The 57,671-nt window shown below is 36.3% G+C and carries 47 protein-coding genes (2 of these 47 cut by a window edge); 32 read left to right on the forward strand and 15 right to left on the reverse strand.

Going from position 1 to position 57,671, the window contains the following annotated elements; all coding sequences use genetic code 11:
• The 3 genes from ACPF63_RS05050 to ACPF63_RS05060 form a co-directional block, all read left to right on the forward strand.
• On the forward strand, window positions 1-606 hold the 3' portion of the coding sequence (locus ACPF63_RS05050; RefSeq protein WP_426482229.1) for a tyrosine-type recombinase/integrase. The gene continues 321 nt to the left of window position 1, outside the view; the window shows 606 of its 927 coding nt (coding positions 322-927); the start codon falls outside the window, past its left edge; it ends in the stop codon at window positions 604-606.
• Between the two features lie 147 nt (window positions 607-753).
• A complete protein-coding gene (locus ACPF63_RS05055; RefSeq protein WP_426482230.1) occupies window positions 754-3,906 on the forward strand; it encodes a type I restriction endonuclease subunit R in 3,153 nt (1,050 codons plus the stop codon).
• 1 nt (window position 3,907) lies between these two features.
• On the forward strand, window positions 3,908-4,600 hold the full coding sequence (locus tag ACPF63_RS05060) for a M48 family metallopeptidase (RefSeq protein ID WP_426482231.1): 693 nt from the start codon (window positions 3,908-3,910) through the stop codon (window positions 4,598-4,600).
• 157 nt (window positions 4,601-4,757) lie between these two features.
• Here ACPF63_RS05060 and ACPF63_RS05065 read toward each other — a convergent pair whose 3' ends face one another.
• The 3 genes from ACPF63_RS05065 to mnmE all read right to left on the reverse strand — a co-directional run bounded on the left by ACPF63_RS05065 (window position 4,758) and on the right by mnmE (window position 8,266).
• Window positions 4,758-5,885, reverse strand: coding sequence for a site-specific integrase (locus ACPF63_RS05065; protein ID WP_426482232.1), 1,128 nt, complete (start codon window positions 5,883-5,885; stop codon window positions 4,758-4,760).
• A 125-nt stretch (window positions 5,886-6,010) separates the two neighbouring features.
• Window positions 6,011-6,361: a helix-turn-helix domain-containing protein gene (locus ACPF63_RS05070; protein ID WP_426482233.1), complete on the reverse strand. Its 351-nt coding sequence runs from the start codon at window positions 6,359-6,361 to the stop codon at window positions 6,011-6,013.
• Window positions 6,362-6,880: 519 nt separating this feature from the next.
• On the reverse strand, window positions 6,881-8,266 hold the full coding sequence (mnmE, locus tag ACPF63_RS05075) for a tRNA uridine-5-carboxymethylaminomethyl(34) synthesis GTPase MnmE (protein ID WP_426482234.1): 1,386 nt from the start codon (window positions 8,264-8,266) through the stop codon (window positions 6,881-6,883).
• A gap of 454 nt (window positions 8,267-8,720) precedes the next feature.
• On the opposite strand from mnmE, the gene ACPF63_RS05080 reads away from it, so the two are divergent.
• The gene (locus ACPF63_RS05080) at window positions 8,721-9,773 is read left to right on the forward strand and encodes a hypothetical protein (protein ID WP_426482235.1); all 1,053 of its coding nucleotides are present in this window, start codon (window positions 8,721-8,723) and stop codon (window positions 9,771-9,773) included.
• Between the two features lie 16 nt (window positions 9,774-9,789).
• Window positions 9,790-10,305 (forward strand): hypothetical protein, encoded by a 516-nt coding sequence (locus ACPF63_RS05085; protein WP_426482236.1) that lies wholly within the window; start codon window positions 9,790-9,792, stop codon window positions 10,303-10,305.
• Window positions 10,306-10,454: 149 nt separating this feature from the next.
• On the opposite strand, the gene ACPF63_RS05090 is transcribed toward ACPF63_RS05085, so the two are convergent.
• The gene (locus tag ACPF63_RS05090; protein ID WP_047388015.1) at window positions 10,455-10,925 is read right to left on the reverse strand and encodes an Lrp/AsnC family transcriptional regulator; all 471 of its coding nucleotides are present in this window, start codon (window positions 10,923-10,925) and stop codon (window positions 10,455-10,457) included.
• A gap of 144 nt (window positions 10,926-11,069) precedes the next feature.
• Here ACPF63_RS05090 and ACPF63_RS05095 point away from each other — a divergent pair, with 144 nt between their 5' ends.
• From ACPF63_RS05095 to ACPF63_RS05130, 8 genes are all read left to right on the forward strand, one after another.
• Entirely contained in the window at window positions 11,070-12,458 is a 1,389-nt protein-coding gene (locus ACPF63_RS05095) for an MFS transporter (RefSeq protein ID WP_426482237.1), read from the forward strand.
• A gap of 110 nt (window positions 12,459-12,568) precedes the next feature.
• Window positions 12,569-13,315, forward strand: a complete 747-nt coding sequence (locus ACPF63_RS05100) for a metallophosphoesterase (protein ID WP_426482238.1) — start codon at window positions 12,569-12,571, stop codon at window positions 13,313-13,315.
• A gap of 102 nt (window positions 13,316-13,417) precedes the next feature.
• A complete protein-coding gene (locus ACPF63_RS05105) occupies window positions 13,418-14,332 on the forward strand; it encodes a helix-turn-helix domain-containing protein (protein ID WP_077418560.1) in 915 nt (304 codons plus the stop codon).
• 218 nt (window positions 14,333-14,550) lie between these two features.
• Window positions 14,551-15,696, forward strand: a complete 1,146-nt coding sequence (locus ACPF63_RS05110) for an efflux RND transporter periplasmic adaptor subunit (protein WP_180564168.1) — start codon at window positions 14,551-14,553, stop codon at window positions 15,694-15,696.
• A gap of 9 nt (window positions 15,697-15,705) precedes the next feature.
• Window positions 15,706-18,846, forward strand: a complete 3,141-nt coding sequence (locus ACPF63_RS05115; protein WP_426482239.1) for an efflux RND transporter permease subunit — start codon at window positions 15,706-15,708, stop codon at window positions 18,844-18,846.
• 16 nt (window positions 18,847-18,862) lie between these two features.
• A complete protein-coding gene (locus ACPF63_RS05120; RefSeq protein ID WP_426482240.1) occupies window positions 18,863-20,275 on the forward strand; it encodes an efflux transporter outer membrane subunit in 1,413 nt (470 codons plus the stop codon).
• 59 nt (window positions 20,276-20,334) lie between these two features.
• The gene (locus ACPF63_RS05125) at window positions 20,335-20,886 is read left to right on the forward strand and encodes a DUF2652 domain-containing protein (RefSeq protein WP_047388034.1); all 552 of its coding nucleotides are present in this window, start codon (window positions 20,335-20,337) and stop codon (window positions 20,884-20,886) included.
• A 381-nt stretch (window positions 20,887-21,267) separates the two neighbouring features.
• Window positions 21,268-23,448, forward strand: coding sequence for an outer membrane beta-barrel protein (locus ACPF63_RS05130; RefSeq protein WP_426482241.1), 2,181 nt, complete (start codon window positions 21,268-21,270; stop codon window positions 23,446-23,448).
• A gap of 547 nt (window positions 23,449-23,995) precedes the next feature.
• On the opposite strand, the gene ACPF63_RS05135 is transcribed toward ACPF63_RS05130, so the two are convergent.
• The 5 genes from ACPF63_RS05135 to ACPF63_RS05155 form a co-directional block, all read right to left on the reverse strand.
• A complete protein-coding gene (locus ACPF63_RS05135) occupies window positions 23,996-26,206 on the reverse strand; it encodes a glycoside hydrolase family 3 C-terminal domain-containing protein (protein ID WP_410500286.1) in 2,211 nt (736 codons plus the stop codon).
• Window positions 26,207-26,646: 440 nt separating this feature from the next.
• Window positions 26,647-27,456 carry a methionine ABC transporter substrate-binding lipoprotein MetQ gene (gene metQ, locus ACPF63_RS05140; protein WP_426482242.1) on the reverse strand — a complete coding sequence of 270 codons (810 nt, stop codon included), beginning with the start codon at window positions 27,454-27,456 and terminating at the stop codon, window positions 26,647-26,649.
• 103 nt (window positions 27,457-27,559) lie between these two features.
• Entirely contained in the window at window positions 27,560-28,216 is a 657-nt protein-coding gene (gene metI, locus ACPF63_RS05145) for a methionine ABC transporter permease MetI (protein ID WP_426482243.1), read from the reverse strand.
• Window positions 28,209-29,237 carry a methionine ABC transporter ATP-binding protein gene (locus ACPF63_RS05150; RefSeq protein WP_426482244.1) on the reverse strand — a complete coding sequence of 343 codons (1,029 nt, stop codon included), beginning with the start codon at window positions 29,235-29,237 and terminating at the stop codon, window positions 28,209-28,211. Before ACPF63_RS05150 ends, metI begins: the two co-directional genes overlap by 8 nt.
• A gap of 18 nt (window positions 29,238-29,255) precedes the next feature.
• Window positions 29,256-30,254 (reverse strand): EamA family transporter, encoded by a 999-nt coding sequence (locus ACPF63_RS05155; RefSeq protein WP_426482245.1) that lies wholly within the window; start codon window positions 30,252-30,254, stop codon window positions 29,256-29,258.
• 683 nt (window positions 30,255-30,937) lie between these two features.
• On the opposite strand from ACPF63_RS05155, the gene ACPF63_RS05160 reads away from it, so the two are divergent.
• The 13 genes from ACPF63_RS05160 (at window position 30,938) to ACPF63_RS05220 (ending at window position 43,657) form a co-directional block, all read left to right on the forward strand.
• Window positions 30,938-31,876 carry a ring-cleaving dioxygenase gene (locus ACPF63_RS05160; protein ID WP_426482246.1) on the forward strand — a complete coding sequence of 313 codons (939 nt, stop codon included), beginning with the start codon at window positions 30,938-30,940 and terminating at the stop codon, window positions 31,874-31,876.
• 58 nt (window positions 31,877-31,934) lie between these two features.
• Window positions 31,935-32,231, forward strand: a complete 297-nt coding sequence (locus ACPF63_RS05165; RefSeq protein WP_149386463.1) for a GNAT family N-acetyltransferase — start codon at window positions 31,935-31,937, stop codon at window positions 32,229-32,231.
• A 314-nt stretch (window positions 32,232-32,545) separates the two neighbouring features.
• A complete protein-coding gene (locus tag ACPF63_RS05170; RefSeq protein WP_426482247.1) occupies window positions 32,546-33,499 on the forward strand; it encodes a VOC family protein in 954 nt (317 codons plus the stop codon).
• Window positions 33,500-33,504: 5 nt separating this feature from the next.
• Entirely contained in the window at window positions 33,505-34,125 is a 621-nt protein-coding gene (locus ACPF63_RS05175) for an alpha/beta hydrolase (protein ID WP_426482248.1), read from the forward strand.
• 227 nt (window positions 34,126-34,352) lie between these two features.
• Window positions 34,353-35,963 (forward strand): Na+/H+ antiporter, encoded by a 1,611-nt coding sequence (locus ACPF63_RS05180; protein ID WP_077418572.1) that lies wholly within the window; start codon window positions 34,353-34,355, stop codon window positions 35,961-35,963.
• Window positions 35,964-36,022: 59 nt separating this feature from the next.
• Window positions 36,023-36,334, forward strand: a complete 312-nt coding sequence (locus ACPF63_RS05185; RefSeq protein WP_219072995.1) for a hypothetical protein — start codon at window positions 36,023-36,025, stop codon at window positions 36,332-36,334.
• Between the two features lie 10 nt (window positions 36,335-36,344).
• Window positions 36,345-36,929 carry a Crp/Fnr family transcriptional regulator gene (locus tag ACPF63_RS05190; protein ID WP_426482249.1) on the forward strand — a complete coding sequence of 195 codons (585 nt, stop codon included), beginning with the start codon at window positions 36,345-36,347 and terminating at the stop codon, window positions 36,927-36,929.
• 319 nt (window positions 36,930-37,248) lie between these two features.
• Window positions 37,249-38,124 carry a pirin family protein gene (locus tag ACPF63_RS05195; protein ID WP_426482250.1) on the forward strand — a complete coding sequence of 292 codons (876 nt, stop codon included), beginning with the start codon at window positions 37,249-37,251 and terminating at the stop codon, window positions 38,122-38,124.
• 42 nt (window positions 38,125-38,166) lie between these two features.
• On the forward strand, window positions 38,167-38,856 hold the full coding sequence (locus ACPF63_RS05200; protein WP_077418576.1) for a hydrolase: 690 nt from the start codon (window positions 38,167-38,169) through the stop codon (window positions 38,854-38,856).
• Window positions 38,857-38,914: 58 nt separating this feature from the next.
• Window positions 38,915-40,687 carry an amidohydrolase gene (locus ACPF63_RS05205; RefSeq protein WP_426482251.1) on the forward strand — a complete coding sequence of 591 codons (1,773 nt, stop codon included), beginning with the start codon at window positions 38,915-38,917 and terminating at the stop codon, window positions 40,685-40,687.
• 216 nt (window positions 40,688-40,903) lie between these two features.
• Window positions 40,904-41,329, forward strand: a complete 426-nt coding sequence (locus ACPF63_RS05210; RefSeq protein WP_426482252.1) for a DoxX family protein — start codon at window positions 40,904-40,906, stop codon at window positions 41,327-41,329.
• 2 nt (window positions 41,330-41,331) lie between these two features.
• Window positions 41,332-42,696, forward strand: a complete 1,365-nt coding sequence (locus ACPF63_RS05215) for an alginate export family protein (RefSeq protein WP_426482253.1) — start codon at window positions 41,332-41,334, stop codon at window positions 42,694-42,696.
• A gap of 232 nt (window positions 42,697-42,928) precedes the next feature.
• Window positions 42,929-43,657, forward strand: coding sequence for a M17 family peptidase N-terminal domain-containing protein (locus ACPF63_RS05220; protein WP_426482254.1), 729 nt, complete (start codon window positions 42,929-42,931; stop codon window positions 43,655-43,657).
• 60 nt (window positions 43,658-43,717) lie between these two features.
• Here the strand turns inward: ACPF63_RS05220 and ACPF63_RS05225 are convergent, their stop codons facing one another.
• Entirely contained in the window at window positions 43,718-44,923 is a 1,206-nt protein-coding gene (locus tag ACPF63_RS05225) for a hypothetical protein (RefSeq protein WP_426482255.1), read from the reverse strand.
• Window positions 44,924-45,366: 443 nt separating this feature from the next.
• On the opposite strand from ACPF63_RS05225, the gene ACPF63_RS05230 reads away from it, so the two are divergent.
• Window positions 45,367-46,980, forward strand: coding sequence for a reverse transcriptase domain-containing protein (locus ACPF63_RS05230; protein WP_426482256.1), 1,614 nt, complete (start codon window positions 45,367-45,369; stop codon window positions 46,978-46,980).
• A gap of 95 nt (window positions 46,981-47,075) precedes the next feature.
• Entirely contained in the window at window positions 47,076-49,202 is a 2,127-nt protein-coding gene (locus ACPF63_RS05235; protein WP_426482257.1) for a DNA topoisomerase 3, read from the forward strand.
• A gap of 273 nt (window positions 49,203-49,475) precedes the next feature.
• On the opposite strand, the gene ACPF63_RS05240 is transcribed toward ACPF63_RS05235, so the two are convergent.
• The 3 genes from ACPF63_RS05240 to ACPF63_RS05250 all read right to left on the reverse strand — a co-directional run bounded on the left by ACPF63_RS05240 (window position 49,476) and on the right by ACPF63_RS05250 (window position 51,695).
• On the reverse strand, window positions 49,476-49,976 hold the full coding sequence (locus tag ACPF63_RS05240) for a hypothetical protein (protein WP_426482258.1): 501 nt from the start codon (window positions 49,974-49,976) through the stop codon (window positions 49,476-49,478).
• A gap of 203 nt (window positions 49,977-50,179) precedes the next feature.
• Complete coding sequence (locus ACPF63_RS05245; protein WP_180564155.1) at window positions 50,180-51,034, reverse strand: helix-turn-helix domain-containing protein; 855 nt, start codon at window positions 51,032-51,034, stop codon at window positions 50,180-50,182.
• Window positions 51,035-51,269: 235 nt separating this feature from the next.
• Window positions 51,270-51,695 (reverse strand): hypothetical protein, encoded by a 426-nt coding sequence (locus ACPF63_RS05250; protein WP_426482259.1) that lies wholly within the window; start codon window positions 51,693-51,695, stop codon window positions 51,270-51,272.
• Window positions 51,696-51,939: 244 nt separating this feature from the next.
• Here ACPF63_RS05250 and ACPF63_RS05255 point away from each other — a divergent pair, with 244 nt between their 5' ends.
• Together ACPF63_RS05255 and ACPF63_RS05260 are read left to right on the forward strand one after the other, a co-directional pair.
• Entirely contained in the window at window positions 51,940-52,362 is a 423-nt protein-coding gene (locus tag ACPF63_RS05255) for a PaaI family thioesterase (RefSeq protein ID WP_047388081.1), read from the forward strand.
• Window positions 52,363-52,479: 117 nt separating this feature from the next.
• Entirely contained in the window at window positions 52,480-52,824 is a 345-nt protein-coding gene (locus ACPF63_RS05260) for a phage holin family protein (protein WP_047388083.1), read from the forward strand.
• Window positions 52,825-52,875: 51 nt separating this feature from the next.
• On the opposite strand, the gene ACPF63_RS05265 is transcribed toward ACPF63_RS05260, so the two are convergent.
• Window positions 52,876-53,742 carry a chitobiase/beta-hexosaminidase C-terminal domain-containing protein gene (locus ACPF63_RS05265; RefSeq protein ID WP_426482260.1) on the reverse strand — a complete coding sequence of 289 codons (867 nt, stop codon included), beginning with the start codon at window positions 53,740-53,742 and terminating at the stop codon, window positions 52,876-52,878.
• A gap of 207 nt (window positions 53,743-53,949) precedes the next feature.
• Between ACPF63_RS05265 and ACPF63_RS05270 the strand changes: the two genes are divergently transcribed.
• On the forward strand, window positions 53,950-55,944 hold the full coding sequence (locus tag ACPF63_RS05270) for a prolyl oligopeptidase family serine peptidase (protein ID WP_426482261.1): 1,995 nt from the start codon (window positions 53,950-53,952) through the stop codon (window positions 55,942-55,944).
• 316 nt (window positions 55,945-56,260) lie between these two features.
• Complete coding sequence (locus ACPF63_RS05275) at window positions 56,261-56,755, forward strand: DNA-deoxyinosine glycosylase (protein WP_426482262.1); 495 nt, start codon at window positions 56,261-56,263, stop codon at window positions 56,753-56,755.
• Window positions 56,756-57,046: 291 nt separating this feature from the next.
• Here ACPF63_RS05275 and ACPF63_RS05280 read toward each other — a convergent pair whose 3' ends face one another.
• Window positions 57,047-57,671 carry the 3' portion of a phosphotransferase enzyme family protein gene (locus tag ACPF63_RS05280; RefSeq protein ID WP_426482263.1) on the reverse strand. Its footprint extends 407 nt past the window's final position, so the window shows 625 of its 1,032 coding nt (coding positions 408-1,032); its start codon lies beyond the right edge, outside the window; the stop codon is at window positions 57,047-57,049.

Raw genomic sequence — 57,671 nt, forward strand, 5'->3', positions numbered from 1 at the left:
ATTGAAGTTCTAAGTAGGTCAGATCAGAAAAAGATAATGAACTATATTCAGGATCATTTTACATTTAGAAATTTGGGTGTTTATATTTGTTTGAGTGCTGGAATCCGAATAGGGGAAATCTGTGCGTTAAGTTGGGAGGATATTGATACGGATAACGCAATAATTAGTATTCGAAAAACAATTCAGAGGATATATCTTATAGAAGATGGTGAAAGGAGAACCGAATTAATCATCGATACACCAAAAACTAAAAATTCAAATCGTGAAATACCTATCAGTAAAGATCTATTAAAAATCCTAAAACCTTTTAAGAAGGTAGTAAACCCATCATTTTTTGTCCTTACAAATGATTCAAAACCAACTGAACCTAGAACATATAGAAGTTACTACAAGAGTTTTATGAATGAACTGGATATGCCGGATATAAAGTTTCATGGTTTAAGACATAGTTTTGCTACAAGATGCATAGAAAGCAATTGCGATTATAAGACTGTCAGCGTCCTTTTGGGGCACTCAAATATAAGTACCACGTTAAATCTATATGTGCATCCTAATATGGAGCAAAAGAAAAGGGCAATAGAACAAATGTTCAAAACCCTGCGATAAACTACAGGGGCTTGAATTACGAGCAAATTGCTCGTAATTCTCTTTTATTTCCGTAATTTGCCATAGAAGAAAATATAGTCAAATTTTATTTAAATGTTTACATTTTAAAAATGTAAAATTATATCAATGTGCTAAAACCAATAAACCATGGCTTTTACAGAAGATAATACATCACAAATTCCAGCTCTAAAATTACTTATAAATTTAGGTTATAGTTATTTATCTCAGGAACAGTCTCTTGAGCTCCGCGATAGCAGAGAGAGTAATGTCATATTGGGAAAAGTACTTCGGGAAAGATTGATGTTTATCAACGACATTAAAATAGGGAATAAAAGAACAAAATTTGAATCGGCAAATATTGAAAAAGCAATTCAAAAAATTCAGGATATACCACTTTCAGAAGGTTTAGTACATTCCTGCAATCAGATATATAACCTTTTGATTTTTGGACATGCGCTAGAGCAGTCGATTGAAGGCGACAAAAAAAGTTTTACGTTAAATTACATTGATTGGAATAATCCGAGTAATAATCATTTTCATGTTGCAGAAGAGTTTTCTGTACTTCGTACAGGCAGAAAAGAGAGCTATAGGCCAGATATAGTTCTCTTCGTAAATGGAATACCCTTAGCTGTTATTGAGTGTAAAAGCCCTCTAATTAAAGATCCACTAAAGCAAGCTATTTCACAGCATATAAGAAATCAACAGGAGAATGGTATTTTGAGTTTGTATGTATATAGCCAAATTTTATTATCAACCTGTTTATTTGAGTCTAAATATGCAACAACAAATACAAAAGAAGAATTTTGGTCGATTTGGAAGGAGAAAGACAATCATTTCAATGAGTTGTTGGATAATTTAGTCAATTCACCTTTAAGCATAGAGGTGGAAAACAAGATTTTTTCAAATCCCGATATTAGAAATTCAAAAGATCGAACGACATACGTAGAAAAATACCAGCATTACGTTCCTCCGACCGCTCAAGATATCTGTATCCATGGCTTATTGAGTCCTGAGCGTTTGCTGTTTATTATCAAAGATTTCATACTATTTGAAGGTGGTGTGGTTAAGAAGATTGCACGTTTTCAGCAGTTTTTCTCAATCAACAAAATAATTGAAAGAATAAAACCTCTCCGTAATGGTAAAAGGAAGGGCGGTGTAGTATGGCATACGCAAGGAAGTGGTAAATCGTTGACTATGGCTATGTTAGCACGTAAAATAAAGGAGGTAGTTCCTAATCCCCAGATCATACTGGTAACAGATAGAATCGATTTAGATAGGCAGATCACAGCGACATTGAAGAAAGTTGAAATTGAAGTAATTAATGCTGGTTCCGGAAAACAATTAGTTAGTTTACTCAAAGGAAATGGAGACTTGGTGATTACAACGATTATAAATAAATTCGATGCTGCTGTAAGGAGTCTGGAGGAAAATCAACTAACTAGTCCCAATATATTCGTATTGATAGATGAGGCCCATAGAACGCAGCATGGTATATTTAATGTGAACATGGAAAAGGTGTTGCCAAATGCTTGCTTTATAGTATTTACCGGAACACCATTAATGAAAAAGCAGAAGAATACCGCTAATAAATTTGGAGGAATCATAGATACTTATCCTATATCTGAAGCAGTTGAGGATGGAGCAATTGTACCTATTTTATATGAGGGAAGATTAGCGGTTCAAGATGTGAATAGAAGAGCATTGGATAATACTGTAAATATGGTGATTGAAGATCTTGAAGAGAAGCATCGAGCTGATCTCAAAAGAAAAATGAGTCAAGCTAACCTTATATTAAAAACGGAACAGAATATTTATCAAATTGCATTTGATATAAGTAAGCATTTTCAATCTAACTGGGGGTATAATGAAGAGGGTATACACACTGGCTTTAGAGGGATGGTCGTATGTCCTGATAAACTAACAGCTGTAAAATATAAAAAGTGCTTTGATCTTATTGGTAAAGTTAAGGCTGAGGTTGTGATGTCAGCGCCTGATACTAGGGAAAACAATGAAGATATACATAGCTCTGAATCTCCAGAAGTAACACAGTACTTTGAGCTGCTTAAAGCTAAATACGGTCCTGATATTGATAATACGATCATTCAGAATTATGAAAAGGGGGAAAGTATAGAGTTGTTGATCGTTATTGACAAACTCCTGACTGGTTTTGACGTTCCACAAACTGTCGTGATGTATTTATGTAGAAAACTTAGGGAACACACACTTTTACAGGCAATTGCTAGGGTGAATAGGGTATATCCTGGAAAAGATTACGGGTTTATAATTGATTATGCTGGTATCATGGAAGAACTTAAAGAAGCTTTAGAAAACTATTCGGGTGATAGTTCTTTTGATCCTGAAGATATTATAGGATCTTTGACCAATATATCTGAAGAAGTAGGTAAATTACCACGTGCACATAAAGACTTACTAAACCTTTTTACGCAAGTAGTTAATGAGCATAATATTGATGAATATGTGTATTTGTTATCAGATCAGGCAGTAAGAGAAGATTTTTATAGTAAGTTCAGTCTTTTTGCAAGGATACTAAAAATAGCCTTATCATCAATAGATTTTCATAATAGCTCTTCGCCGAGAGAAATTCAGCAATACAAAGATGATTTAAAAAAATACGCAGGCATCCGAGTTGCTGCAAATTCACTTTATTTAGATACAGTTAGTTTTACACAATATGAGAAGCAACTCCAAAAGCTATTGGATCAACATGTTATTACAGAAGAAATTATTCGCCTTGTTGAGCCACTGGATATTCTGGATGCCGAGGCTTTTGCTGAAGAAGTAGAAAAGCTTGTAGGTCCAAGAGCTAAAGCAGAAAAGATTGCTGCGGCTACAGCTAAATATCTATCCATAAACATAGATGCTAATCCCGCATTATATAAAAAGTTATCAGAGTTAATATCTGAAACTATAGCGGAAATGCGAGCTAATCGTTTGTCAGAGTTGGAAGCTCTTAAAAAACTCAATGGTTTTAGAGATCAGATACTAAATGGATCATCATACCAAGTTCCCGACGAAATAAAAGGAAAGGAAAGAAATGTAGCTATTTATCAATTACTAAAGCAGGAAAAGTTCAAAGAGGGAAAAGAAACGGAGATTACTAAGGTTTTTGATGATTTGATTTCAAATTATGAAATAGTTGATTGGCATAAACGTACAGATATTATTAACAAAATTGAATTAGATTTTGGTGATTATCTAATGGATGTATTTGATTTTCCTTTAGAAGAAGCTGATAAATTAACTAGGAAATTAATAGATATTGCAGTCGCAAATAAATGAGATGATAGAGAGTATTCAGTATGGGAAGGAAAGAATTGAATTTGAATTGAAATATTCAAACCGTAAAAGTGTTGGAGTAAAAATATTACCTGACTCTTCCGTTGTTGTTGTTGCACCACTCGAAATATCTTTGGATAGGACAAAAGAACTGCTTCTGAAAAAAGCGAGTTGGATCATAAGACAAAAATCATTTTTTCTACAATTTGAACCTACAATTTTTGATTATGAAGTTAAATCAGGTTATTCCATTTATTATTTAGGTCGTCAATATAAATTTCTAGTGGAAAAATCTTATAAGGAAGAAGTTTCATACAAAGGAAATTTGTTTTTAGTATCTACAAGAAGTAAGGATAGAGCTCGAGATTTTTTTTTGGAATGGTTAAAGACTAAAGCTGTCAATAAAATATCAGAAATTGCAAAGCCTATTATTAAAAAATTTTCCGAACGCTTTGAGGCACCAAAAAGCATATATTTTCAGGACATGCCAACACGTTGGGGAAGCTGCACAGTAAAGAATAAGCTTATTTTTAATCCCAAATTAGTGCATACTCCAAAAAGATGCATTGAATATGTTGTAATGCATGAGCTGTGTCATATTGTACATAAACATCACGATCAGAATTTTTTTGATTTATTGACAGTTATGATGCCTGATTGGGAAAGGAGAAAAGCTAAATTAGACTCATTTGCGTAGAATGCATAGTTTAAAGGGACTGTGCCTTTTAAATTAAATAAGCAAAAATATGGTAGTGAAATTCGAAAATATCATGGGAGTAAAACTTAAAAAAACTCTTTCAAGTTTGAGACCATTACATAAAGCATAAATAAAATATGAAAAAGAAGGCAATATCTTAAATTAATGAATTTTTATTATTCAAATCCAACTTAATTTTTTCTGAAGCTTCTTTTGTTAAAGCGTCAACAATCCTGACATAAACTTCTGTGGTTTTTACATCTTTATGACCTAATAATTTTGATACAGTATAGATGTCCGTACCTGACGTCAGCTGTAAAGTGGCGAATGTATGACGAAAACCATGGAATGTAAAGTGTTTCTTTATTCCGGCATTTTTAAGCCAACCGGGGAGGAATTTGATTACGTCAGAATAGGTTAGGTCTTCGAAAACTTTTGCGTCATATTCACCACGAAGACCTAGTAGTGAAAGGGTGTCATCTGAAACCGGATAATATTCTGCCTTTCCTGTTTTATTTTGTTTAAACAAAATATAGTAATTTCCGGATGTTCCCTGTATATCACTCCAACTTAGATTTTCAATATCACAATAGCGAAGTCCTGTTAATGCCGAAAACAGTCCTGCTTTCTTGACAATGGAGGAATTACAGTCAGCATTAGCCATCCTTTGTAATTCGTCTTTAAAAAGATAAGGCCTATGCGTATCATCTACTTTGATATTATGAATAAAATTTCCTAGGTCTGTTGAAATATATTTATTTCTGTAAGCTTTTTTTAAAACACATTTAAATCTTGAAAAATAAGTGGCAGCAGTACTTTTTTGAATCTTGATTTTTGAACGTCCAACTGCGGGAGAGGATAATAGGTATTTTTTATAGCTCTCACAGAAGGCTTCATTAAGGTGCTTAAACAAAAAGACTTCACCTGCAAACTTTTTAAAATAGGCAATAGCCATACTCCAATGCATTGCCCCTGATTTGCTATCGACTTCTGCCTGGAAAAAATCAATAAAGTTGGAGTTGAATTTTGTCTTATTCAAAAAACCATAGTCAGTACTGTGAACATCAATTTGTCGTTGAAGACGTACACGTTCAGCAAAAGAGCTAATTTCTTCATTATGGAGTTTTTCAGCTTCAGATCTTGGGCTGTTGTAGATGAACATTTTAAGATAAAGCTTTCTAAGTAGCTTTCCTGTCGTTTCACTCTGTATAGGAGGATAAATTTCTAAATACAGACTTTGTCGTCCTTTACTTATCGGTTTATGCCGTAAAGTTACTCTGGTCATGATATCGGTATTAAGGGGTGAAATTCAATTGAATATTGTCAAATTGGCTCATAGCAACAGCTATTGAAGTCCTCTAAAATATTATGAAGTCAATCTTTTCGGCATTAGGTCGCCATTGATTGGTTCTAATAAATTAGTGCTAAATCAAGTAATTTGATTCTTGTTTTTCTTACAGATAGGTTGATGGCTTTTAAACGGCCAGTATTGATTAGATAATAAACCATTTTCGCACTGCATTTCAATATCACAGAAGTCTCTTTTACAGTTAAGTATACGGGAGTGTTTATAGACTGATACTGCCGCTCTTCAAAACTTCGTATTGCTTGCCTGGCATAATTAATTTTTAGATTTCTTTGTTCAAGTTTATAAGCTTTTTTATTGCAGATATGACTGCAATATCGGGTAACGGTTGTTTTGGCTATAAATTTTGTACCACAATATTGGCAGACTTTTTCAATTCTGATGTTTGAGCTCATGATCAGATTTTTTAAGTCTTGAAGAATAGTTATTTAGGCCGAAGGCTACAATAATGGCATTAGGTTGTCATTATACCCCATGTTCAGGGGTCATTACATATAATCGGATGCAAAATTCATCCCAAAGTACAACCTAATCTAATAAAAAATATTTGAGCATTTTTTCTTCTCTTCGTTTAGATTGGTTTTTAAATTTGACTTTAATTTTTATAAATCAGCACATCTGGATTTGGAAAAACTAATAATTTCTCCAAATTAAGGGTAGATATAATCCAATAGTCTTTTTTATGGGTAAATTAATGACTATTAGAAGATATAAGACCCTGAAGTTCTATAGCAATTTTATTTTTCTTTTGCTTAAATTTTATGTTTTAATGCCAAAGGGGCAAGAAAAGGGGCAAAAATTGTAGCATCAGAACGTGTGAAATCACATAAATTGCATTAAATCAATAGGTTATTAAAATAGTCTCAAAAACCACAAAAAAACATAAATTGCTGTATATCAGTTGTTTATGTGTTCTATTTCCCGATACAAAACTTAGAAAAAATATTTCCCAACACCTCATCATTCGTAACCTCTCCGGAAATTTCTCCAAGATGTTCCAGGGCGTTTCTAAGCTCATAAGCCAGTAATTCTGTAGAAATCTGGGAGGAAATAGCTTCTTTTACCTTATGAACTGCTTCCAGAGACTTTCTAAGGGCTTCAAAGTGACGCTGGTTGGTGATCACAACGTTATTTTCTTCAGATTTTAAATGCTCAACATACGATGAAAGTTCGTTTTTCAGATCCTGAATGTTTTGATTTTCAACAGCTGATATTTTGATAAAATCAAACTCGTGAGAAATGGCATTTCTGAAAATATTCTCTACTGTTTCATATTTGGTAGGAATCACTTCGTCAATTTTTGTTGCACAGATAATCAGTTTCAGATCTTCTCTCAGCAGCGACTGAATCATTTCAATATCTTCCGAAAAATCTTCAGTAGCAGCATCAGCCAGATAAACAAGAATATTGGCGTTCTCTACTTTTTCTTTTGCTTTTTTTACCCCGATAGCTTCAATTTCGTCCACTGTTTCGCGAAGTCCTGCCGTATCAATCAGTCGGAAGGCGTGGCCTTTTATATGAAGAATTTCCTCAATGGTATCTCTGGTGGTTCCGGCAATATTACTTACAATCGCTCTTTCTTCCTTCAAAAGAGAGTTTAGCAGCGTAGATTTTCCGGCATTCGGTTTTCCGATGATGGCAACGGCTGTCCCGTTTTTAATGGCATTTCCGTATTGGAAACTTTCAATCAGAGAATTTAATTTTAATTCAATTTTATCCAATAATCCGTTCAGAGCAGTTCGGTCTGCAAATTCTACATCTTCTTCAGCAAAATCCAGTTCCAGCTCAATCAGAGAAACAAAATTCAGAAGATCCGTTCTTAGTAAAGAAATTTCATTGGTAATTCCTCCTTTCAGTTGATTGATGGCTACCTTTCTGGAAGCTTCGTTATCAGAGGCAATCACATCAGCAATGGCTTCTGCCTGGGAAAGGTCAATTCTTCCATTAATAAAAGCACGAAGTGTAAATTCACCTGCTTTGGCCATTCTCGCTCCGTTTTTGATCAGTGTTTCAAGAATACGTTTTCCGATATGCGGCGAGCCGTGAAATGCAATCTCCACAGAGTTTTCAGTGGTGAAACTTTTTGGTGCCAGAAAGATGGAAAGCATTACTTCATCAATGGCTTCCTCCTCATCCATAAAATAACCGTAATGAATGGTATGGGATTTCTGTTTTTCCAGATTTTTTGCCGGAAAACTTTTCTGAACTACAGATAAAGCTTCATTTCCTGAAACCCGGATGATGCCTAAAGCACCTATTCCATTGGCAGTAGCCAGTGCACATATCGTATCATTATTCATGCTGCAAATTTACGTTTTTTAATATGAATTTTCGCTGACGTCTGTTATTCAGATTATCTATTGTTGTATTCGGATGAAAAACAGAGAAGAGTGAATCCAGATACAATTCATCATGGTTTTGATCATTTTGTATTGTGAATAAGGATGCTGTATGTAAAAACAGGATTCTTTATTCCATCACCTGATTAGGGATGAAAAAGAATATTTAAACTTTTAAATAATATAAAAAAATTCTTAATTGTGATCTTTTTTAAAGGTTTAATGTGTTTTAATATAGTGTTTTGTGAATGTTTTGATAGGATTGTTAAATACGGATTTTGATGAGTGTTTTAAGATTATAAAAAATTAAACACCTGTTTGGTATGTTAATTGATTCTTAGTCCGTCGATGATGTTGAAAATTTAAATATTTTCCAATTAAACAATAATAATCTGTTAAAATATTGTAAATGTGCATGAATAAATTATTTTTTTTAAAAATTAATAAAAAAGTCATTTTTTTATTAATGCTCTTTTTCAGCGCTGTAACATATGCTCAGTGTATTCCTTACACAGGACAGGCCATGACCAGTGGAAATACCTATTGTCTTAATGGCAGCCTTAGTGTAAGTACGAATATAAGTATTCCGAATGGGGCAACACTTGTCATTCAATCCGGGCAGCTTCAATCTAATAGTATTCAGGTTGATGGGGTTCTGGAAATCGGTGATGGAGCCAGTGTTAAATCTACAGGAACAGTGAAAGTGGGAACTTTCGGATCTCAGAAAAACTCAAAAATTAAATTAGGAACCAAATCCTTCTTATCTCTTGTAGGATCGGTAGTTCAGGAAGATCCAACTTTTGGAGGATTTTACCCTGGAACAACCTCAGTTATTGAAATGGGAACAAACAGTGTTGTAGAGATTTGCGGAACATTTACCCAGCAGTCTACAACGTATCCTTCTGTTGAATATATTGGAATTCCTACCGGAAAAGCTTACTGTATCGCAAAAGCAGACGTAAGTGGGGGTGGGGGAGCTTCTATTATTAGTGATGATAGTCAGATTGTAACAATTGCCATGGGATCTGTCACAGGATTAGGGATGGGGAATTCAAGCTTCTGCGGTCCTAATGCAACAAAAGCCATGTGTCCGGGTCTTTGGCCTGAAGGACTATCCGAAGATAAAACAAGTTGTGGGAATGCTCCGGTTATCATCGATGACCTGGATGGGTTCTGTACAAAACCAGCGGTTTCAGGAACACCTGATGGATTTACGAAATTCGGAATTACAGTACAGCAGAAAAATAATGCCTGGCCGGAAAATATACCTAATGGATTCCTGGCCATGGAATCAAAAAATAAAGGTTTTGTCATGACGAGAGTTCAGCATGTAAGCCAGACACCGCAATCTGATGATGCCATTGCCGATCCGAAAGAAGGAATGCTTTTATATGATATCCAGGACAAATGCGTAAAGCTTTATAACGGGACAGAATGGAAATGTGTGCAAAAAAGCTGTAATGATTAATCTAACCACTAAGAGTATGAAAAATATAAGAAATATAAGTATAGCCATTGCCCTGATCGTTTTTAATTCATTTTTTGCGCAGATAGCTATCGGAAAACAGACAGTGGATGGAAACAGTACCGTATTGGATTTTGATAATGTTCCCGGAAATACAAAAGGCTTGATTCTTCCTGCAACATCCGGATTTCCAACCGGAACTCTGGTAAATGGAACACTGATCTTTGATGTTACGGATAATAAAGTGAAAGTCTACGAAAATGACACATGGAAGTCTTTGTCTGATGCTGGTAATTCAAGTGCGGTTATCGTCAATAACTCTGCGGAATCAGGTAAAGGAGTGATTATGGGAGAGGCAGCAAGTACTGCTGATGGAGTATTGGTTCTTGAATCTCAGGATAAAGCAATGATTCTTCCAAAAGTAGCAGCACCGCATCTTAGCGTAAAAAATCCTTATCCCGGTATGATCTGTTATGATACAACCAGCAAAACACTGGCAATATTTGACGGATCAGTCTGGAATTACTGGAAATAATTAAAATAATAGAAAGAGGTCATCTCAAAAGCTAAATTATTGGCTTTTGTCATGCTGACGTAGAAAGAATCTCATTTCTGAACTGCATTTGCAGGCTGTCTGTATTCAGAGTGGCAGTTTTGGGACAACCTCTTTTTTTATTTCTGAGTTTAAACAATCTGAGCACTTTCCTTGATGCTGTTCATCACAAAAATACTCTTGGTCTGGCCAATTCCTTCAATTTCTGATAATTTGTTCACAAAAAACTCATGGAACTCATCCATATTGGGAGCAAGGATCTTCAGCATAAAATCAAAATCCCCGCTGATATTGTAAAACTCTACAACTTCCTTCAGTTTGCCCACTTCCTCAATGAATTTTCCCGCTGTTTTCTTATTGTGAACACTCAGTGCGATCATACAGATCACCATCATTCCTTTATTGACCTTTTTACGGTCTACTACAGCGGTATATTCTTTAATGATTCCTTGTTTTTCCATACGTTTAATACGCTCATGCGTAGGAGTAGGACTCAAGTTGATTCTTGCCGAAATATCTCGGACACTCATTTTTGCATCTTTCTGAAGAAGTCGCAGGATAGACAAGTCTTTTTCGTCAGGGATATAATTTTCAGTTGCCATTTTGTTCTGTTTTTATGGATTGTTGTTTGATTTATCAGTAGTTTTGTTCTTTAATGTGTTTTGTATCTTTAATATTGTTCCAAATTTAAGGTTAAATTTTCAAATACGTTCTGTAAATTTTAATTTTGCAGGAAATTTGAATATATGGATACAAGGAAGAATGTAATATTAATTTTAGCATCGGTGGGAACATTTGTGGAGGCTTTGGATATTGCCATTATTAATTTAACAATTCCTTCTATTCAACAGCAGTTTCAGATCGGAGCGGAGACTGTTCAATGGCTGCAGACACTTTATGTATTGTTCTTTGGAGGATTTCTGATTATTGGTGGAAAGCTTTCAGATCAGATTGGAAGAAAGAAAATGTTCTTACTCGGAGCATTGATTTTTATGCTCACTTCATTGGGAGCAGGATTATCTCAAAACTTTGAAGTGCTGGCAATATTCCGTGCTTTACAGGGATTGGGAGCTGCATTGGTGATGCCTTCTGCATTATCCATTGTGACCAATACATTCAGAGGAGAACAGGAAAGAAACCATGCTATCGGAATTTTCAGTTCATTTGCTGCAATCGGTTCAGGAAGCGGCCTTTCGGTAGGAGGAATTATCAGTACTTACCTAAGCTGGCACTGGGTTTTCCTGATTAATGTACCTATTCTTCTTGTAACACTTGTGCTCTCTTACTTCTATCTCCCTGCAGATGAGAAAAATGAAACCGCACAGAAAACAGATATGATTTCCGGAATATTAATGGTGCTTGGGCTTTTAAGTCTTACTTACGGTACCCATGAATTGGTGCATATTAAAGAACAGCCGTTCATGGTTGTAGGTTCCTTGATTCTGGCAATACTGCTTTTGGTTATGGTATATTACCGACTGAAATCTGTTGCAGAACCTTTAGTTGATTTAAAATTATTCAGACATCAATCTTTAGTGGTTTCCAATGCTGTATTCTTTACGTTGGGAGCATTTTTTATCGGGTTTTTATTCCTGATTTCACTGATGCTTCAGAAAGATATGGGTTATAGCGCTGCTTCTGCAGGATTAATGCTTGTTCCGTTCAGTATCATATCTGCTCTGACGGCTAAATTTATTCTGCCTCATATATCAAAGCGTCTGAGTTCATCCCAGATGGGAGTTTTAGGATGGTTGTTTATGCTGATGGGAGGATTGTCACTGTTGATCTCTGTTTATACCGGACATCCGCTAGCTGTAGTTTTATTAGGCGCAGCATGTATTTCGGGGGTAGGAATGACATTTTGTTTTACCGCACTTTCTGTAATGGGAATCCAGGATGTTGAACCTTCAAACTACGGATTGGCATCAAGTTTGAGCTCTACAAGTTACTTTTTGGGAGCCGGGATTGGATTATCATTCATGACTTTAATGAGCCAGATCTTTCCTTCAGAGTTTTCAGTAGGAAGTCTGAATCTGATTGTTTTAATCAGTTATGCTCTTATAGCGCTCGGAATGTTGTTTTATTTTATATTGAAAAGCTTAAAAGTGAAGCAGGCAGAAGTTGTTGTTTCATAACAGGCAGTCTAAAAATACACAAACTATATGACGAAGAATCGGTGCTTAGGTATCGGTTCTTTTTTTGTCTTTCCACATCACTTCATTACCTTTGTTTTTTACTACACATCATGAAAATACAGATCATCAGTGATCTTCACCGGGAGTTTGGGAGTACGGAATTATGTTTTGATCATTCTGATATTGTTGTTTTGGCAGGTGATGTCAATTTGGGAACCAAAGGAATTGAATGGATTAAAAATGCAATTCCCAATAAACCTGTAATATATGTTTTGGGTAATCATGAATATTATAAAGGGTCCTACCCAAAAACACTCAATAAGATCAAAGAAGCTGCCTTCTGTTCTAATATTCACGTACTGGAAAATTCATTTTCAGATATTGACGGTATTCGTTTTCACGGTGCAACCTTATGGACGGATTTTTCCATCTTTGGGAATCCGGTTCAGTACGGAATGCTTTGTCAGTCTAAAATGAATGACTATAAAATGATCAGAAGAGATCCTTCCTATTCCAAAATGAGGACATTGGATACCTTTAAAATCCATCAGTTTTCAAAACAATGGCTGAAGGAAAGTCTTGAAGATTCAAAAGGACTTAAAAATATAGTCATTACCCATCACGCACCCAGTATACAATCTGTTCCGGAATATTACAAAGAGGATCCGTTAACAACAGCCTATGCTTCTGATCTGGAAGATTTAATTACGCACTATCAGCCACTATACTGGATTCATGGGCATATTCATACTCCGTGCAGATATAAAATCGGAGAAACAGAAATTATCTGTAATCCTCATGGCTATATTGATGAAAAATACAACGGATATGATAAAGAATTGCTGATTGTTGTTTAGGAAACAATAAAAAGTAAAATCCGATTATTTGCCTTCTTAGCTCTCTTTACTTCTTGGCTCTTTTTCCTTTTTCAATTATCTTCGTGCTTAATTTTCTTTCCAATGTCTAAAAAATCGCAGCCAAAATCTGATTTTGTTTCGCAGCTAGCATTTGATGAAGTGTTGCAGCAGGTGGAATTTGATCTTAGAATCAAGGAATTTGTGGTGATGGAAATTGATAAGGCTAATTATATCATACAGCCGAATATTCCTTACCGCTCAGATTATTTCTGCATTTTCATGATACAGAAGGGCGGGGTCACATTTAGGTTGGATGACAAAAGCTATGAAGTCTCCAAAGGTGATATTGTTTTTTGCCCAATGTTAGAAACTTTTTGGCTGGATGAAATTACTGAAGACTATGATGCTAAGTATATATTCTTTTCATTGAATTTTATTTCTGACGCAGGTTTTAATTATAAGTCAAATAATGTTCTGAAGAGCCTTTCGTCAGATCCTACTCATATCATCAGGAATGAATCTGATGTGTACAGGAAACTGAATTTCCATCTCGATGAACTTAAAGTGTTGAATGATAAGGAAAAAGATAATTATTATTTTAATGAAATGATCTGGCATCATTTTTCGCTAGTCATCTATGAAATTGATAATTACTTCAAGAAAACAGAAAAACCTCATCAGGTAACCAATAGAGAAGATGAGTTGACGACCAGCTTTTTCACGCTGGTTCAGCGTCATTTCAAAGAAGAGCATAACGTGCAGTTCTATGCCGATAAGCTTTTTATCAGCCGTAAATACCTTACGAAAGTCATTAATAAAACGGTGTTCAAATCCCCAAGAGATATTATCCATCAGGTTTTAGCGGTAGAAGCCAGATTGCTGCTAAGAAATCCTAACCTGAATATTGCAGAAGTCGCCTCTCAATTAAAGTTTTCAGATCAGGCGTCTTTCAGTAAGTTTTTCAAAAAACATGTGGGAAGATCCCCTTTGGAATACAGAAAGGATGATTTGTATTGATAATGAGTTATTTATGGTTTTAAGACGTCTTTTTACCAAATTTAAACTATAATTTCGATTAAAAATAACAAATAGTACCATTTATATTGTCTATGGATGATATTTCTCATGTTTTTTGAAATAAGGAGTCTTTTTGACAAAACAAGAGGTTTTTTGAATAATCCTATTGAATTTTTTTCGTTCGATTTTTGTCCGGAAAATTTAAAAGGACTATTGTTATGCAAAGATTTTTTATTCAAAAATCAACCCTACTTTTCCTCTCACTAATCGTTTTGACGGGGTGTAGGAAAGATAATCAAAACCAAGGCTATCAGCAGCAGGCACCGGAATTACCTGTGGCAAAAGTGACCCAGGGAGACGCCTCTCTTTCCAGAGAATATGCAGCATCTGTAGAGGGTGTTTCCAATGTGGAAATCAGACCTCAGGTAACAGGATATTTAAGCAAAATTTATGTAGATGAAGGAGACTTTGTGAGAGCAGGGCAGCCGTTATTCAAAATTGAAGATCAGGTTTTTCGCGAGCAGCTGAAAAGTGCTCAGGCAGCTTTGATCACTGCTCAGGCCACCCTTTCAACTTCTAAAATTGATCTTGACAGGAAAAAAGAACTGTTCAGAAATAAAATGGTTTCAGAAATTCAGGTAAAAGAAGCTGAAGCTGCTTACAATGGAGCAAGAGGAGCCGTAAGCCAATCTACATCCACTATTGAATCAGCTAAAATCAATATGAATTTCTCTACCATCAAAGCTCCGGTAAGTGGATTTATCGGGAGATTCAACTATCGTTTGGGAAGTTTGATGACGCCGGGGAATCAGGAACCGATTACCTTATTGTCAGATATTCATCAGGTATATACATATTTCAGTTTGAGCGAAAATGATTTTAATAATTTCCAAAAACAGTATGTAGGAAACAACATTGATGAAGTGATCAAAAATACTCCGGCAGTATCATTACTTCTTTCCGGTGGTGAGCAATATGCTGAAAAAGGAAAGATTGATGCCGTGGAAGGACAGTTTAATAAGACAACCGGATCAATTACATTAAGAGCAAAATTCAACAATCCCAATAATCTTTTAAGAAGCGGAAATACCGGTAAAATTGTATTGGATCAGTTCTACAGCAATGTTGTTTTACTTCCTATTGTTTCTACCAGAACTATTCAGGATAAAGTGTTTGTGTTCACAATTAAGGGTGGAAAAGCAGCAATGGTTCCCATTGAAGTGAATGGAAAAGCCGGCGATAACTTCATTGTAGCCAAAGGACTTAAGGCAGGAGATGAATATATTACCAGCGGCTTTGACCGATTACAGCCGGGAACCCCTGTCGTGGCACAAAAGAAAAATGCTCAACAGAAAAAATCGTAAGAAGAAATCATGTTAAAGAAAATTATAAAAAGACCCGTACTGGCAACGGTTATTTCCGTATTGCTTGTTATACTGGGGATTGTCGGGATGGTAAGCCTTCCGATTACCAAATTTCCGGACATTGCACCGCCTACTGTTATGGTAACTGCTGCTTATCCTGGAGCCAATGCTGAAACGATTGCCAGGTCGGTAGCGCCACCTTTGGAAAATGCTATCAACGGAGTGGAAAATATGGATTACATTACTTCTACCGCAAGTAATGACGGAACATTAAGCATTACTGTTATTTTCAAACTGGGAACAGATCCCGATCAGGCAGCGATTAATGTGCAGAACAGAGTAGCACAGGTGACCAACCAGCTTCCTGCGGAGGTAATTCAGGCAGGAATCACAACAGTGAAAAGACAGAACAGTATGATTGCGATGGTTTCGCTGACCAGTAAAGATGGAAAAATGAACGACCTTTTCCTTGAAAACTATGCGAAAATCAACATCGTTCCGGAGCTGAAAAGGGTAAAAGGAGTAGGAGATGCAATGGTGTATGGAAATAAAGATTACTCTATGCGTATCTGGCTTGACCCGAATAAGCTGACTTCATACAATCTTACCCCATCCGATGTTTCCCGTGCCATTCAGACCCAAAACCTGGAAGCAGCACCCGGAAGATTAGGAGAGAGAAGTAAAGAAGTAATGGAATATGTTCTTCGGTACAAAGGTAAGTTTACAGAGCCTGAGCAATATGAAAATATCACCATCAAAGCATTGAACGACGGTTCTGTTTTAAAACTAAAAGATATTGCCAAAGTGGAATTCGGAGCATACAGCTATACGGTTTCTTCCAATTATAATAAAAAAGCTTCCGTAACGATGGCGATCTTCCAGATGGCAGGATCTAATGCGAATGAAGTGCAGATTGCTCTTCAGGAGAGAATGAAAGAGTTGGAAAAATCTTTCCCGGAAGGAATGGATTATGAAATTCCATACGCAACAAAAGAAGCGTTGGATCAATCCATAGAGCAGGTGATTCATACATTGATAGAAGCATTTATCCTGGTATTCATTGTGGTGTATATCTTCCTTCAGGATTTCCGTTCAACCCTGATTCCGGCCATTGCAGTTCCGGTATCTATTATAGGAACTTTCTTCTTTATGAAGGTTTTCGGATTCTCTATTAATATTCTTACGCTGTTTGCCCTGGTATTGGCGATTGGTATTGTAGTGGATGACGCTATTGTAGTGGTGGAAGCGGTTCACGCCAAGATGGAGCATAAAAAACTGAATCCGAGAGCTGCCACGATGTCGGCAATGAGTGAGATTACAGGAGCTATTGTTTCTATTACGTTGATCATGTCTGCCGTATTCGTTCCGGTAGCCTTTATGAGTGGCTCCACAGGATTGTTTTACCAGCAGTTTGCCTTGACGTTAGCAATTGCAATTGTGATTTCAGCAATCAATGCATTGACACTGAGCCCGGCGCTGTGTGCTTTATTCTTAAAACAACACCATCCGGGAACGCATGAAAAAATGAATTTCAAAGACCGTTTCTTTGCAGGATTCAATGCGAGCTTCAATAAGCTGACTTTCCGATATGGTAAAGCTGTACTCTTCCTTTTAAAAAGAAAATGGGTGGCCCTGATCATCATTGTGGCCTTCGGAGGATTGTTTGCATGGATGTCTATGACAACACCTAAAGGATTTATTCCGGATGAAGACCAGAGTTTTATTATTGTAACAGCAAACCTTGCTCCGGGAGCATCAAAGGACAGAACTTCAAAAGTAGTTTCCGACACAGAAGACCTATTGATGAAAAATCCTGCTGTGGACAAAGTAATTTCAGTAGACGGATTAAACCTGTTCAGTGGTTCCATGTCATCTTCTGCAGCTTCTATTTTTGTTAAATTAAAAAAAGGAGGCGAGAGAGGAGCTGTGAATAACATCAATGACATTATAGGCCAGACGCAGGGTATGCTTTCTCAGGATAAAAGAGCCAATTTCCTTGTGATCAATACGCCAACGGTAGACGGTTTCGGAAATACAAGTGGTATGGAGCTTGTGCTTCAGGACCGTACAAACGGAGAACTTCAGAATTTGGGAAATATCTCCTATGGAATGATGGGAGCCCTGATGCAGAGACCGGAAGTGGCGGTAGCATTTACCACCTTCGATGTTACGTATCCTCAGTTTGAAGTACTTGTAGATGAAGTGAAGTCTGCCCAGCTGGGAGTGAATGTTTCTGAAGTACTGGGAGTAATGCAGGGATATTACGGAAGTATTCAGGCTTCAGATTTCAACAGATTTGGAAAGTATTACAGAGTTCTGGTACAGTCTACTCCGGAAACAAGACAGGATAAAGAATCCCTGAACGGAATTTTCGTTAAAAATAATTTAGACCAGATGGTTCCTATTAATACATTGGTAAGCCTTAAACAGGTAACGGGAGCTGAAGTGGTAGACCGTTTCAATCTATTCAACTCATCCAACTTAACGGTAATAGCTGCTCCGGGATACAGTACAGGACAGGCGATGGCCGCAATTGAAGAGGTGAGCAAGCAGGTACTTCCTCCGGGATATACTTATGATTATAAAGGAATGAGCCGTGAAGAAGCAGGTTCAAGCTCGCAATCTGTCATGATTTTCGGATTATGTATCGTTTTTGTATTCTTCCTTTTGTCCGCACAATATGAAAGTTATATCCTTCCATTAGCTGTATTGATTGCTATTCCGGTAGGACTTTCAGGAGTATTTGTCGGAATTACATTCGCGGAGCTGTCTAACAATATTTATGTACAGATTGCTCTCGTTATGTTGATTGGACTTTTAGCGAAGAATGGTATCCTGATTGTGGAATTTGCTATTCAGAGACGTAGAGCAGGGAAAAGTCTTATTGCATCTGCAGTGGAAGGAGCAAAAGCACGTTTACGTCCTATTTTGATGACCTCTCTGGCATTTATTACCGGATTGCTGCCATTGATCTTTGTGGTAGGGCCTTCAGCGATGGGTAACCATTCTATCGGATATGCGGCCATTTCAGGGATGCTTTTCGGAACGATCTTAGGAATTTTTGTGGTTCCTGTTCTTTTTGTGGTATTCCAGGCTTTGCATGAGAGGATCAATGGAAAGGTAGTAACGGATGCGGATTGGGAATATTAATTCAAATGATTTAAAAATGAAAATTAAAAATATAGCATATATCGCACTCATTTCGGGGACGGCAATTTCCTGTAAAGTTCAGAAATATGAGCAGCCTGAGGTAAAAATGCCTGAAGTCTTCAGAAGCGATAGTATTGTTTCAGGGCAAAATGAAAATATTGCTAAAATCAGCTACAAAGATTTTTTCAAAGATCCGGTTCTGGTAAGCTTGATTGATAAAGCGATGGTACAGAATAATGATCTTCAGGTGGCTTTAAAGCAGATAGAATTTGCCTCCCTGGCGTATACTCAGAGTAAATGGGGAAATATCCCGACGATCGGTGCTTCTGCCAATGCGAATATCAACCGTCCCTCAGACAACAGTATGAACGGAATGATGGCCGGACAGTTCATGGGGAAAAGGTATATGGAAGATTATACAACTTCTCTTAGTTTTTCATGGGAAGCAGATATCTGGGGTAAGATCAAAGGCAGAAAAGAGCAGGCTTTAGCAGAATATCTTAAAACACAGGAAGCAGCAAAGGCGGTAAAAACACAAGTGGTGTCTGCTGTAGTGCAGGGATATTATAATCTGCTGATGCTGGATACTCAGCTGGAAATTACAAAATCCAATCTGGCATATGCTGATAATACGTTGAAGTTTCTGACCAAACAGCAGGAACTGGGATTAACGACAGCTTTGGCAGTGCAGCAGCAGGAAATTGTAAAAGATCAGATTCTGAAATCAATTCCTGCAATTGAAAGTTCTGTGACAACCCAGGAAAATGCTTTGAGCCTGCTGACAGGTTCAATGCCCGGGAAAATTGAAAGAAGTGCAAGCCTGAACAATGTACAGTCTCCGGATCATTTTGCAGCAGGAGTTCCTTCAGAATTATTAAGCTACAGACCGGATATTAAAACGGCTGAGCTTGACGTAAGAAAGAGTGCTGCAGCGATTCACGTTGCCAAAATGAGTATGTATCCGTCACTGAATATTACAGCACAGGGTGGTGTAAATGCTTTCCAGATCAGTAAATGGTTCAGTGTTCCGGGATCTCTTTTCGGAATGGTGGCAGGAGCAGTAGCACAGCCTATTTTGAATGGAAAACAGTTGAAAACGCAGTATGAACAGTCTAAAGTAGTTGCTGATCAGGCGGAAATCAACTTTAAACAGTCTGTTTTAAAAGCGGTAGCCGAAGTTTCTGATGCATTGGTACAAATTCAAAAACTGGAAGAGCAGCAGAAAATTGCAGAAGGGCTGGCCGTGAAATCCGGTGAAGCAGTGAAAAAAGCTGATCTGTTATTTAAATATAATTCAGCAACTTATGTAGAGGTGATCATTGCCCAATCGAATAAACTTCAGGCAGAACTGGAACTGGCTTCTCTGAAAACCCAGAGACTGAATGCTATAACAGCACTTTACCGCTCAGTAGGAGGCGGGTGGCAATAAAGTAAAATTGAATCTGCTTCGTCTGTAATGATGAAGCAGGTTTTTAATCCATTATCATTATGAAGACAAATATACAGGAGGGAATCATTTTAATTCCGGATTTCAGCGGATTTACCGAATTTGTGTTCAATACAAAATTGTATACAGGCGAGTATATTGTAAGACAGCTATTGTCTACACTGATTGATGTGAACGATCAGTATTTTGAAATTTCCGAGATTGAGGGAGATGCCATTTTATTTTACCGTTATGATGAAAATCCGTCTTACCAGAGCATTTCAAAAATGCTGTGGAAGATGAGAAGTGCTTTCAACAGAAAGATAGAGGAGCTGAGTAAGAGTTTAAGCACTACCATTGATCTGGCTCTCAAGTTTATTGTTCATTATGGATCTTTTTCACAATACAATATTGGAAACTTCAGAAAACTATATGGGAAAACTATTGTGGAAGCCCATCAGCTTTTGAAAAACGGACTGGCAGAACAGCCTTCTTATGCTCTTTTCAGCAATTCTTTTCTGGAAAACAGCAAAAATAAGGAGTCGGATTTTAATAAGGATCCACGTCGTCTGCCTGAAGTAGGCGTTATCCATTATTTTGAAAATTTAAACTAGCATATATTTTTTAATATTATTCCTTGTAAATTTGCTATTGCTAGCGGCCCGGGTGAGATCCGGGCTTTTTTGTTGGTAAGACTTTTAGAAATTGAATGAATGAACAACTTATTTTCATAATGAAGACTCTCATATCAATGACAAATTGTAAAGTTTTTTAATAAAAATTAAATTACAGATAAAACATGTTTTTAAGAATATTTATTATGGAAGTGATTTATATTGTGTTTGTTTATTAAAAAATTTCCACTGTTTTCCGGTTTATGCTTCTGTTTTTAATTGATATCTTGCTGGGAATTAAGGATTTATTTTTTTTTTTTTACTTTTTGATGTAACAAACTTGTGAAGATAATGGTCTTATAGAAAAAACTATAATTTCACATGAAAGTAATCTTATTTCCAATAGCGATACTAGCAGGTTCATTTGCAATGGCTCAGCAGGCCCCGGCAGCAAAGGATACTGTAAAAGGAAATACAAAAGAAATAGAAGCGGTTACCCTGGTTGCCAGAAAGCCGACCGTAGAATCTAAAGTAGACAGAACTGTATTTAATGTAGCCAACAGTGCAATTCTGGCAGGAAATACAACATGGGACGTTCTTAGAATGACTCCTTTGGTAAGCATAGATAATAATGATGATGTAAAAGCCGAAGGACAGATGGTTACAGTATACATCAATGATAGAAAATCGGTTTTTACAGGGAAGGAATTAAAGGAATATCTTAAGACAATTCCTGCCGATAACCTGATGAAAATTGAAGTGATTACCAGTCCTTCTTCACGTTATGAAACGTCAGGTTCCGTCATCAATATTGTTTTGAAGAAAAGGGATGATGAAGGTTTAAAAGGAAGTATATCTTTCAACAACAGACAAAGTACCAAGAACTCACAATACACAAATTTTAATCTCAACTATCATAAGAAAAAATTTACCCAAACTCTTATTGGAAGTTATAATGACGGAACTTATGTGCAGAAGAATCAGACATGGGATAACCGTTATGCTGAAAATAAACTTACTCAGTTTAATCTGGAAAATGTAATGAGAAATGAAAGTCCATCTCTTTCTTCCACTTCAGAGTTTGAAATCAATGATAAAAATAATTTCGGACTTGTACTGGAGTATTCCCAGAACAGGAATTTGCTTTCAGCAGAATCTGATGGGATGACTACAAAAGATGGAGATCCGGGTGAATCTTTTCACCAAATTCAAAATAACTGGGGATTCAGCCGTAATCTGGGTACTAATGCTTTCTATAAATACTATGATAAAGAAAAAAATAGAATTTTAGATATTAATTTAGGAACCAATTATTCCAGTAATGACAATGATAATTTGATTGACAAGCAGATTAATAAGCAGGGTGTGATAACCAATCAGCAGCTGGGGTCTATCAGTTCCAATCAGATGCGTAATTATTATCTGAAAATAGATTATACACAACCTTTTGGTAAAACAGGAGGTACGATGGAAGTAGGAGGGAAAACGGAATTGAACAATCATGTTATTCCTAACAGTCTCTATGGATTCAGTATTGATAATGGTACACCGGAATACGCTAATCTTTCCAAAAACGACAGATTCCATTATGAAGATCATCTGAGCTCTTTATATGCCAATTATAGCAAAACATTTTTCGAAAAACTGGAAACAAGAGTCGGAATCCGATATGAATATATTGATTATAAAGTGAGACAGGATGTGGCAGGTACAGAGAGAAGAGATTCTTACGGAACTTTTCTTCCCAATCTATTGCTGAAATACAATTTTTCAGAGAAATTTGATTTGAGTCTTACCTATAACCGAAGTATCTGGAGACCTTGGTATTCTGAATTTAACCCTTTTGTGACGCCTGAAATTAATGGAACGTATTCCAGAGGAAACCTTTATCTGAATCCAAACCCCAACGACAGGCTTTATCTGAAATTCGGAATTTTGAAAAAGTATTTTCTTTCCGCAAGATATATGCACACCAATCAGGATTACTGGACTACTTATGTAACGGAAAACGGAAGAACAGTTTCTCTACCAGGGAACTTTGATGGAAAAGTTGAAAAATATTACCTTTTTGCCAATACCAATCAGAACTTCCTGAAAAATAAACTGAATGTAAATGCCGGATTTGGATGGTATTACATTAATAATAAAGATTTTAACGAGAAAAATAAACTAGGTGCCAAAGATTATATCAGTTATTGGGGAGCCTCTGCGAATGTTTCTTATACCAACCTTTTCAATAAAAACATTAATCTGAGTGCATGGGTGGAACTTGCCAATCAGAACAATGGAAATTCATATGCGAATAATACCAACGTATTCCACAATATTTCAGTCACCAAAATATTCCCGAAAACTCAGATGGAACTGAGCATGCAGCTGATGAATATTTTCAAAAGACCTTATGGTGATAACACGACTTACAGCCAGGATGGGACTTTCAGAGAGTATTCAAAATGGGATTGGTACGGAGTTTCTCTTACGTTTGTAAAACGTTTCGGAAACCAGAAGGTAAAAGAAAATACAAAAACCGATGTAGAGAAAAATGGTGGCGGCGGAAAATAATCATAATATTTGTTAGATCGATGAAAGCAGGTTCCCAATTGGAATCTGCTTTTTATTTTCCTGAAATATTTATGCTTAATGATCTTAGTATAGCAAAAAATCTACACTGAAGTTTTTGAACCATTAAGAAAATATTAAGCTGTTAAGAGTATTAAGAGCATATCTGAAGATATTCATAAAACACTGTGCTTCATTCAAATTTATTTGAATCTTAATTTTTCTTCATCACTTAAGAACTCCTTAATGGTTTAAAAAAAGTTTTGAAGATTGAATATTTGAGCACATCTAAAATTTAGATTTTTATTTTTAACGCAAAGTTTTAATCTGAGATACTTTTGAATTTAAGTGAGCAAAGAGATGGAATCAATAGTAATTGATTCTATTATCTATTAGCTTCATCCGCGACGTTGTCGCCCTTGTATCATACGACAGAATCTAAGAATCTTTGCGTTTAAATAAATTATAAAAAAACAGATCCCATTTTGGAATCTGTTTGCATTCTATCAAATAATTATTAAATAGAGTTTATACTCTTAACTCTCAGTTTTTATTTAAGGGTAAACTTCACTTTTGTTTTAATGGCATCGGAAGAATTTCCAATCAGTGCTTCAAAATCTCCGGGTTCAGCTACCCAGTCATGTTTTTGAGCATCAAAGAAACTTAAAGCCGTTTTATCAATGGTGAAAGTAACTTCTTTCTGTTCGCCAGGATTCAGATATACTTTTTCAAAACCTTTCAGTTCTTTTGCAGGCCTTGGAACAGATGATTTTAAATCACTGATGTAAAGCTGGGCAACCTCAGCACCTGCCTTTTTACCTGTATTTTTAACTGTTACAGTAAACGTAATTTTACCATCCTGTGAAATGGTTGTCTGGTCTGCTTTTGCCTTTCCGAATTCAAAAGTCGTATAGCTCAATCCATGTCCGAAACTGAACAGAGGTTTTATATTTTTAGTATCATGCCAGCGGTAGCCTACAAAAACGCCTTCGTTGTAAGTAATATTGATAGGGTTTTTCTGATCTTTGCCTTTTCCTGCAGCCAACTCATCTTTCTGTCCGGGATATTCTCCTAGTTGATGTGCTGAATTGTCCTCCAGTTTTACAGGAAATGTAAACGGAAGTTTTCCTGATGGATTTGCATCACCTGCCAGAATAGAGGCAATAGAATTTCCAGCTTCAGAACCCAGATACCACGACTGTAAAACGGTAGGAACTTCTTTGATCCAAGGCATAGCTACGGCATTTCCGGAAACCAAAACAACAGCAAGATTTTTATTTGCTTTTGCAAGAGCAGAAATCACATGATCCTGGTTATAAGGAAGTCCATAGCTTTTTCTGTCATTTCCTTCACTGTCCTGGAAATCAGCTTTGTTCAATCCTCCTACAAAAATTACATAATCGGATTTCTTGGCCAATTCTACAGCTTCATTCAATAATTCAGCTTCAGAACGGGTGTCTTTTAAATCCTGTCCGGATTTTACCCCATTATATTCACCTCCGATATCTCCTACATAACCTCTCGCATACTGTACATCTGCCTGCTTTCCAAATCTGGATTTGATTCCGTCTAAAGGAAGAGCTTCGTATTTCACTTTTAATGATGAAGAACCTCCGCCAACAGTCATTATTTTAATGGCATTCTCTCCAATAACCGCTATTTTTTTAGCTTTATTAAGGTCAATAGGAAGTACATTACCCTGGTTCTTTAATAAGACGATTCCTTCTTCTCCAATTTCTTTTGCAACAGCTTTATGCTCTTCAGAAGCAATATTCCCGAAAGGTTTATTGCGGTTCATTGTTGTTTTATAAGCAAGGCGAAGTAATCTTGTTACTTTATCATCAAGCTCTGTGGTTCCTACTTTTCCTGCTTTAATCAGATCAAGGTAAGGTTTTGCCAGATAGTAGTTGTCATAGGCATTTTTAGTTCCGGCAGAAAGTCCGTTGGTCCACGATCCGAATTCCAGATCAAGTCCGTTATGAATCGCCTGTTCCGTATTGTTTACAGCCCCCCAGTCGGAGACTACGACCCCTTTATAGTTCCATTCCTTTTTTAGAATATCATTTAATAGATATTGATTCTGGCTGGCATACTGGCCTTTGTACATATCATAAGCACCCATGATTGTCCACGAATCACCCTCTGTTACCGCTGCTTTGAAAGGTGGAAGATAAATTTCATAAAGAGCCCTGTCATCTACATTCACATTGCTCGTATGACGGAACATTTCCTGATTGTTCAGTGCAAAATGTTTCACAGAAGTTGCCACCCCATTAGATTGTACCCCTTTAATATAAGGAACTACCATTTTTGAGGTCAGATAAGGATCTTCACCCATATATTCAAAATTTCGTCCATTCAGAGGAGTTCTGTAGATATTGACTCCAGGTCCCAGAAGAATATCTTTTTTTCTGTAGCGGGCTTCTTCACCCAAAGCTTTACCATAATTCCATGACATTTTTTTATTCCATGTAGCGGATAAAGCAGTCAGGGCAGGGTAGGCGATAATGGAGTCGTTAGTCCATCCTGCCTGATCCCATTCGTCCCACATCACTTCAGGACGTACCCCGTGAGGACCGTCAGTGGTCCAGAATTCCGGAATTCCAAGTCTTGGAACACCCGGTGAACTGAATTTTGACTGTGCATGAAGCATTGCCACTTTCTCTTCCAGTGTCATTCTTGATAATGCATCCTGAATACGCTGTTCTACAGGTTTGGATTCATCTAAATAAACGGGAAGGATATTATTAGTCTGGGCCATATAAGAAGCAGAAATAAAGGTGAATAAACTTATAATGACGGTTTTCTTTAACATAATGCCTTTCTATTTGATTAAAAGCAAAAATAGAGAAAATTTTTTATTATCTCAAATTGAGAAAATAAATTTTAATGAATAAAAAAACTGTCCACGTATTTGCAGACAGCTTATTATTAAATATTTTTAATTATTAAGAAAAAAATCGAAATTGCAAAATGGTAAAAGACAAATGAAGCTACTCCTATATTTTCACTCAATATCTTTAACCCTACAACTCTCCTAACACAGTGCCTGGATTCCTACGGAATGACAAGGTGGACGTATAGGTAAAGCGTGTAGTTTGTCCATTCTGTAGGAATCTACACCAAACCCTCCTATTCTTAAATTCTCACCCGAAAACCGTACCCCCGCATCTCGAATTCACTCTCAAATCCTCAGACTCATTAATCCCATCCTTTCACAGCTCCGCCTTTGAAAATCTCTTTGGCTTTCTTTTCCACTTCCGGAGACTGGTAGGCTTTTACAAAGTTTTTTACTTTCTGACTGTTTTTATTATCCTGTCTGGCAACCACCAGATTCACATACGGAGAGTCTTTATCTTCAATTAAGATCCCCTGTTTTTCCGAATCTAATCCTGCCTGAGCTGCAAAATTGTTATTGATAATTCCTGCCACAACATCCCTGTCATCTAAGACTCTTGGAATCTGGGCTCCCTCAATCTCCATGATTTTCAGCTGTTTCGGGTTTTCTGTAATATCTGTTACTTTTGGCAGAAGTCCTACACCTTGTCTTAATTTTAGCAGACCTCCTTTCTGAAGCAGAAGCAGGGAACGTCCTCCATTGGTTGGGTCATTGGGAATAACAACAGTGTTGCCTTCCTGCAGCTCACTGATATTTTTAATCTTCTTTGAATAGGCTATAATAGGGTATACAAATGTATTTCCTACAGGTACAAGATGGTATCCTCTCTGCTTGGACTGCTCTGTCAGATAAGGAAGATGCTGAAAAGCATTGGCATCAATATCTCCGTTTGTCAGGGCTTCATTGGGAACTACATAATCATTAAAAGGAATAAGTTCCACATCCAGATTATATTTATCCTTAGCTACTTTTTTGGCAACCTCAGCAATTTCCTGTTCCGGACCATAGGTGATTCCTACCCGGATAAAGTTCGGATCATCTTTTCTTCCCGAACAAGCACTGAACAGCAGTATTCCGGCAGCTATTACACCAAAAATCTTTATTTTTTTCATGCTAATTAAATTTTATAGTATACTGATCTCGCATCACGCATCACATATCTCGTATCTCGAAACCCGAATCTCAACTCTCAAACTCTCCGACACTCCCACTCAACTACCTGTGATCAAATCTTTTTGACAACCGGTCTCCCGCAAATTGAATGATGAAAACCAGCAGAACCAGTAAAATTAATACCGTATTCATAATGATAATATCATATCCGATATAACCGTACTGATAGCCAACCTGTCCAAGTCCGCCTGCCCCTACAGCACCACCCATTGCAGAATATCCTACAAGCGTAATCAAAGTGATAGTGGCATTGTTGATTAAAGAAGGAAGTGCTTCAGGAAGCAATACTTTTCTGATAATCTGTAAAGGAGAAGCTCCCAAGGCTCTTGCCGTTTCTATAAGACCATGAGGAACCTCAATAAGGCTGTTCTCAACAAGTCTCGCAATAAACGGAGCTGCCCCCACACTTAGCGGAACCAAAGCTGCATTTACTCCAATAGAAGTTCCTGCCAGAATTCTCGTAAAAGGAATCATCCATACGATCAGAATAATAAAAGGGATGGCACGGAAAATATTAACCAGAATAGATAGTCCTCTATGATAGACTGCATTTTCCAGCAGTTGTCCTTTTCTGGTTAAAAATAACATGATTCCCACCGGAAGTCCAAGTACAAATCCAAAAAATCCGGATAAAAATGTCATATAAACCGTTTCCCAGGTTCCTTTTGCCAAAAGGGCAATTACCGTATCACTAAGCATATCCTTTTACTGTATTTTGAATTTTATTTTGGTTGAAATAATAGATCGCCTGTTGGTTTTCTTTAGCCTCACCCTGAAGCTGCAGCAAAATCTTTCCAAAATTTGAATTTCCGAAATATTCTACGTCAGCCTTTAAAAGTTTATAAGGGATTTTATATTGATTGTATAGCGCTGAAAGAATTTGTTCAACACTGATGTTTTCGCTAAGTTCTATTTCGACAAGCGGAAATAAACCGTCTTTGGGTTCTTTCTGCAGTCTGCTAATGAATTCCTGTGGCAGGGTCATGATGTCTGAATTTATAAATTGCCGGATTATCGGGTTTTCTTTGTCCGAAATAATCTCGCTTAAAGTTCCTTTTGTTAATAATTTTCCTTTGTCGATCACTGCAACGTGGTTGCAGACCGCTTTGATAACTTCCATTTCGTGGGTAATTAAAAGGATGGTAATTCCCAGTCTCTGATTGATATCTCTTAAAAGCTGCAAAATAGATTGCGTTGTAGCCGGATCCAGCGCACTGGTTGCTTCATCACAAAGCAGAAGGTGAGGATCATTAGCTAGAGCCCTTGCAATAGCTACCCTCTGTTTCTGTCCTCCTGAAAGACTTCTGGGATAATCATTGGCTTTATCTTCAAGCCCTACGATCCTCAGTAGTTCGTTGACTTTTCTGTTGATTTCATCCTTACTGCTATGATCCAGTTCCAAAGGTAGAGCTACGTTATCAAAAACAGTTCTTGAAGAAAGAAGATTGAAATGCTGGAAGATCATCCCGATTTTTTTACGTTCCTCAGCCAATTGTTTAGAACTGAGCTGGGTAAAATCTTTTCCATTAATAATAATCTGCCCTTCATCCGGTCTTTCCAGTAAATTTACTGTACGGATAAGGGTACTTTTTCCTGCACCCGAAAAACCGATAATTCCTACAATATCTCCTTTCTCTATATTTAAACTCACCTTATCCAATGCCTTAAAGGACTGTTTTTTCTGGTGAAATGTTTTCGATATGTTTCTGATTTCTATCATTCTGATTTTGTATTCTGTTTAAATAGGCTGATATGGCCTGCCTGCTCTGTTAAAAAATCTTCTTACTCTTCTGATTTTTACCTTTGACCGTTTTGAAAGTCTGAAATACTTGGTGACATTCGTTAGAAGTACTCCCAGCAATATGATGAATAAACCATACAGCTGACCTCCATTGATGCTTTGGTTGGCAACAATCCAGCCTGCAATCACTGTTACAATAGGATTGATATAGGTGTGAGTGCTTACCAAGGCAGCGGGTTTTACGGACAGAAGCCAAATGTACGACAAATAAGCGACTATCGATCCAAAGAAGATCAAAAATAGGACCCCAAACCATGCCGATAATGGAACTGCAGAAACTGAAAAACCAGTCCATTCTTTTCTCATAAAAGCAATTAAAAATGAAGCTAATCCCGCTACTATAAGCTGTTGAGCAATATTCATAAAGGTAGATTGAGAAGCCGGATTTTTCTTTGAATATAAAGATCCCAGTACCCATGCGATGGAACTTAAGCCCAACACGACAAACGCAGTGATGCGTAGATTTTCATTGGCAATAGCATGAGCAGCATTTGAGTTTACACTGCCTTTTAAAAACATAATTAATCCTGCAAATCCAATGGCCAATCCTATCGGAATAAATTTATCTGAGAAATAATATTTCCAGTTTTTTCTGTCGATTGCAATAAACCAGAACGGGCCGGTTGCAATAGAAATGGCCGCTTCTGAAGCCGTTACATATTGTTCTCCCCAGGCTACGAGTCCTGTTCCTCCGGTAAGAATAAGAATACCGGTAATTGCATTTTTCTTCCAGTTGATCAGAGAATTTGCTTTTTCTCCTTTAGAAAGAAGATATCCTATCATCAGAATCCCGGCAACCAGAAATCTTAACCCCGAAAGAATGAATGGCGGAAAACCTTTTAAGCCAAATGAAATAGCTAAAAACGTAATTCCCCATATCACATAGATGTTTGTAAAAGCCAATGGAATCAACCATTTGTTTTTAGAATTATTCATTTTTATTTTTTTAATGTTGTTGTGTTCAATAAAAAAAGGCTCTACCATGTGGTAAAGCCTTTAAAATATGTCTAAATAAAAGTAAGGTCAACCACAGTATTCTCGATGCACAGGCATACAGATATCCTTCATCATGTTTTTGATGGTATGTTTCTTAATTAAATTATTTTTTAATTCTGTCTTCATTTTATTCTATTTCCTGAATACGTTTGCAAATATATAATTTAATTTTTATTAGTCCACTAAAAAAGTAGACATTTTAAATGTTAATTTATTATTAATAGTTTAATATATTGTTTGTTAGTGTTTTATTAGTTGTTTGTTTACTATTTTTTTTAATTAAAAAAACAGTTTTAGTTCTTTTTTATTTCAAAAAACATAGAAAATATTGCTTGTTTTTCATTATCAAAAATGTAAAATAAATTGAAATTTATGAGAATTAAATAATTTTTATATTGTTAAAAAGAAAACAAGTAGAAATTTATTCTGATGCATTTTTATTTTGTAGATTATTTATAAACCTTAATTTATTTATTGCCGGAACTCCCATTAGATCTGTGAATTTTAAATCAACTTATTATTATCAGATCAACGCGACAAGATCATAGGATCTTTTTATTTATTAAACTAGTTAAATGCGCAGCATTTCTGTTCACTGTAATTTAGCATAAAAATTAAAGACAATGGACAATAGAATATTAGGTCTGCATCATATTACTGCAATAGCAGACAATGCCAAAAGAAATTTAGATTTTTATACTCAGGTTTTAGGAGTAAGACTGGTGAAAAAAACAGTGAATTTTGACGATCCGGGAACTTATCATTTCTATTTTGGGAATGAAAACGGAACACCGGGAACCATTCTTACCTTCTTTCCATGGGAAGGAATTGGTAAAGGAAATAACGGAAGCGGAATGGCTACCCATATTGGATATTCAGTACCCAAAGGAAGTCTTGAGTTCTGGAAAAACAGATTGCAAAGCTTTAATGTAAATGTGGAAGAAGAAGAAGAAGAAGTATTTGGAGAAAAGATGATTTCTTTTAAAGATCCTGACGGTCTTCAGTTACAGTTGATAGAACCTGCAGGTGAAGACAGCAGAAAAGTATGGACAACTGATGATATCAAAGATGAATATGCATTGAAAGGATTCCATAATGTAACTTTAACCTTAAAAAAAGCAGATCCTACAATAAAAGTTCTGACTGATGTTTTAGGTTACGATTTGCAGAAACAGGAAGGAGAAAGATACAGATTGGCTACCGATGCAATTGATACGGCAAATCTTGTAGATATTATTGAAAACAATACAATTCCTGCGGGAAGAAATGCTGCCGGAACCAATCATCATATTGCATTCAGAGTGAAAGATGACAACGTTCTGATGGAATATCGTGAAAAAGTATTATCTGCTGGACTAAGCATTACTCCGAAAATCAACAGAGATTATTTCTATTCATTGTATTTCCGTGAGCCGGGAGGTGTTTTGTTTGAAATTGCAACCGACAATCCGGGATTCACGGTAGATGAGCCATTGAATGAGTTGGGAACAAACCTGAAGCTTCCTGCACAGTACGAAGGAATGCGTGAGAAAATAGAAGGAGTACTTCCGAAGTTATCATAGATCATCGGTCATCATTGATAAAGATGCTAATTTTGAATTAAGAATTAAAAACAATAAAATGGAAAGAACAGAAATAGTTTTAGAAGGAAGAAAAGGAGAAATCCAGCTTTTCTCAGACGATCATAAAGCAGGTAAAATGGATATTTCAGTCATTGGAAAAAAACTGACGGTTTATCATACTGAGGTACATCCGGAATATGAAGGAAAAGGTTTTGCTAAAATTTTACTAGAAAGACTGGTTTCCTACGCAAGAGAAAACGATTTAAAAATTCTGCCGTTATGTCCGTATGTTCACGCACAGTTCAAACGTCATCCGGAAGAATATAATGATGTGTGGATGAAAGAAGAACTGTAGTGAGTTTGAGAGGCGAGTTTCGGGATGCGGGTTTTTTAGTTTCGGGTTTTTGAATACGAGTTTTAGGGTTTTAGAGTAAGAGAATTTGAGATGGTAAGAGCATAGATTCCTTCGGAATGGACAAACTATGCGCTTTATTTATCCGTCCACCTTGTCATCACGTAGGAATCTAAACATTGTATGTTGCCTCTGGAAACAATCCTAGAGATTTTTCTTCCTTTTACCATTCCGCCTTCTTCGTTTATTTGCTATTTTACCCTTTCGCAATTTTGCCTTTTTATCCATCACAATAATTAATTAACAATTTCAACACAATGAAACTTATCACAGGACTGCATCACGTTACGGCAATTACCGGCAATGCACAGGAAAATATAGACTTTTACACTGGTGTTTTGGGCCTTCGTTTAGTCAAAAAAACGGTCAATTTTGATTACTCAGATGTTTATCATTTTTATTTCGGGGACGAATACGGAACACCGGGAACGATCATGACTACTTTTCCGTATGGCAAAGATCTGATCAATGGCAGACACGGGAAAGGAATGCTCAATACGACTGCATTTTCAGTTTCTATAGAAGCTCTGGATTATTGGATGAACCGTCTGGAACAGTTTAATATTCCTTTCAAACAGCCACAGCAAAGATTCTCAGAAGAAGTTTTTATTTATCTTGAAGATTTTGACGGATTGGGTTTGGAGTTGGTTTTTAATGATAAGGATGAAAGAAAAGGATATTACAATGGTTATATTCCTAAAGATTATGCCGTCAAAGGAATCCATCACGTAGAAATCTGGCATGATGGTTACGAAAGAACAGCAGCTCTTCTTACTACTCAGATGGATCATAAAGTGATTAGAGAAAGCTCTGACAGATTGAGATTAGGAACAGAAAATATGCCTGGAAAATATGTAGATCTATTGTCTACTCCTAATGCATTGAAAGGATTAGCTGGAAGAGGAACTGTTCATCATGTAGCTTTCGCTACTCCGGATGCAGAATCTCAGCTGGAAATGGTAAAAAGATTAAATGCCTACGGACTGGAACATACCGAAGTGAAAGACAGAAAATATTTTACTTCCGTATATTTTAAAGAACCAGGAGGTGTTTTATTTGAAATTGCAACTTCCGGCCCTGGTTTCGATGTAGATGAAGAAGCAGCGTTTTTAGGAGAAGATCTGCAGTTGCCACAGCAGTTTGAAAAAAGAAGAGAACGTCTGAAAGAAGTTCTTCCCGCAATTAATTATCCAACAGAAAAATTCAGATAGAAATAATGAGTCATATTTTAAATATAAAAACAGCAGGAATTCCATTAAATCAGGCAGAAAAAGCTTTGATTATGGTTCATGGACGTGGAGGAAGCGCTCAGGATATTCTGAGTTTATCTCAACATTTGAATGTAAAAGACTATGCTTTATTAGCCCCACAGGCTTTAAATCATACCTGGTATCCTTTTTCATTTATAGCACCGGTAGAACAAAACGAACCATGGTTATCATCAGCCCTTGAAATGGTTGAAGAAACAGTAAAAGCCGCCGTAAAAGCAGGAATTAAACCGGAAAATATATACTTTTTCGGATTTTCTCAGGGAGCCTGCCTTACCCTTGAATTTCTGGCCCGCAATGCTCAGAAATTCGGTGGAGCAGCAGCCATTATTGGTGGAGTGATAGGAGATAAGATCAATCGTGAAAACTATAAAGGAGATTTCGCCGGAACCCCTATTTTTCTGGGAACCAGCAACCCTGATTTTCATGTTCCTGTAGAAAGAGTATATGCTACAGCCAATATTTTACGAGAAATGAATGCTGAGGTGACAGAAAAAGTATATGCCAATTTTGGACATTCTATTAATGAGGAAGAAATTGAATTGGCCAACTTGATACTATTTAAATAAGTATTTTAACTTTAAAATTATTCGTAATTTTTAAAGACCTTTAATGTGTTTAAGTAAAGTTACGATTCCTCCGGAATGACAAAGTGAATGGATAGATAAGGCGTAATATTTGTCATTCCGGAGGAATCTATCAAGCATCATTAATTATTCAATAGAGGTGGACTTTAGCCCGCCTTAAGAAAATAAATATTCCATTGGCTTTAGCCAAAACTTATAACCTAAAGAAAATGCACGAACAACTACTTTTAATACTGGGACTTTTATTACTCGTCATGATGCTGGTCATGCTGGCACAACGGATTAAAATTGCTTATCCTATCTTTCTGGTGCTCGCCGGATTAGGAATTAGTTTTATTCCGGGAGTTCCTGTTTTAAAGCTGGATCCCGAAATTATATTTTTAATTTTTTTACCTCCTCTTTTGTATGAAGCAGCCTGGTATACTTCATGGAATGATTTCTGGAAATGGAAACGTCCCATCAGCCTGCTGGCTTTTGGTCTTGTATTTCTGACCTCTCTGGTAGTTGCCTATACTTCACAGATGCTGATTCCCGGATTTACACTGGCATTAGGATTTTTATTGGGAGGAATTGTCTCACCACCGGATGCTGTTGCTGCCACCACAGTCTTAAAAGGATTAAAAGTTCCAAAACGCACTCTTGCTATACTGGAAGGCGAAAGCCTGATTAATGATGCCTCTTCACTGATTGTTTTCAGATTTGCGCTGGCCGCAGTAATGACAGGAGCTTTTTCAATGCATGAAGCAACAGGGCAGTTTTTTCTGGTAGCAGGAATGGGAATTGTAATAGGAATTGCCGGAGCTCATATTTTTTATGCAATTCACCGGTTTTTACCTACTACACCCGCCATTGATGCTGCCATTACCGTAATTACGCCTTATATTCTGTTTCTTTCTGCAGAACATTTTCATTTTTCGGGAGTAATGGCTGTAGTGAGCGGAGGTTTATTTATGTCTTTCCGTGCTCATGAAATTTTTAAAACAGGAACTACAAGAATCAATATGACAGGGGTCTGGAATACCCTGATTTTCGTAATGAATGCTTTGGTCTTTGTATTAATAGGGCTTGAACTTCCGGATATCATCAATGGATTGGGCGAAATTTCATTAATGGAAGGAATCAAATATGGTTTAATTATAAGTTTGATCGTTATTATAGTACGTCTGTTATGGATTTATCCTGTGGCTCATATCCCAAGATGGCTGAGTGAAAAAGCCCGCCGTGATCCAAGTCCGGGATGGAAAAATCCTTTAATTATAGGATGGGCAGGAATGAGAGGAGTTGTATCCTTGGCTACAGCTTTGTCAATACCGGTAATGATGAACAGTCAGGCCGAATTTCCGATGAGAAACCTGATCATTTTTATCACATTTGTAGTCATTTTTGTGACATTGGTGTTTCAGGGATTGACACTGCCTTTGGTGATCAAATTGACAAAAATTCAGGAAATTGATCCTATTCTTCCTTCCCATGAACAGCAGGCCGGGATTCAAATGAGACTGGATAAGCTTGCTGTCCAAAAACTTGATAAAGAATATAATGAATTGGTGAACAGCAATAGTCTGCTCGAGAATTTTAAAAAAGCTCTGGAAACCGATATTAAACTTCATCAGAATCATTTAAACTCTTTGGAAATGTGTACCAACAGACGAAACGATATGGCAGAATATCACAATGTGATGCTGGATATATTTGCCCTGCAGAGAAAAGAACTGTTTCAAATGAAACGTGAAAAACGCTTCAGCGAAGACGAAATAAGAAAAGCAGAATCTCAATTGGATCTGAACGAACTGAAGATTACAGGGAATAAGCACTTGTAAAAGTGAGATCAACAGCTATAAACTTTAAACTCTGAACCTTGAATTTTAAATCTTAAAACATGAAAACATTACATTTTTTAGTCATTGGAAAGAATCAGGAAATTCTCGAGACTTTAAAAAGAATTATAGAAAATAATGAAGGTTGGACTGCCGAAATACAAAGTGAGGAAAATTTCTGTTATGAATATATAAGAGATAATGCGGTAGATATTGTTCTTCTAAGTTCAGGACTTGATGAAGATTTTGAAAAAGATATTAAAATATTTTGCGCTGATTTACATAAAGATGTTAAAGTGATTGAGCATTACGGAGGAGGAAGTGGACTTTTAAAGAATGAAGTTTACAGTCTTTTTCCTAATTTGCAGGGGTAAACCTGACATTATGTTTGAAAATATCATCAAAAATATTACCCGATTTATCTCAATCACCCCCGAAGAAGAAAAAATATTTACAGATCTGCTCTCTTGCCAGTCGTTTCCAAAGAAAACCGTTTTGCTGAGAGAAGGAGAGATCTGTCAGTTTGAAGGCTATATTCACAAAGGATGTCTTAGAATGTATTGTTTGGATGATAATGGATCTGAAGTCACTTTGCTGTTTGCCATTGAAGACTGGTGGATCAGTGATATTGCCTCATTTCAGGAACAGAAACCTTCTAAAGTGTATATTGAAACGCTGGAAGATTCGGAAATCTATATGCTGAATCCTGCAACAAAAGAAAAACTACTGCAGGAAGTCCCTAAATTTGAAAGAGTTTTCAGAATGCTGGTTCAGAGGAATCTGGCAACACTGCAAAGCCGATTTGTCAATACCATTTCCAAAACTGCCTCAGACAGATACCTTGAATTTATTAAAGTATATCCTTCAATCCCACAAAGAGTAGCACAATATTATATTGCTTCCTACCTTGGGGTTTCAAAAGAATTTGTAAGTACCATCAGAAAACGTCTTGCCTCAAAGGAGAAATAACCTTTAGGTTTTAAGAACCCTCTCTTTTATTTTATCAATTCAAGAATAAATACTGATGAATACAAAGGTGAGATTCTACAGAATGACAAACTGTATGGAGAGAAAAAGCGTATTATTTGTCATTCCGTAGGAATCTAAACATAGTTATTCTTAAATACTCTTACATACCTCAAAAGTTTAAATATCATCATACTGCCGGTTACACAAGTATCCGGCATTTTTTTTTGCTGCAAAGTCATTTATTAAACTAGTTAAATGTGCAGGGTTTTTCAGCGCTCTACATTTGTCATATCAAAAACGAACAAATAACAACGTAGATATGGACAGAAAAGATTTTTTTAAAAAAGGATTACTCGGAACAGGAATGTTTGTAGCATCAGCTTCTCTGGCAAATGCTATGAAAAACGAGATTGATGAGATCGAACCATTAGAACCCATCGGATACAATCATCTTCCTAATACAGAATCAAAAATAAAAGATAACTCTGTCATCCACAGAGCAGACTCAAGAGGAAAAGCAGACCACGGATGGTTATTAAGCCAGCACACTTTCAGTTTTGCCAATTATTACAATCCTGAAAGAATGCACTTCGGAGTCCTGAGAGTCCTGAATGACGATAAAGTGGAAGCAGGAAGAGGTTTTGGAACACATCCTCACGACAATATGGAGATCATCAGTATTCCTTTGGAAGGTGATCTTGAACATAAAGACAGCATGGGGAACACAGCAGTAATCAGAAGCGGAGATATCCAGGTGATGAGTGCAGGAACCGGAATCATGCACAGTGAGTTCAACAAAAACAGTGATAAGCTTGTAAAATTCCTTCAGATCTGGATCTACCCGAAAAAAAGAAATATCACTCCAAGATATGACCAGATCACTTTAGACAAAACGAAAGGACACAATAAGTTTCAACAGATCCTTTCCCCCAATGCGGATGACGAAGGAGTATGGATTCATCAGGACGCCTGGTTTCATCTGGGAACTTTTGATCAGAATACAGAAACACTTTATCAGATCAGAAAAAAAGGAAACGGAATGTATGTTTTCATTCTTAAAGGAAGCGCAGAAATAGGCGGAGAGACTTTGGAAGAACGTGATGGATTCGGAGTCTGGGATATTCAGGATATCAATATTAAAGCACTAAAAGAAGGTACAGAAATCCTTGTGATGGACGTACCAATGACACTATAAATAAAAATTCAATAGAAATAGCAACCCTTAAATTAAATCATTATGAAAAAATTAATCCTATCATTTGCAGCTGGTTTATTATCATTAACAGCATCCGCTCAAAACCCTGGAAAATCATTATTAAATCCTACTAATCATGCTGTGGTATTGATAGACCATGAAGGGCAGATGGCTTTTGCAACAAAAAGTATCAGCATGGAAGAATTAAGAAACAATGTGGCACTTGTAGCGGGAGGATCAAAGATTTTTAATGTTCCAACAGTGGTAACAACGGTGGCAGAAAAATCATTCAGCGGACCTGTTTTCCCTGAAATTTCAGAAGTATATCCTGAAGCAACAAGCGGATATGTAGACAGAACTACAATGAATACATGGGAAGATCTTAATGCTCACAAAGCAATTACAGGCAAAAATAAAAAGAAACTGGTTTTCGCAGGATTATGGACAAGTGTATGTATCGTAGGACCAGTATTATCAGCTATTGACGAGGGATATGATGTATATGTGGTAACAGATGCTTCAGGGGATATTTCTAAAGAAGCTCATGATCAGTCAATCACCCGTATGGTTCAGGCCGGAGCACATCCTATTACTTCTGTTCAGTATGTATTGGAACTTCAGCGAGACTGGGCAAGAAAAGAAACCTACAAACCAGTCAATGATTTGATGAAAAAATATGGTGGAGCTTACGGTATTGGAATTCAGTATGCTCAGGAAATGTTAAAACATTAATGGTCTGTTTCGGCAGGCTGAAAGCCTGCCGAAACCTTCAAACTTAAATATTGAAATAATGAAATTACTGAATACACTTATATTTTCTGCCGTTTTAGGGACAGGAATCCTGCACGCTCAGAAAGCAGACATGATTATTACCAATGGGAAGATCACCACAATGGATGATAAAAATCCTGAAGTACAGGCTGTAGCTATAAAAGACCATAAAATCTTACAAACCGGAACGAATGCCCAGATTTTAAAATTAAAAAGCAGCAATACAAAAGTCATTGATGCTAGAGGAAACAGAGTAATCCCTGGATTGTTTGACAGCCATTTGCATGTGATTCGTGGAGGAAGATTTTACAATACTGAACTTCGCTGGGATGGCGTGAAATCTTTAAAAAGAGCGCTGGAAATGCTGAAAGAACAGGCGCAGAGAACCCCAAAAGGACAATGGGTAAGAGTGATTGGAGGCTGGAATGAATATCAGTTTGAAGAAAAACGACTTCCTACACTGGCTGAAATTAATGAAGCAACAGGAAATGTACCCACTTTCATCATGTACCTTTATGGGAAAGCATGGCTGAACAAAGCGGGGCTACAGGAACTCAATATCAATGGAGAAACTCCTAATCCTGCACAAGGTTTAATTGAGAAAGACAACAACGGAGATCCTACAGGTTTACTGGTGGCAGAGCCCAATGCATTTATTCTTTATTCAACATTAGCCAAATTGCCGGAGCTGAAAGAAGAAGAAAAAGTAAATTCTACCCTTCAGTACATGACTGAGCTGAACAGATTAGGTGTTACTGCGGTAATGGATGCAGGAGGAGGATTTCAGAATTTTCCCGATGATTACGGAACGACAGACCAATTGAACAAAGAAGGGAAAATTACTGTTCGTTTACCTTACTATTTATTTGCTCAGAAAAAAGGATCCGAACTCGCAGATTATACCAAATGGATAGGGATGGTAGAGATTGACGACCATGGCCACAATGATTTCAACGAAATAGATTATCATGTAAATGGAGGCGGGGAAAACCTGGTATCAGATGGAGCTGATTTTGAAAACTTCCTTTTCCCAAGACCGGAGCTTCCTGCAACCATGGAAAAAAATATGAAAGAAGTCGTAAGCCTTCTGGTAAAAAATAAATGGCCTTTCAGAATTCATGCGACCTATAATGAAAGTATTACAAGATTTTTGAATGTCATTGAAGAAGTCAACAAAGAAACTCCTTTGAACGGATTGGTCTGGTTTATTGATCATGCTGAAACCGTGACTGAAGACAATATGAAAAGAATTAAAGCAATGGGTGGCGGAATTGCCATACAGCACAGAATGGCTTATCAGGGAGAAAGCTTCATCCACAGATACGGAAAAAAGCCTGCTTTAGCTTCTCCTCCGGTGAAAAAAATGCTTGAAATGGGAATTCCTGTAGGATTGGGAACGGATGGAACCAGAGTAGCAAGCTACAATCCATGGGTTGCTTTATACTGGATTACTACAGGAAAAACAATCGGGGGAAACCAGGTAATGGGTAAAGAAAATACCCTGGATAGAAAGACAGCCCTATCCCTTTCTACTTATGGCGGATATGAATTAATAAAAGACTATCAGAAAGGAAAAATACAAAAGGGATATTTTGCAGACCTTACCATTTTAGACAAAGATTATTTCACGGTCAATGATGAAGACATTAAAAATATTACTTCCAAACTGACGATTGTAGACGGAAAAGTAGTTTACGGAGACGAAACTTATAAAACTGCCGCTCCGGTATCTCTTCCGGTCATTCCGGACTGGTCACCTGTAAAATATTACGGAGGTTATCAAACAAAATAGTTTTAACCCACAAAAGCTACAAGTATTTCAACTGAAGAGGGTAAAAATTCCCCTTCTCTGGAGGGGTGGCAAAAATTCAAAGAATTTTTGACGGGGTGGTCTTACACGCAAAACCTCCCGCAACATCAAAGCAACCACAATCATCTGTGTCAATCTGTGTCATCTGCGGTTAAACAAAATCCCCTCAATCTCATTCTTAAAAATTCTATTTAAATCATGAAAAAGTTAATCCATACCATCATCAATACCAATCCGGCAGGAAAATTAACAGATACTGCACTGTTGGTTTTCAGGATCTTACTTTCTGTAGAATTAATCGTAGCCCACGGATTAAAAAAATTAGGGGTAGGCGTTTCAGAAGCAGAGCAGGTTCCAAATCCACTACACCTTCCGGAAGCATTCAACAGTCTTTTTGCTGATGCCGCCAATCTGGTGTTTCCGGTGTTTGTCATCTTTGGGTTTCTCACAAGAATTGCAGTATTGCCCATCTTGGCGGTGACCCTTACAGGTTACTTTATCCTTCATTGGAATGACGCATTATTAGTGAAAGATACCCCCTTTATGTATAGCTTATGTTATCTGTTTTTACTGTTTGTGGGATCTGGAAAATACTCAGTTGATAATTTTTTAACAAAGAAATAATCATGAAAAAACTGGTTGCCATTGTACTCTTTCTGCAGATTTTTATTCCCACTCAGCTTTCTGCTCAGTTTAAGCTGATGAGGTTTGATGAAGATTATGCTGCATATAAAGACTCTGCAAAAACTTTTTATAACTCCATAAAATATATCCCGGTTACAGAAAACAACAACTATCTGTCATTGGGAGGAGAAACAAGACTGGAATTTGTGGATTTTAATAATGAAGATTGGGGAAGATCAGGAATTGGAAGCAATCCCTTTCTGATTCAGAGATATAATATACACGCTGATTTGCATCTGGGCTCGCGGGTAAGAATTTTCGGACAGGTGAGAAGTGCCTGGGAAAACGGAAGAAAGAACGGACCAAGGCCAATTGATGAAGACCATTTGAATATCCAGAATCTCTTCATTGATGTAGATATCCTGAAAAATGACAAAGAAAAGCTGACGGTGCGTGCGGGAAGGCAGGAACTGGATTATGGAAGCGGAAGACTGATCTCAGTAAGAGAAGGACCGAATTTAAGATTGTATTTCGATGGCGTAAAATTCATGTACAAAAGATGGAATTTCAGATCTGATGCCTTTATGATGGCTGCCAGTGAAATCAGCCCCGGAGCATTTGATAATACCTCTTCAAAATCTATCAATCTTTGGGGAAGTTACAATACCTTGATTATTCCCAGAAGTGGAAATCTGGAGCTGTATTATTTGGGAATTCACAGAAAAGATGTACGCTTTGAAGACGGAATTTCAGATGAGACCAGACATACTTTCGGAGGGAGATTCTGGAGATATGGCGGTGGTTTTATCTACAATTTTGAAGCAGCTTATCAATTCGGAAACTTCAATAAAGGAAATATCAGTGCATGGACGGCTTCTGCAGACATCGGATATATGTTTGAAAATGTAAAAGGAAAACCGACCATCAATCTCAGAAATGATTATATTTCAGGAGACAGCAATAAAGGAGACGGAAAACTGGGAACATTCAATCCTCTGTATCCGAAAGGAGGATATTTTGGATTTAATCCCCAGATTGGCCCTGTCAATCTGATTGATATCCATCCTTATGCAACCGTAGATTTGAGTGAAAAAATAACCGTTCAGGCAGATGTCGTTTTCAACTGGAGATATTCTACCCAGGACGGAATTTACAGACCGAGCGGAACATTGAACCTGCCGTCCTCAAATTCAAAGAAAAGATACATCGGAACTGCTTTCTTAGGAAGCTTTAATTATAAGATCAATAAATTCTTAACCTTTAATACAGGAATACAATATTTCAATACAGGCGAATTCATCAACGAGGTGATCGATAACCACAAAGACGGACTCTTTATCAACTCCAGAATTGTATTTAAATTTTAAAAGAAATATGATGTTATAAAAAATACAAGAATATCCTAAAATCTGCAACAAAATTATCCCACATCAATGTACCTCTTGATCACTGAAACTACCTTTGAAAAAATAAAAATAGCCGGAGCAAAGCGACTTGCGCCTTAAAAAAAGCATTAGGGAAAACTTAGCGCCCTTGCGGTATCCAACAAAAAAACTCTCAACAAGCAACAAAAAACAATTAACGACAAAAATAAATCTCATGAAAAATACATTAAAACAATCACTGGTAATCGCAGCTTTAGCATTTTCAACGTTAAATTTTGCACAAATAATTACTACAGCACCTGCAAAAACAACCGCTATCGGAACCTCTAAAACATGGGGAACCGTAGACGGAATCTCCATGGTAGGATTAGTACAGGGGCCTTCCTCTGCCGATGCCCAGCTTCAGGTAGCCTGTGTGTTCGAATATACAGAAGGAGACATCTTCAGTGCTCAGGCTTTACCTGCTAAATTGAACGGACTGGTTCACCTGGATGAAGCTTTAAAAGGAGAATTAACCAATATCAGAAAGGCTGGACAATTTCAGGGACATTCTTTAGAAACCCTTTTAATTACACCACCTGCAGGATCGATGTCTGCAAAGAAATTATTACTGATCGGTTTGGGTGACCGTAATAAATTCACGCCTGATTTAATGACTTCCGTAGGAGAAGTGGCAGCCCGCGAAGCCATGAGATTAGGCGTTACCAATTTTGCCTTTGCAAGTGACCTTAAAGATGCAGGAATAGACTCTCCAACCGCTTTGATCGCTGGAAACGTAGTAAAAGGAATTGTACATGCCAACCGTTCTGAAAATTATTTGAAAGAACACAAATTATCCACTACAAAAAAATTAGAAAAAGTATATCTTCTGGCTGGCCCTGCCTTCTTTGAAACCGCAGGCGGTGGAATTGCCGATGCCATTTCAGAAGCTCAAAAGAAATAATGAACTAGTTTCATTACATTGTTGATCCGGCCCTCTTTTTATAAGGGGGCTTTTTGTTATTTATTCTTCAAATAATTTAGTTCCATCTTTTATTTCTACAACTTTAGATATTTTGTCTATATTAAAATGACGTATACGTCCATTTCGTAGAGTACAATTTGCAATAACAAAGATAAAATCTTGTCCTTCCGAATCTGTATAATGATCTATACCGATTACTTTTATTACTCTTTTGGTAACTTTATCTACCTTGTCTGTATAATTTATTAAGAAATATTCATTAGGAGTAAAAATTTTTTCATCAATTCCAGTGAAAACTTTTTTATAACTAGGATAACTTTTACCAAAGACTTTCTCAATATTGAAACAAAACTCTGAATTATCAACGTTTTGCATAATAGAATTGATTTCGTAAATCGGTTTTACTATCCTTTTTTGAGATAAAAGATCAAAATATTCAAAATTATAATAATAATGGTTAAATACAATTTCATTAACCATCAATAAGGATTTTTTTAGTTTTGAAGAAGAATCTTCAAAAACAATTTCTTCATCTTTATTTAATGAATATAGATAGTATATGTCTTTGATTTTTAAATCTTTTAATTTGGTTAATGAATTTATATTAATAGTTACTAAACCTAAGATTTTTGAAGGTAAAAATTCTTCTGAATAATTGGTCGTTTGAGGGTTATACCATCTACATTTAAATAAGTATTTAGAGCAATCTTTTTCAAGTAGTTCTGGATCTTTTGTCGAAAACCTTTTTTCTTCTTTGTTTTTAACAATATCAATGATTGTCATTACAGGAGGTAAAAAATCTAGATGATTTTGCTCTTTATTAGCTCTTAATCCATTAGAGTTTTCTATAAATACTTTCTTTTTGTTAAGTTCAAAATCAACATTTTTTAGGCAAACAAGATTATTTAAGTAGGTTTTCTTTAAATAATCTATTTCATAGTCTTCAATAGAAATTAACTTTTCTAAATTTAAATATGTATTTATTGAGTCCAGTTTTTTTATCTCGTCCTCTTTAAACCAAGTATTATGAAATTTTCCTTCTTTATGGGAGTAATAATAGCATTTGAATTGTTTTCCAACCGCTTTGCCGGTTAAACTATTGTATTCATTTTTATTTAATATTTCTCCAATGAGCATGATTGGAGGAGTCATATTAGCATTAGATGCTATCTTAATGAAGTTATTGTCTTCAAAGTATGGATGATTTTTAAGACATATAAAATCTCCAATGGAAAAATTTTCCATGTTTATTGATATTTTCAAAGTTATTAAGCAAATATACTAATAAATGACTATTTTTGAGTTGCTTGTAAAAAGAAGTTTAATTACAACTAGAATTAAGATAAAAGATCTTTTAGAGTTAAAAGATTTACTTATAATAATTGGATTATAAGGATTAATAATTTCATCAGTGCTGATATCCCCATACATGGGAGGCCTGACAGTATTAGTAGCAATATACAAATTATATATGAAACTACCAAAAGGATAAATTTATATCTTATCTTTGCTTTCATGTTGTATTATAGTGTTAGTTATTAGCTCTAAACACACAGTTTGGACTAAGCCTAATAGTGCTTCTATTAATAATTACGAAATTTTCAATGACTCAGTAGTTGGGTACTTATCTGGGCGTAAGCTGTATGTAATTATAAAACGTTATTGTCTTTTTACAAGCAATTTTTATAATGGAAAAACCAGATTGGATAAAAGAAAAAGGTTATTTGCATTTGTCTCCTTCTCTTAAAATAGGAGAAGATTGGAAGAGGTATTATCGTAATGTTACAAATGAAAATTATATAGCGAAATATGCATTTTATCCACTTATACATACCATTTTAAAAGATAGAAAATATAAGAAAGGAGATCCTGAAAAGCATAAGCATAACGATAATCGTAAACATTGTCATTTTCATAAAGAAACCAACAAACCGGAGAGAACACATAAGCTTCGCCCTTTGCACTATGCCAGTCACATGGATGCACTCGTATATGGATACTATAAAGAGATTCTTAATGAGCTTTACGAAAACAAACTAAAAGAAAATCCTTTATTAGATGCTTCTGTAAATGCTTATCGTAAAATTCCAATTTCTAAAGAAAATGAAAAAGGTAAAAGTACAATTCACTTTGCAAAAGAAGCATTTGATGAAATAAAAGAAAGAGGTAAAAATCAAGATGTTTGTGTTATGACTTTTGATTTGAAAAGTTTTTTTTCGAGTTTAGATCATCGATTTTTAAAACAAAAATGGAAATGGCTTTTAGAAGTCGATGAGCTACCAAAAGACCATTATAATGTTTTTAAAGCCTGTACAAAATTTAGATATGTACTTCTCGATGATCTAAGGATACAAAAGAAAAATAAGAAAGGGCGCAGATTAGGGTTTGATGAATCAAAACTAGCTAAAATAAGGAGAGAAAAAGGATTCAAGGGTTTCTTTTATAGTAATCAAGAGTTTAGGAAAACGATTAAAGAAGGGAAACTTAGAATTTATAATAATCCATTTTTTTCCAAAGAAAAAATAAATATAGGAATTCCACAAGGACTTCCAATTAGTGCACTTCTTGCAAATTTATATTTATATGACTTTGACTTAAAAATTGTCAATGATATTGTGATTGAAAAAGAAACTTATTATAAGAGATATTCGGATGATATTATAATAATTTGTAAGCCTGATCAAGCGGATATTATTGAAAAATATATTTACGATCTTGTGGAAGAAAGTAAAGTTCAAATAAGTAAAAATAAAACTGAAAAATTTATTTTCAGAAATATTAATTATTCTCCTAAACATAATCAGAAAAGATTGACTTGTTTTAAAGTAAATAAAATAACAAAAGCAGAAAAAGAAACTCCGTTATTATATTTAGGATTTGAATTCAGAGGATATAAAACGGTTATAAAATCGGCTAACTTATCGTCCTATTATAGAAAAATTATTTCTATAACGAAGAGAAGATGTAAAAGAGCACGGGCTTTATTAGATAAGAATCCAGAAGCAAGGAAGGCAATCTATATTAATCAAATAAAAAAGCTTTATAATAGACCTTTAAAGGTTAAAGATTCTGAAAGTACTGAACTTAAAAAACTAGATAGAAAACGTTACTCATTAGTTAAGAATGATAGAGGGTTCTATGAATTTTCACATTATTCTTCCAATAATAAAAAAGAATCTAATTATTATTCTTATGTAAAACGTTGTTGTACAATATTTGAAGAAGACCATTTTATGAATCAAATTAAAAAAAGAAAGCACGTAGTATTTACTGCTATCAACAGACATCTACATAAAAAATAAAGTGAGTAGTCTTGTATGTTATAGTTAATATATGTCCCAATTTGCAATGTCAAAAAAAATCACGATTTTTGCACTCCTTCAATAAACCCGAGTTCATGAAATTATGTATTGCCGAGAAACCCAGTGTTGCCAGAGATATCGCCAAAGTATTGGGCGCTACCACGCCTAAACAAGGTTATATGGAAGGAAACGGCTATTGCGTGACATGGACGTTCGGACATCTTTGCACCCTGAAAGAACCTCACGACTACGGTCCTCAGTTCAAATCCTGGAATCTTTTTTCACTGCCGATTATTCCCAGCAGTTTTGGAATCAAGCTGATCCCGAATAAAGGCGTTGAAAATCAGTTTAAAGTGATTGAAAGATTGGTCGAAGAATGTGATGAGGTCATCAACTGCGGGGATGCCGGGCAGGAGGGAGAACTCATTCAGCGTTGGGTATTGCAGAAAGCAAAATGCAACAAACCCATCCAGCGTTTATGGATTTCTTCATTGACGGAAGATGCGATTAAAGAAGGTTTTGCAAGTTTAAAACCTGCAGAAGATTATAAAAACCTCTATCTGGCCGGAAATGCCAGAGCCATAGGAGACTGGTTGTTGGGAATCAATGCGACCAGGCTTTTTACGAAGAAGTTTGGCGGAAATAAAGCCGTTCTTTCCATTGGAAGGGTACAGACTCCCACATTGGCCATGCTGGTGCAGCGCCAGAAAGAAATTGATGCCTTTACCACAGAAGAATATTGGGAACTGAAGACCAAATACCGTGATGTTCTTTTCAGTGCAGCAATTGATCGTTTAAAAACGCTGGAACGTGCAGAAAAAGGATTGGAATACCTTAAAGTCAACCCATTTGAAATTGTTTCTTTCGAAATTAAAGAAGGAAAAGAAAAAAATCCACGACTTTTCGACTTGACCGGACTTCAGGTGGAAGCCAATAAAAAATATGGATATTCAGCAGAAAATACGTTGAATTATATCCAGAGTCTGTATGAAAAGAAGCACGTAACCTATCCACGTGTTGATACAACTTATCTATCCGAGAGTTTATATCCGAAAATAACAGGAATTCTTCAGAAGATGTATCCTTATCAGGATCTGATTGCTCCGTTACTGGAAGCTCCGATTCCAAAATCGAAAGCTGTTTTCGATGATACCAAAGTAACCGATCACCATGCGATCATTCCTACGGAAATTCCACCTTCCCAGAATCTGAGCAGGGAAGAAAAACTGATCTATGATCTGATTGCAAAGCGCTTTATAGCCGTATTCTATCCGGAGTGTAAAATTTCCAATACCCTGGTGGAAGGAAAAGTAGGAACCATTCCTTTCAAAACCAGCGGAAGGCAGGTTCTTGAAGCAGGATGGAGAGCCGTTTATGCCAAAGAACCTAAAGAAGAAACCACCGATAAGGAAAAAGAAAAAGAAGAAGAACAAACGATCCCTGAATTTATTGTAGGAGAAACCGGACCACATGATCCGATGATTCACCAGGGGAAAACAACGCCGCCAAAGCCTTATACCGAAGCAACATTGCTGAGAGCAATGGAAACTGCCGGAAAACAGGTTGAAGATGAAGAGCTGCGTGAAATGTTGAAGAACAACGGGATCGGAAGACCATCCACGCGAGCGAACATCATTGAAACCCTTTTCAAAAGAAAATACATCGAGAAAAAAAGGAAAAACCTCATCGCTACCCAAACCGGAATTCAGTTGATTGACACCATCGAAGACGAGCTTTTAAAAAGTCCGGAACTGACGGGTGAATGGGAATCAAAACTTCGTAGAATAGAAAAAGGAGAGTATGAAGCCAATCTTTTCAAAGAAGAACTGATTCAGATGGTTACCGAGCTTACTGAAAAAGTAGTGTATGGAAAAGGAAAAGTGATTACCCTTCAGGAAGAGGAAAAAGAAGAAGTGAAGGAAAAGAAAAAAAGAGAACCTGCACAGAAAAAAGAACTTCAGTCCTGGGAAGAAACGAAATGTCCGAAATGTAAAGAACACAACCTGATCAAAGGAAAAACAGCAGTAGGATGTTCCGATTTCAAAAACTGTGGATTCAAAATTACCTTTGAAATTTTCGGTAAAAAATTATCTGATAAACAGCTTTTAGACCTTGTTTTAAAAGGAAAAACTTCAAAATTGAAAGGCTTTACCACCCATCAGGATGCTATTGCAGAAGGTGTTTTGACTTTGAGCGACGACTTTCAGACACAACTTAGCTAATATTTCAGAGATAAAAAAAGAACTTCATACAGATAAATAATCCAGCTTTTGACATTATCGCATTTTATCGGAGATAAAATCTTTGCACCTTAAAAATATACAACTTGGAAAAACTCCTTGCGACTTTGCGTTTTCCAACAATCTTCCGGCTTTTCATTTATACAGAGATTCCTCCGGAATGACAAACGGTACAGATAAACTAAGCGTTGTATTTGTCATTCCGGAGGAATCCAGCCTTATTTTCTATATTTTCCAATTTTCAATACAAATATCCTATTGAAGACGTGAAATTTCAACATTCTCTTTTTTCTGCTTCATAAACTGAAAGATAGATCCCATTACAAAAAGCAGGAAAACGACAAGAAGAGTCTGACCAATGATCGGGTCTTTGATATCTTTAGCCAAAGGATGTCCAATGGGAACTCTTGTAAAAGTCTCATTAATTGTGGGAACAAGAGACAGGAAAAAACTGAATGACAGCAAAAAATTCTCAAAATACCTTGCCTTCCTGCTTTCTTTTTTACCTGAGAAAAGGAAGTACGCTGCAGAGATCAAAACAATGATAAATAACGAGAATACATGCCCTGCATTGAAACCTCCGGCTTTTGAGATTCCCAATGCTGAAAGTGAGGTGATGAGCGTACCGTAAAAATAGACCTTTCCGGATAGCTGAGCCAGATTGATTTTACCATATTTGATAAATCCTATAATGGCGCCAACAAGTGCTGTGATGCCAATGATGGTATGAAAAATTCCTAAAATTGATAGATGCATATTGATATTATTTTAAATGTATACTCATTCAGTTTTTAGTTGTGGGACTATTTCCATTCCCTGAAACTGATGGTACAAATTTGCGGTAGAATCACAGAAATGATTTTGTGATTTCGTTCAAGAATTTGAGATTTTAGTTCAAAAAAAACACTCCTTATTGAAATAAGAAATGCCTGTATAATTTGTATAAAATAGTTTTTTAGTTATTTTTCTTTCCGCTCCTGACGATAACCTGACGGGGAAATATGATATTTATCGCTGAAGTTTTTTGTAAAAGTCGCCAGATCATTAAATCCGCAGTCAAATGCGATATCAGTAATGCGTTCATCAGATATTAAGAGCAATTCGGCGGCTTTCTCCAGTTTTTTGTTTCTTATATAGTTGGCGGGAGTATCGTCATAGAGTTTTGCAAATTCTCTCTTGAAGGATGATATACTTAGATTGCTCTGTTCTGCAAGCTGTTCAATGGTGAGCTGCGTAAATAAATTCGCTTCAATAATTTGCTTAAAAGAGTAAGCTGTTGGAGAGAAAAGTTGTGACAAAATCAATTGTATGGCACTTGCATTCTGTGATTGAGCCAGTAATAACATGATCTCTTTTAGCTTAAGAATTAATATATCTTCATTAATGAGTGATGGATTTTCAAAGTAAAAAAGTAAGCCTTCTACATATTTTTGAATCAGAAAATCATTATTTATTTTCTCACTGGATTGATTTGAAACTGTGTTTGCAGGTCTCTGCAATAAGGAAGGTAATTCTCTGTCGTAAATTTTCTTCAGTATATCCGGGTAGAAGGTCACAATTACGACCTGACAGTGACTTTCTAAATTTGAATTTTGAATATGCTTTCCCGAGCTGATACAGTTCAGAAACAGGGAATAGTTGGTGGGAACATCAAATTCCTGCTCATCTGTTTTATATTGAAATGCTCCTTTGATCACGTACAGAAAACAGGCTTGCTCCGAAACCGGAAAATCATATCTGAATGGCCCTGTCATATCAATTTTCTGTATCAGAGTCTTTCCAAATAATTCATATTTTTTGTAATCATTCAGCATAATGGGCGAGTTTCGTTTTGAAGTGAATCAAGTGAAAGTTAATTAATTTTATCTGTAAAAAATGAGTCAACAACAAATATACACAGTCATTCTCTAAAAAGTTTAATTTGCACAGTTAGATTCCTACAGAATGATAAACTATGCGGTATACTTGTCATTCAGCAGGAATCCAGCCTTATGTTTTCACAGTCTTTTTTATACGAATACTCCAACAGGAGAGGTGAGAATTCATGGATTACCGAAACAATTTCTCATACCATCCGCTAACATCATTTTTAATCTCTTCATGATGCTTGCATAAAATCACAGCCAGTTCCAGTTCAGATCTTTCAGATTTATAAGGATTTGCAGTAAGAAACCCAAAGAAATTTCCATCCTGATCAACGATTGCCGGAGGATAAGCTCCATATTCATTCCATGGAGAGTAGGTGCTGTGAGGATTTCCATAATTTCCATATGCATTCCAGATTGATTTTGAATTGAAAACATTTCCGTAATCGCTGAACTTATTCCATATCGAATTTTTATCAAATTGATCACAGGTTAAACATCCCAGATATTGGTCCTGATCTGCACCGCCATACAAATGTAATGTCTGTGCCTGAAAACAGAAGCCTGCCAGTAAACCTATAAGTAGAAAAAAACTTTTTAAACCCATCATAAAGCTTTCCTGCAAAGCTAGCCTTTTGAACTGAAAAATTTTGATTATTGCTGAACAAAACCACACACCACAAAACCCGTACAAATTTCCAATATATATAAGGTTTAAATATTCATGTAGAGATCAAACAGCAGTATAAGTTTATCTCAGTTCCCTCAAAGCTTCCTGCCACTGGAAATTTTTAATCTTTAAATTCTTTAATCTTTAAATCAATTTCTACCTTTACATGCAAATTCAAAAAGTAATGACTCCAGAAAAAAGAAAACTCATCACAGACAGCTTCAACCGTTCGGAAACTTTACAGTTCTATAAAGCAGAACTGCTGGAAGTAGAAACCGATTTTATATCCATGAAGATTCCTAAAATGGAAATGATGACCCGGAAAGCAGGAATGTTCAACGGGGCTATGATTGCTTCTCTTGTGGATGTTTCTTCCGGATATGCTGCGGTGAGTCATTATGCAGAAGACTGTTATGTGGTAACCGTTGAATTGAAAGTGAATTACCTTCGTCCTGCAATGGGTGATGCGTTGGTATCAAAATCCTATGTTATCAAAGGGGGAGGGAAAATCATTGTGGTGAGAACGGAAATCTATGTTCAGAGTGAAAATTCCGACTCAGAAAGTCACGTGGCGACCTCTTTGGTCACTATGATGAAAATAAAATAAGGATTAAGGGGAATAACAGATAAAATATTCCTTAAATAAAGGGTTTCACGGAATTCTTTTTTTTGAAATGGAATGGCTTTTGCTCCATATCCCCCATAAACATTAAAAAATAACTCAATGAACTTAATTATCCGATTATTTATAACAGCGATTGTTGCTTATCTTTTGACCAAAATCTTACCGGGAGTACATTTTGAAGGATTTTCTTCAGCCATTATCTTTGCTATTGTGCTTGGGGTTCTGAACATATTTGTAAAGCCTATTTTAAGCCTGTTTGGTCTGCCGTTAACGATCCTTACCTTAGGATTCTTTGCTTTGGTAATCAATGCCGGAATTATTCTGATTGCGGACTATTTCATAGACAGTATGGTGGTAGATGGTTTCTGGTGGGCATTTATCTTCAGTATATTATTGTCAATTGTGACTTCTCTGGCGAATTCAATGTTCTCAGATGGAGATTAATTAAAAACATTACAGATCAAAATATAAATCCGCTCAACAAGCGGATTTTTTTTATTTTTTAATGAACTTCAACAACACCAAATTTCCCTTTGAATCTTTTAGTTTTAGAAAATAATTTCCTGAAATAAGTTGATGAATAGAAATTTCTTTTACAAACTGGTCTTTTACAATCACTCTTCCATTCACATCTATAATCTCATATTCCTGAAAATCCCTATCCGTATTTACTTTTAAAATATCTGAAACCGGATTCGGGTAAACTTTAATTAAAACATTGCTGTTTTTTTGCTGCGTTTCATGAGTCGCTAAAAATAAACATGAGGGTGGAGTTGTTATAATTCCGTCAGTAAAATCATAATACAAAGTACTTTCCATAGGAATCAAATTGGTACTGATGGTTGCAGGAATATTTTCAAAGAGAGTACAATTGTTAAAACGTACATTGGCACTTTCAAAATTTCTGGCAGTCTTATACCAGGATTCACATCCTGCAGGCTGCATTACAACTCCTGGCCAGAAGGTATCCATGGCAAATCCGTCAATGGAATTGGGACTCACCATATCAATCATTACACAGCTTCCGGTAGCCCATGTAGAAGGAATTTTAAAGTAAATGTTGGCCGTAGGAATACTTCCTGTATAATATTTTTTACTGATGACAGCTGATGAATTTCCCTGACCATCAACAAGAAATGCTTTGATTTCTTTATTCTGATCAATGGGAATCTGTACATTATTGACTGCTGAACTGGAACTCAATGTAGGGGTGCTTCCATCAGTAGTATAATAAATAGTTCCGTTTCCCGAAATAGTTGCCTGATAAGCATTATAATAATGATTGGGGAAAGGGCTTATCGTTAACTGTGAAAAAAAGAAAGAAGACACAAAGAGTGCAGAAAAAAGGAGAAATTTTTTCATGTAAAATGGATATTAGTTTAGTTTTTATAAAATTAATAAAAATTCATCTGCATATTAACTATTTATTTTCAATATCGTAAAACTTAAATGTTAATTCTTTCGTCCGTTTTTATTTTAAATATTAACTTTGGCAATCTTTGAATTTAATAAAAGGATGTATAAAATCATTAGGATTCTGTACATCCGTTAAAAAATGAATATCAACATATGAAACTTAAGTACAGTCTGCTGGCCTTGGCAGCTCCGCTTTTAATGAATGCACAACAAGTAATGACGCCTGAAATTCTTTGGACTTTGAAAAAAGTTGGAGTACAGGCTGTTTCACCAGATCAGGGCTCCCTTATCTATAAAGTAGGACAGGTTGATCTGAAAACAGAGAAAACAAAAAACGAGAACTATTTTCTGAATGTTCTTAATAATCAGTCTTCCAAAATTGATTTTGGTAAAAAAGCCCTTATTCAATGGGATAAAAACGGTATCTATGCTCAGGAAGGTGATAAAATCTATCTTTCTAAAGATGCAGGAAAAACCTGGACAGAATTTTATACCATCGGTGAAGTTGATAATGTTGTCATTTCTCCGGACGGGAAGAAAATTGCTTTCAGTAAGCAGGTGCTGGTAGAGAAAGTAATGGGGAAAGATAAATTCAGTGATACTCCTAAAACGACGGCTCAGGTATACACAGACCTGAACCACAGACACTGGGATTATTTCAATGAAGGAAAATACAACCATGTATTTGTAGTAAATACTTCTGATAAAGCAGAATCAGCTAAAGACCTGCTGGAAGGAAAAATGTGGGATTCTCCTCAGAGACCTTTCGGGGGCGCTGAAGATTTTATCTGGAGTTCAGATTCTGCACAGCTTTTATATGTTACAAAACCTAAAAGTGGAAAAGACTATTCTACAAGTACCAATACCGACATTTTTGCTTACGACTTAGCATCAGGTACAACCAAAAATCTTACAGAATCCAACAAAGGATATGATGTAAATCCTAAATTCAGTCCGGATGGAAAATCTCTGATCTGGCAGAGTATGGCCAGAGACGGATATGAAGCCGATAAAAATGATGTGAAAATCATGGACTGGAAGTCTGGAAAGACAACTAACCTTACATCGGGTTGGGACGAAAGTGTTTCAGGAGACGTACTTTGGGGTGCGGACTCAAAAACAATCTACTTTACAGCAGCATTCAGAGGTACAAAACAGCTTTTTGCCCTGGATTCAAAATCAGCAAAAGTACAGCAGATTACAAAAGGAGATTTTGATGTTAACGAAATTTTTACAGATAATAAATCTTCACTTTTAGTAGGAAGAACAGACGTAAACCATGCAACAGAACTTTTCTCAGTAAACGTTAAAAACGGAGAAATGAAGCAGGTGACTGAAGCGAACAAAGAAACATATGCTAAGTTAGCTCAGGGGAAATCTGAACTTAAGATAGTGAAAACTTCTGATGGTAAAGAAATGGGAGTGTGGTTCCACTATCCACCAAACTTTGACCCAAATAAAAAATATCCTACTTTGGTATACTGCCAGGGTGGTCCACAGTCTGCTCTTACTCAGTTTTTCAGTGTAAGATGGAACTTTGCTCTGATGACAGCTAATGATTATATCGTGGTTGCTCCAAACAGAAGAGGTATGCCAGGCTGGGGAACAAAGTGGAATGAAGAAATTTCAAGAGACTGGGGCGGACAGCCAATGAGAGATTATCTGGCAGCCACAGACTTTGCAAAAACTTTACCATACGTAGACGGTGACAGAGTAGCAGCGGTAGGAGCGAGCTACGGAGGATACAGCGTATTTATGCTGGCAGGAATCCATGAAAACAGATTCAAAACGTTCATCGCTCATGATGGGTTATTTGATATGAAATCATGGTATCTGACGACTGAAGAACTTTGGTTTGCGAACTGGGATCTTGGTTCACCATGGGAGAAACCACAGCCAAAAGCATACACAGAATTCAATCCAAGCAATTTTGTAGATAAATGGAACAAGCCTATCATGATCGTTCAGGGTGGAATTGATTTCCGTGTTCCTTACGAGCAGGGGCAGGAAGCTTTCCAGGCTGCTAAATTAAGAGGATTAAAATCTAAACTGGTTTATTTCCCTAACGAAAACCACTGGGTACTTCATCCGCAAAACGGATTGGTATGGCAGAGAGAATTCTTTGATTGGCTGAAGGAAACTTTGTAAGATCAATAAAAATAAAATATCAATAGGAGCGGGCTTTAGCCCGCTTTTTTTATGATGAAAAATCCAATGGCTTTAGCCAAAACTTAAATAAACTGAGTTGGGTTAAGGAAATTAAAATTCAGGCTATTGGAAGCTGGAAGGGGAGGCTGGAAGTTGCTGTTAATCTTAACATTTATAGAGGTTGCCATAAATTAATAATATCATTGTTTAAAGAGATGAAAATACGGATAACCCGTTTTTCATAACCTCAATAACTTCCTTCTACAAGCTCCCAGCTTCCAGCCAGATTAAATAAATTAAATCTTTATATTTGAATATGCAAAACCGGATTTCTTCATTTTCACCTCTTATTGATGTTCAGTCTCGGATTATCATTTTAGGATCAATTCCCGGAGTAAAATCACTGGAAAAACAACAGTACTATGCCCATCCTCAGAACAAATTCTGGAAAATCATCTTTGAATTGCTGAATGAAGAATTTACTGAAAATTATACTCAGAGAATCGAAGTATTAAAGAAACATCATATTGCCCTTTGGGATGTCATTGATTCCTGCGAGCGAAAAGGAAGCCTGGATTCTGAAATCAAAAATGAAGAAGCCAATCAGATTGCTGAACTGCTGGACAAACATCCAAACGTGAAAGCCATTTTCTGCAATGGTGGAAAATCTTACAAAAATTTACAAAAACTGTTGGGGAAAAGTTATAAACTGCCCATTTTCCTATTACCTTCTACAAGTCCGCTTCATACGGTTTCTTTTGAGAAGAAATTGGAAGAATGGAAGAGGATACTGGAGTTTTTGAGAGTTTGAGGGTTTGAGGGTCGGAGAGCTGGGCTGTAAGAGTATAGATTTCCTTCGGAATGGACAAATACGATGTATTATCTATCCGTACACTTTGTCACTCCGTAGGAGTCTAAGTATTGTATGTAATTCTCGGTAAAGAATTCTGGAGTTTTTGAGATTAGTTTTGGGATTAGATTTAGAGAGCTGGCTTGGATTCCTACGGAATGACAAACAGAACGCTTTATCTATCCGTATCTTTATCATTTCGTAGGAATCTGTTTTACTCTATTATTCTCAAACTCTCCGACCCTCAAACTCTCAAACTCCCAAATATTCTCTCAGTCCTTTCAAAAGCTCCAGCTGGTTTTTGGTTCTATCCAGATTGTGCTCAGGATGTGTGATAGAATAGTAAGTGCTTCCGTTCAGGTAATCCGTTAAAAAACGAAGTTCCTGGATATAAATGGCGACTTGTGCAGCATAATCAAGATTGCCAGATTCTTCCGGGGTCAGTTTTTCCTTTAGATAAAATAAAAACCCTTCTTTTACAGCCTTATACATTTCAGGGTTGAAATTGTTTTTGGCACTGCCATCATCTTCATGGGTTGTATTGGTATAAGACTGGACCATCGTTCCAAAATCATATAAAATAGTAGAAATCATCATAGTATCCAGATCAATCACAGCCAGCGGGCTATGATTCTGATCAAAAAGAATATTGCTGATTTTTACATCTGCATGGATGATTCTTTTGGGAATCTGATTGTTTTTCTCCATTTCGATCCATTGATCAGGCAAAGACAATAACTTATTGGTGATTTCTATTTCAGCCTTTGCATTTTCTTTTAAATAAGGAGCTGCATTCTTTAATGAATTTTTATAATCTGCAACCCTTTTCTCAAAGTTAAGGAAATTCGGAAGAGAATCTTCTATGGCAGGCAGTTTT

It is taken from the genome of Chryseobacterium sp. R2ACT005 (assembly GCF_049949215.1).
Lineage (GTDB): Bacteria > Bacteroidota > Bacteroidia > Flavobacteriales > Weeksellaceae > Chryseobacterium.

Coding starts and splice junctions, on each gene's coding strand:
- ACPF63_RS05230 (WP_426482256.1), top strand. CDS start 45,367: ATGGAAAAACCAGATTGGATAAAAGAAAAAGGTTATTTGCATTTGTCT.
- ACPF63_RS05275 (WP_426482262.1), top strand. CDS start 56,261: ATGCAAAACCGGATTTCTTCATTTTCACCTCTTATTGATGTTCAGTCT.
- ACPF63_RS05165 (WP_149386463.1), top strand. CDS start 31,935: ATGGAAAGAACAGAAATAGTTTTAGAAGGAAGAAAAGGAGAAATCCAG.
- ACPF63_RS05260 (WP_047388083.1), top strand. CDS start 52,480: ATGAACTTAATTATCCGATTATTTATAACAGCGATTGTTGCTTATCTT.
- ACPF63_RS05170 (WP_426482247.1), top strand. CDS start 32,546: ATGAAACTTATCACAGGACTGCATCACGTTACGGCAATTACCGGCAAT.
- ACPF63_RS05160 (WP_426482246.1), top strand. CDS start 30,938: ATGGACAATAGAATATTAGGTCTGCATCATATTACTGCAATAGCAGAC.
- ACPF63_RS05195 (WP_426482250.1), top strand. CDS start 37,249: ATGGACAGAAAAGATTTTTTTAAAAAAGGATTACTCGGAACAGGAATG.
- ACPF63_RS05100 (WP_426482238.1), top strand. CDS start 12,569: ATGAAAATACAGATCATCAGTGATCTTCACCGGGAGTTTGGGAGTACG.
- ACPF63_RS05205 (WP_426482251.1), top strand. CDS start 38,915: ATGAAATTACTGAATACACTTATATTTTCTGCCGTTTTAGGGACAGGA.
- ACPF63_RS05060 (WP_426482231.1), top strand. CDS start 3,908: ATGATAGAGAGTATTCAGTATGGGAAGGAAAGAATTGAATTTGAATTG.
- ACPF63_RS05225 (WP_426482255.1), bottom strand. CDS start 44,923: ATGGAAAATTTTTCCATTGGAGATTTTATATGTCTTAAAAATCATCCA.
- ACPF63_RS05150 (WP_426482244.1), bottom strand. CDS start 29,237: ATGATAGAAATCAGAAACATATCGAAAACATTTCACCAGAAAAAACAG.
- ACPF63_RS05085 (WP_426482236.1), top strand. CDS start 9,790: ATGAAAAATATAAGAAATATAAGTATAGCCATTGCCCTGATCGTTTTT.
- ACPF63_RS05210 (WP_426482252.1), top strand. CDS start 40,904: ATGAAAAAGTTAATCCATACCATCATCAATACCAATCCGGCAGGAAAA.
- ACPF63_RS05245 (WP_180564155.1), bottom strand. CDS start 51,034: ATGCTGAATGATTACAAAAAATATGAATTATTTGGAAAGACTCTGATA.
- ACPF63_RS05185 (WP_219072995.1), top strand. CDS start 36,023: ATGAAAACATTACATTTTTTAGTCATTGGAAAGAATCAGGAAATTCTC.
- ACPF63_RS05110 (WP_180564168.1), top strand. CDS start 14,551: ATGCAAAGATTTTTTATTCAAAAATCAACCCTACTTTTCCTCTCACTA.
- ACPF63_RS05065 (WP_426482232.1), bottom strand. CDS start 5,885: ATGACCAGAGTAACTTTACGGCATAAACCGATAAGTAAAGGACGACAA.
- metI (WP_426482243.1), bottom strand. CDS start 28,216: ATGCTTAGTGATACGGTAATTGCCCTTTTGGCAAAAGGAACCTGGGAA.
- ACPF63_RS05180 (WP_077418572.1), top strand. CDS start 34,353: ATGCACGAACAACTACTTTTAATACTGGGACTTTTATTACTCGTCATG.
- ACPF63_RS05215 (WP_426482253.1), top strand. CDS start 41,332: ATGAAAAAACTGGTTGCCATTGTACTCTTTCTGCAGATTTTTATTCCC.
- ACPF63_RS05200 (WP_077418576.1), top strand. CDS start 38,167: ATGAAAAAATTAATCCTATCATTTGCAGCTGGTTTATTATCATTAACA.
- ACPF63_RS05130 (WP_426482241.1), top strand. CDS start 21,268: ATGAAAGTAATCTTATTTCCAATAGCGATACTAGCAGGTTCATTTGCA.
- ACPF63_RS05055 (WP_426482230.1), top strand. CDS start 754: ATGGCTTTTACAGAAGATAATACATCACAAATTCCAGCTCTAAAATTA.
- mnmE (WP_426482234.1), bottom strand. CDS start 8,266: ATGAATAATGATACGATATGTGCACTGGCTACTGCCAATGGAATAGGT.
- ACPF63_RS05125 (WP_047388034.1), top strand. CDS start 20,335: ATGAAGACAAATATACAGGAGGGAATCATTTTAATTCCGGATTTCAGC.
- ACPF63_RS05270 (WP_426482261.1), top strand. CDS start 53,950: ATGAAACTTAAGTACAGTCTGCTGGCCTTGGCAGCTCCGCTTTTAATG.
- ACPF63_RS05175 (WP_426482248.1), top strand. CDS start 33,505: ATGAGTCATATTTTAAATATAAAAACAGCAGGAATTCCATTAAATCAG.
- ACPF63_RS05120 (WP_426482240.1), top strand. CDS start 18,863: ATGAAAATTAAAAATATAGCATATATCGCACTCATTTCGGGGACGGCA.
- ACPF63_RS05115 (WP_426482239.1), top strand. CDS start 15,706: ATGTTAAAGAAAATTATAAAAAGACCCGTACTGGCAACGGTTATTTCC.
- ACPF63_RS05080 (WP_426482235.1), top strand. CDS start 8,721: ATGAATAAATTATTTTTTTTAAAAATTAATAAAAAAGTCATTTTTTTA.
- ACPF63_RS05070 (WP_426482233.1), bottom strand. CDS start 6,361: ATGAGCTCAAACATCAGAATTGAAAAAGTCTGCCAATATTGTGGTACA.
- ACPF63_RS05265 (WP_426482260.1), bottom strand. CDS start 53,742: ATGAAAAAATTTCTCCTTTTTTCTGCACTCTTTGTGTCTTCTTTCTTT.
- ACPF63_RS05095 (WP_426482237.1), top strand. CDS start 11,070: ATGGATACAAGGAAGAATGTAATATTAATTTTAGCATCGGTGGGAACA.
- ACPF63_RS05220 (WP_426482254.1), top strand. CDS start 42,929: ATGAAAAATACATTAAAACAATCACTGGTAATCGCAGCTTTAGCATTT.
- ACPF63_RS05090 (WP_047388015.1), bottom strand. CDS start 10,925: ATGGCAACTGAAAATTATATCCCTGACGAAAAAGACTTGTCTATCCTG.
- ACPF63_RS05235 (WP_426482257.1), top strand. CDS start 47,076: ATGAAATTATGTATTGCCGAGAAACCCAGTGTTGCCAGAGATATCGCC.
- ACPF63_RS05135 (WP_410500286.1), bottom strand. CDS start 26,206: ATGGCCCAGACTAATAATATCCTTCCCGTTTATTTAGATGAATCCAAA.
- ACPF63_RS05255 (WP_047388081.1), top strand. CDS start 51,940: ATGACTCCAGAAAAAAGAAAACTCATCACAGACAGCTTCAACCGTTCG.
- ACPF63_RS05250 (WP_426482259.1), bottom strand. CDS start 51,695: ATGATGGGTTTAAAAAGTTTTTTTCTACTTATAGGTTTACTGGCAGGC.
- ACPF63_RS05105 (WP_077418560.1), top strand. CDS start 13,418: ATGTCTAAAAAATCGCAGCCAAAATCTGATTTTGTTTCGCAGCTAGCA.
- ACPF63_RS05240 (WP_426482258.1), bottom strand. CDS start 49,976: ATGCATCTATCAATTTTAGGAATTTTTCATACCATCATTGGCATCACA.
- ACPF63_RS05155 (WP_426482245.1), bottom strand. CDS start 30,254: ATGAATAATTCTAAAAACAAATGGTTGATTCCATTGGCTTTTACAAAC.
- ACPF63_RS05190 (WP_426482249.1), top strand. CDS start 36,345: ATGTTTGAAAATATCATCAAAAATATTACCCGATTTATCTCAATCACC.
- metQ (WP_426482242.1), bottom strand. CDS start 27,456: ATGAAAAAAATAAAGATTTTTGGTGTAATAGCTGCCGGAATACTGCTG.